The organism is Acidobacteriota bacterium (assembly GCA_016208495.1).
Taxonomy (GTDB): Bacteria; Acidobacteriota; Blastocatellia; order Chloracidobacteriales; family Chloracidobacteriaceae; genus JACQXX01.
The window spans coordinates 1-49,122 of record JACQXX010000015.1 but is presented as its reverse complement, the minus strand read 5'-3'; the positions used below and the strand labels follow the sequence as shown (position 1 = coordinate 49,122).

Sequence of the window (49,122 nt, the reverse complement as noted above, 5' to 3'; positions counted from 1 at the left end):
TCAGGTGAATGGTCCCTGGAAGTACCAGCTCTCGGAAATTTACTTTACCCCAGAGGTTGATGCCGAAGTCAAACGACTTGCTCAGTTAGCGGCATAAACCAACGGTTTTTGACTGTTCCAATCCCATGTGGACCGATTTAGACGTTGATGCTCAGAAGCAACACTTCGCCAACGATCAATTTGCTCAATTGTGGTACTCATAACAATTCCTTCTCAAATGAAGCTTTGTTGATCTAAGTCTTTAAAGGCTCCAAAACAGCAAAATTTACAAAGAAAGTTGAGCGAAGTACAGCAGCTATCAAGAAAAACCTTAAGCGGAAGCAAGAGAAAAGGTCTAACTCAACTTCATTGAATTCAATCTTTTCATTGCTTCCGCTCGAAAATTGTCCCACTTCAGAAACTATTCGACCGTGACCGACTTGGCGAGGTTTCGGGGTTGGTCTACGTCACAGCCGCGCCGAATCGCGATGTGATACGCCAGCAATTGCAACGGCACAATCGCCAGGACTGCCGAGAGCAGGTCGCTTGTCGGCGGAATGAAAATCGCGTGGTCGGCGATTTCGGCGGCTTTGGTGTCGCCTTCGGTCACAATCGCGATCACCTGACCGTCACGGGCGCGGACTTCTTCCATATTGGACAGCGTCTTTTCATAGCGCAGTTCTGACACCTTGTTGCCGTGCTCGACCGGGGCTAAAAACACCACCGGCAGCCGCTCATCAATCAGGGCATTCGGACCATGTTTCATTTCGCCCGCCGGGAAGCCTTCCGCGTGGATATAGCTGATTTCCTTGAGCTTCAATGCGCCTTCGAGCGCAATTGGGAAATGAACGCCCCGGCCCAGGTATAGAAAATCTGTCGAACGGAAGAGTTCTTTGGTCAGGTCGGAAATCGTGTCGTCCTGGTTGAGCAACAACTCGATCTTGACCGGAAGTTCGTTGAGTTGCGCGACATGACGAAGCGACGTTTCAGTGTCAATCGTCTGCCGCTGCTGGGCCAGAAAAAGCGCAAATAAATACAGCGCAATGATTTGCGAAGTAAAGGCTTTGGTCGAAGCCACACCGATTTCCGGACCGGCATGAGTCAAAATTGTGCCACCGGCTTCGCGGGTCGCCATCGAACCCTGTACGTTGCAAATGGCAATCACCGGGCAGCCACGCTGTTTGACTTCGCGCAGGGCCGCAATTGTGTCAGCCGTTTCGCCCGACTGGGTAATCACAATCACCAGCGTGTTTTCATCCACAATCGGATTGCGATAGCGAAACTCGCTCGCGTAATCAATCTCGACCGGAACACGGGCAATTTCCTCGATGATGTACTTCCCAACCAGCCCCGCGTGCCAGCTTGTACCGCAGGCCGCAATTTTGATGTTGGTAAACCGCCGCCATTCATCAGGCCGCACATCCATTTCATCCAGATAAATCCGGCCATCATCCAGTGAAGTCCGACCCGCCAGTGTTTCCCGCACGGCCCGCGGCTGCTCATAGATTTCCTTGAGCATAAAGTGCTTAAAGCCGCCCTTTTCCGCCATGATCGGATCCCAGGTGATCCGCTGGATGGTTGGCGTCACCAGGTTGCCGTCAAAATCGCTCACCATCACGCCTGATTTGGTCAAAACCGCCATTTCGCCATCGCCCAGGAAAAACACGTCCCGTGTGTGGTACAGAATGGCTGGAATGTCCGAAGCGACAAAATATTCGTCTTTCCCTAAGCCAACCACAACTGGCGGCCCCATCCGGGCGGTGACCACTTTATCTGGTTCATCGGCGGACAGGAGCGTAATCGCAAAAATCCCGGTCAACTCGTGAACCGCCATCCGGACAGCTTCTTCCAGTGACTCAGTCTCACGGCGATACTTGCCGACCAGATGCGCCACGACTTCGGTGTCGGTTTGAGTGACAAAGGTGTGGCCTTCCGCCTGGAGACGCCGCTTGAGCGGCAGGTAATTTTCAATAATCCCGTTGTGGACGACGACAATCCGCCGCGAAGCGTCACAGTGCGGATGCGCATTTTCCTCGGTTGGCCGACCATGGGTGGCCCACCGGGTATGACCGATCCCATAGGTGCCATCCAGCGGATTGAGCCGGATGACTTCTTCCAAATTTCGAAGCTTCCCTGACGCCCTCCGAATATTGAGCTGGCCATTATCCACCACGGCAATTCCGGCTGAGTCGTACCCGCGATATTCCAACCGCTTCAACCCGTCAAGCAACACCGGAATCACTTGCTTTTGTCCAACGTATCCAACGATTCCACACATTTTTTTCTTGAAATCCTTATCGAAGAATTGAGAGGGGGAACCCACTCACCCCTCAGTATGAATGATGAGCAGTGAATTATGAAGAAGCTTCCGCCAATCTTGGGGCTGAAGACACCGGGCTGAAGACTTCGGGCTGAAAACTTCGGGCTGAAGACTTCGGACTGAAGAAATTGGGCTCAGGGCATTAAACCCCTTGTCTTCCGCCCCGAGTCTTCGAGTCTTCCGCCCCGAGTCTTCGAGTCTTCCGCCCGATGTCTTCCGCTCGATGCTTTTCCCAAAACACAAAACCCGAACCACCATCTGATCCAACTGAAGGGAGGTTCGGGTCTTGGGCGTTTCACCATCAATTTTTGAGAACTTGTGCTGGGACTGTGGTGCTTGAGAAATCAGCGCCAGTTGCCAGGCAGGGAGTTACTGCTCACCATCATCGCCAATCGCTTCGACGGGACAGGCTTCCATGGCTTCCTTGCACTGTTCGAATTCTTCATCCGTGTCAGGTTGCTTGTAAACGTAGGAATATCCGCCGTCGTCGTTGCGGGTAAAATTGCTGGGTGCCGTGTCACGGCACACGTCGCAGTCGATGCATTGGTTATCAACATAGTACATTCCAGTGGCATTATCGGTGTACTTGTCTGCAATACTGGCCATAAAAATTTCACCTCAAAGTCAAAAATAGAGTCAGTCCTGAGGGGTTGGCCGAAGTTGCCCGTCAACGCTATCAAGCAACTTGAGCAAACTGGCGCCTCTGTCCTGTGTTGTGCGTCTTCGACGTGGTGACGTCGCTAAGAAAATGCAAGGTGTGGGGCAGAAGTGGGCATCAGGGTTAAAGATTGTGGGCTTTTCTGTCCCAGATCTTTTTTCAACACTTATATTGAAAAAATACCTTCAATTGTCAAGCCCTCTTGCGCTAAAACTCACGATTCGCAGCCTCAATCCATCACCTGCAGTGCGGCAAAAAAGGAGAAAATCTCCCGTTCCATCGGGGTTTTTATGAAAAAATCACGCCGAGAGAAAGGTTGTCAGGCACAGGTAAAACAGGGAGGACTGCTGGAAAAGCGAGAACATAGCACGAGCGTTCGAAAACGAAAAGGACCCGGTGAGTTTTTTTTCGTCGTCCTGGGTTCGTTCGTGATGCTTTGCATCTGTACTGCGCTTATGCTATTTAGACCATCTCTCATTTCACGGTTCATCAAGCTGGTTTCCATCGCCCCGGTTCATCTCACACTTCACATTCCGCAACACACGTTTGCTTCACCCTGAGAGCACATATGACTTTTGATAAACTACTGGATGGAATTCTGGACAAGGTACATGGGGCAAGGGGGGTTGTTTTTCTGGCGCAAGACGGAGAAATTGTCTATCAATGCGCTCAACGCAAGGTCACCAACCTGGATTTATTGGCTGCCTACCAGGGCATCACGATGACCACCTGTCAGCGCTTTGCGTCTGACTTTGGAATTGGTCATATCTCAACGGTGATTCTCAATTATGAGGCGGGTGCCTGCGTGCTGAAATTGCTCAATGAAGGCTATATCCTGATGGTCTCGCTTGATGCCGATGGAAATATTGGCCAGACCATGCACCTGGTCAATTCAGTAACCGACCAACTCAATGCTGAGATTGGATACTGAGCGAAGGAGCGAAGTAGCGAAGTAGCGAGTAGTCAATCCATCGTGTTCAAAACTCTTTTGAAACGCATTAAATTCGTTACCACTAGAAAAAGTAAGACATAGAGAAACTTTGCGAATGAGAAGTATTAGGTTTGACTACTTGCTACTCGCTTTTTGTTCGCTACTCGCTCAAAAAGTCACCATCGGGTCGGAATCTGTCCAAAATCAAGCACAATCCGAAAGCCGAGGTTGTTGTAGCGGTTAACCGGGCTGTTGCGGAACCGCAGACCAGATCGGCACAAATACCCGAAGCTGTTCCACGAACCACCCCGGACCACTCGATATTGTGGATCCCCGCCGGTTGTCCAGGCAGCGCCATCCTCAGGTGCCCGAATGTAGTTAAAATGCCAGACATCCAGACACCACTCCCACACATTGCCATGCATATCTGAAAGCCCAAAAGCATTGGCAAACCCCAGGCTTCCGACAAAGATCGTCTGGCGGCGCTCCAGTCCTTTGGGAGCATTCCCATATGGAAAATTCCCATCATAATTCACCAGATCGGTGGTGATGGTTTCTCCAAAGGCAAAGGGCGAGGTGGTACCGGCACGACAGGCATATTCCCATTCCGCTTCGCTGGGTAACCGGTAGCTGCGTCCAGTTCGACGGCCCAATCGAACACAAAATTCGACGGCGTCTTCCCACGACACCTGTTCCACCGGACGGTCATCGCCCTTAAAAAATGAAGGATCGGGATTCAAATCAATATTGACTCGTGGGAAACTGGCCACCATGCGCCATTGAGCCTGGGTAATTTGATATCGGCTCATCATAAACGGGGCCACGGTTACAAAATGCTGCGGGGTTTCGCTCCGAAGCTGTTTCACGACTCCAGGGGATTTGATGCCATAGCGTTCATATTCCTGGGTCACCCGCTCGATGCCGAAGTCGTCAGTTCCCATCAAAAAGGTGTTTCCCGCGATTGCCACCAGTTCAATATCGAGTCCATCAACAATTTCTTCTTGAAACACACTGCCGTGCGTCTCAGGCAACCGGGTGATGACCGCATTCTGATCAACCGTGACGGTCACGAACGGAAAGCTGGCCATGTTGGAATTGGTCACCGTAGTGGGCAAGGTTTTGGGATCAAATGCCGCATGCGACGCCGTGGTGCGCATCGGAGAAGAACCTGTCCCATGCGTCAGGGCTTCGAGCATTTCACGCGCTGAGGAAAACCGGTCACGGGGAAGTTGTTCGGTTGATCGCTTGAGGATATGCGCAAAGGTCGGCGTCAAATGTGGTGCGTAGCGATACCAGACCATTTCGCCGGTTTCAGGATCGGTCAAATGTTGTGGAGTTCGGGCGGTAAGCAAACAAATTGACGTCATGCCCAGGCCATAGATATCGCTGGCGTACACCGGCTTTCCCGCCGCCTGTTCGAGCGGCATAAACCCTTTTGTTCCAATCATGATGGTACTGGTTGGGTTTCCAAGCGCGTCCACGTCAATGACTTCTTTGACGACTCCGAAATCAATCAAGACTGGTTTGCCGTCGCGATTGCGGATGATGATGTTATCGGGCTTGATATCGCGGTGGATAATCCGCTGGGTATGAATGAAATCTAAAACCGGCAGCAAGTGGACCAGCAGGTCGCGAACTTCATTTTCGCTAAAGGCGCCCCGTTCGCGGACAATTTGGGTCAAGGTTTTGCCTTCAACCCATTCCTCAACCATATAAAACTGCCCGTTTTCAGTAAACGAGGCATACAGTTCAGGAATCTGGTCGTTTTGTTTGCCCAATGCCTCCAGGACAGCCGCTTCCCGTTGAAAGCGTTCCTGAATAATGCGGTAGGTATCCGGATCAGTGGAGAGGGGCTTGAGTTGCTTGATGACACATCGGCGATTTGACGGCAAATGGGTATCTTCCGCCAAAAACGTGTGGCTGTACCCACCACCGCTGAGGGATTGAACGACTTGGTAGCGATTATTGAGAAGTGTCGGAATCATTCAAGTTATGGCGAGCCAGTTCCGGATGAAGGATCAAAAAAAGTTTGCTTGTTGTACCGCATCCGGCGCACCGACTCAATAGCTTCACTCAGAATTGGGTGCGTAAAACAAAGTGGGGTAACACTATTGGGAAAATTTTCAAAGGAAGTTGCCTGTTCAATGGTTTGGGTGGCGGCCAACCGGCAGGCGGCTTCGATATCAGCACCAGTCATTCCCTGGGCCTGATGAGCCAGTGCACTGATATCAACATCAACATTGAGTGGACGTCCTTCGAGATACACTTCAAGAATTGCTTTGAGTCCATCAACATCAGGGAGTGGAATTTGCTGCACCACGTCAAATCGTCCAGGCCGGCGAAGTGCGATATCAATCCGGTCAAGTCGGTTGGTTGCGGCAATGACAATAATTCCGCTCAGTTCTTCAATCCCATCCAGTTCGGTCAAAAGCTGGGCCAGAATCCGTTCCTGAATCGCCGTATCGGACGAACGATACCCATTAGGGCCAGGCATCAAGAGATCAATTTCATCAATGAAGACAATGCATGGGACAGCCTGACGAGCCTGACGGAAAATATCCTCAATCACGCGCTCTGATTCGGTTGTATACCGCACAATCAACTCAGAACTCCGCACCGAAATAAAATTGGTACCACCTTCATGGGCTAAGGCTCGCGCCACCAGTGTTTTCCCACTCCCTGGAGGTCCGGTCAGCAACACACCCCGCGTTGGACGCACGCCAAGTCGGTTGAAGGCTTCAGCGTGCAGGAGTGGAAACAAAACCGCCCGCGTGAGTTCCGAGCGAACCTGATCGAGTCCTCCGACCTGGGCCCAGTTCACTTCCGGCGCCTCAACCACAATGCCCCGCAAACCTGAAGGCTCAACCAGTTTCATCGCCTGGTGAAAATCTTCCATCAGGACCCGAATTCGGGCCAGTTGTTCTTCAATGAGTCCGGGGTCCATATCTGGAACGGCCAGAATGGTACGCCTGAGTGCCGACATGGCCGCTTCGCGACATAAACTGTGCAAATCGGCGCCGACAAACCCACGGGTCATACTGGCCAGTTCGTTGAGATTGACCTCTGAACTCAGTGGCATTCCGCGCGAATGTATTTCAAGAATTTCCTTGCGACCCGAAACATTGGGAATCCCAAGTCGAATTTCGCGGTCAAACCGTCCAGGTCGGCGCAAAGCCGGGTTAATCGTATGGGGCACATTGGTGGCCCCAATCACGATAATCTGCCCTCGATCCCGAAGCCCATCCATCAACGTCATGAGCTGGCCGATGACTCGTTTTTCAATTTCGCTGTAAATGAGTTCCCGCTTGGGGGCAACGGCATCAATTTCATCAATAAAAATGATGGCCGGCTGATTCCGGGTGGCTTCTTCAAAAACCTGCCGGAGCCTGACATCAGATTCGCCATAAAATTTGTGAATCAGTTCCGGGCCGTTGATTGAAATAAAATGGGCATTGGTTTCCTGGGCAATCACCCGGGCAATCAGTGTTTTCCCAACCCCAGGAGGACCACTGAGCAGCAATCCGCGAAGTGGTTCAATTCCCAGCCGTTCAAAAATCACTGGATGCCGGAGCGGAAACTCAATGAGTTCCCGCAACCGCTCGACTTCACGACGTAATCCGCCAATGTCTTCATACGCGATTTTCGCTTGTTTTTCGACGGTTCCAGCCACCTGAAACTTGGGATCCGTCAGTGAAAATCCGGTTGCCGGATGGATCAAAACCACCCCTTTTGGCTCGGTTCGATTCACTTTAAATTCCTGAAACCGGGCGCCAAACATCGTGGCCCGGATCCGATCTCCTTCAATCACGGCCAGGCCATCAATCAATTTTCCAATGTAGCTGTTATACGCCTGTCGGCGGGGCGCCGTTGAAACCGGTGTCAACTGTACAAAAGTTGCCAACTGTGGATGAGTAACCTGGACAATCACTTTATCATTGAGCGAAATGCCGGCATTGTCACGGATAATGCCATCAATCTGCAGCACCTGTTGCCCACGGTGTTCTTTAAAGGCCGGCATCACTTTGGCAACCGTTCGCCGTTTCCCGAAAATCTCAAGAATATCGCCGGTTACAGCGCCCAAAAGGTCCATATCTGCTGGATCCAAACGGGCTATTCCTCGACCTACATCCCGAGAAAGAGCTTCGGCGGCACGTAATTCAAGCGTCAGGATTTCCAGGTTTGGTTCAGTGGACATAAAAACATCCCACGCGCACCGCACACTGACGCAAGCTGGTCAACCAGGACCGCGCCAGTCTGCGCTTTCAATCACCGTAACAATCAAGATTATGGACTGATCCAGATGGTAAGTGCCGCTCAATATACCATCATTTGGAAAGGAATTGGGTCTGGGAATTGGGCCTGAACCATCTGTTTTTGAAGAGAAGGTTCAGTTTTTTGATAGTGTGGCTGTTTTTAGGAACTGGCTGATGTACTTCATCAGCCAGAAAGGATGTCAAATCAACAGGTTCAGGGGTTTCGGAAGGGATGAGGGATGAAAGATAGGAAATGAACTCAGATCACCTTGCCACCGTGTCAGTCTGTCATCTTGTCATCCTGAATTACCGTTTTTTCGGAAGCTTCACTTGCAACACTCCATGGTGCAGGCTGATGTCGCGTTCGGCTAAATTGATCGGGGTCGGAAGAACAATCTCCTGGCGATATTTGCGATCACTGGCTTTGGCGGAAAGCAATAAAATATCTTCAAATTGTTTAATTGAAACCTGTTCCAAACTCACGCCGGGGATTTCCGCGATCAAGAGGATGTACTCGCCCTCGTCAAAAAGATCAACGAGCGGCTCGTACACCTCTTCAACCCCGAGGCGTGGGTCACCGGCGGCTTCTCTGCGGCGGGGTGGGAGTTGAGGAATTGGAGTTGTCGTGTCACCCCAGAGTTCGCTGGTTGTCGGAGCCGGAACATCTTCAGATGAAGCTTCCGCCCCCTCAGTTTTTTTCGCTGGAACGGTCCCACTCTCAGAACTGGGTTCTGGGTCACCCTGTCCTGTCGGCGCGTCCATCCTGGATTGCTTTTGTCGTTTCGTACTTTCTGTCATAACAATTACTTCTATCGTGTTGCTGCATTTCCCTGGCCCTATCGCATGATCTGATGTGAACGTTTCAGCACTCGTTGATTCTGGACTGGCACAAATTCCTCGCGAATGCCGGGCTCCCTGCGGATCAAAAAACTGCGATAAAACAATTGTGCGGGGAAAACTGGACGTAGCTGGTATCTTGCGGCCTGAGTGGCAAACTTGGCAAGAGTTTCTGACATAGTTGGGGCGGAAGACTTCGGGCTGAAGAAGTCGGGCTAAAGACTCGCAAGCTCGGAGCAATTGAAGGGATGAGGGATGAAGGATGAGGGATGAAATAAAACCAGTTCTTCATCCCACTTTCTTCAGCCCTGTTCTTCCGGCAAGCGCATGATCAATTCCCGCCCAAGCTGGATATATGCCTGTGATCCAACCGAACGGGCTGAAATATCAATGGCCGGCGCCCCAATCGCAAACGACTCGACCAGTTGATCGTGACGGGGAATGACGGTTTCAAAAACCATGTCTTCGGGAAAATCAGTCCACACCTGCTGGGCAACTCCGAATTTCGCTTCCTGACGTGGATCAAACATCGTGGTCAGGACTCCCTCGACCACCAGTCGCGGATTGTACCTGGATTTGACTGAAGCCACCGAACGAAGCATCTGCGGCAATGTCCGCAAACTCAATGGCTCGCATTGCATGGGGAGAATGACCGAATCCGATGTTACCAGGGCATTGATGGTGAGGGCGCTCACTCCGGCGGGACAGTCAATTAGAATCAAATCCGGAGTAAAGTCTCCCTCTCTGGTCAAGGTCGTCAATAAGGTATCCAGCAAGTGGGCATCCTTCTCAAAGGCCGCCTGAAAGGCTTCAAGTTCCTCGCCCGTCTCAAAAAATCCATTCAACAGAACATTGAGTTCCGGGCGATTGGTGGACGTCAGTGTTTTTTCCGGAGAAACCTGATTCAGGATAGCGTCCTTCAAACTGTGCCCTGGACGAACTTCCAATCCCATTCCATACAGACAGCCATTTTGTGGATCCAGATCAAGGAGCAAAACCTTTACCCCCATCGCCGCGGTGTATGCAGCTAAGTTGATGCAGGTCGTGGTTTTTCCAACGCCACCTTTTATACTCACCACGGCAATTGTTTTTGGCATAGGTCGTTCCTGAAGATATTGGACTGAAAAAACCAGGGCTCAGGGCTTGGGGCTGAAGTCTCGCAAGCTCGGAGCAAAGGAAGGGATGAGGGTGAAGGATGAGGGATGAAACCAAACCAATTCTTCAGCCCAATTTCTTCAGCCCTGAGCCCGAGGATTTTTCAGCCCGATGCTTTTGAACTCAGAACCATCCGACGAAAGAAATCAGCCACCGATTCAATCTGGCGTATGACGGTTGCTGTCGGCGGGGTCAATGATGGCGGGGCAACGGATCCTGTATCTGGGGAAGCATCAGTCGCGGATTCAGTGAGACAATCAGACTGGGGTTCAAGGGTTACGGTGGTGGTGGCCGGGCCGGTTGGCTCTTCAGTTTCGCCTGTTCCAGGTGACACAGGTGAGACCACCATGGTGGTACGCGGCGACCGGGAAGGACGCCGTAACTGTTCAATCACCAGTTCCAGTTCTTCACGAGTAGCCGGTTGGATCGCTGGGGTCCGACGACCGCGCAATGTCTCCAGCAACTGGGCAGCTTCTTGAGTTTCCCGATAGATCTTGGTGGACATTTCTGTGAATTCTCCCGAAATGAATGATCAAATCAGCCCCCTGTCCTGCCAGGCTCGCAGCCGGTTATTGAGCTGTCGCACCGAGTTGTTCGCCCAGATGATAGCGAATCTCCACCATGGTCTTCCCTGATTTCAACCAGGATGCCACCAGATCAATCTTAATTTGACTTCCAATGAAAAACCGGCATTGACCTTCCCCGACGGCCTGGCAACCAATTTCAATACAGGCGAGGTCTATCTGGGCTGCCTGTCCAAACACTCCGGCCAGAAATCCAGCATACAGGTGGCAGATGGGGTGGTGCGCCTCTTTGACCGCCACCGCCACTGGAGAAGATTGGACGACTACAAAGGCATGTCCTTGCTCTTCAATTACTTCGACTTTCCCCAACCCAAGTTCCGCCAGCGATTGGTTCAGCCTTGAGATAAAAATCGGCAGCGCCATGGCTGAAACCTGGACGGGATGACCTCGATCAACCTGTACCACTCGTTCAAGCTCAAGGCAGTGCCGCTGTCCCCAATCAACCCCGACTTCATAGAGCCAACCGCCCGGCACCTGGTCCCCCAGGGTTTCAGATGCCTGGAGCAAGGCCAGCATGAAGTCTGAACCGGCTATTGCGAGCGGGTCGCCGTTGATTGAAGTCATCCCATCGGTTTCTGGGTCCAGGGTTATCCATTCACGCCAGGCTCGGGGTTCAAAATTAAGGGTTGGCAAATCAGCAATCACAGGTTGGTCTCCTCCTGATTATGGCCAGACAACGGCTGATGATCTTCGCGAAGACGTTGGAGCAGGTTTGATGGGGAAATACCCGGAACCAGCAGTTTGCGCACCCTGGCCGTGGTCTCTTCTGAACCAATGACAAACTGGCAATATTCGGCGCCGCTGGCCCGGCAATACAGTTCAATTGCCTCCAGTCGAATCCCTTCAAAAACCGAAAACACCCCGGCCAGCATTCCGGCAATCACCCAGTCAACCGGCTCCGGTGTTGGTTCCAAACTTAATGCCACCGGTGAATGATAAAAGGTCACCAGTGTCAGTCCATACACGTACACCAGATCACAATGTCCCCAGCCCCCCTCACTCCACAGCGCATCACAGGCTTTGATCAACGCCCTTTTTCCCTTAGGATCGCCTTTCCCCGCGCCGGTTGACTCACCCATGAATTGCTGCTGCAGTGCCGGGAAGGAGCGCTCCCCCCAGTAGCGCCCAATGGTATAGAGCACCGATTTTCCGTGATCTCCGGCCAGAGACTGGATAGTACTCGCCTGGAGCGCCTGCCAGAACGCCCGGGTAAGCCAAATTTTTTGCTCTCCGCTGGCATCCACCAGACTGCCGTCACCAACATTGGTGACCAGGGTATCGAGACATTCAGCCAGGTTGAGTGGTAAAGAATTGATTGACATAGAGATTTACGTGCTTCCTGCCCACCCGCTCACGCAGGTGGTACTGACTAATTCGCTACTTGCTGTTGCTCATTCATCCTCGTCACCAACCACCACGTGGATTGATTCAGGTTTGACACCCACCGGACGTCGGGTTCGGAGCAACCGCCACACCCCCATCAAGGTCAGAAGCAAAGCAAGCACCAGAAACAATAATGGAGATTTTGGGTACACCATCATCCAGTAGCCGATGTACCCCAGGCCAAACACAATATAAAACCCTGGCAGATAGCGTTGAATTGATCGAGGCGTCACAAGAAATGAGTGTGGAATTTGTGGAGTGCGGTGGCTTGACACCGCTTTGGGAATTTGAAAGCGGTGTCAAGCCACCGCACTCCAAGGACTTAAAGCTGGAATCGGACTTTCAGCCCCGGAAACTCAGTGGTCAGGATTTGCTGGGCCAGATGGAACTTCATATCCAGAAACCGGTGATGAAAGTCCTGAACCACAGGGTTGGTGGGCTCGGCAAATTGTGGGTCAAAAATTGAATTGTGGCCGCCAAGCACCACCGCATCGCCATCGCCTCGTAAGTAGCCGCCGCCCACCACAAAGAACTCAACAATATGGTCTTCCATCCGGGCGCCAAAGGTGCGTTCAAGAAACTCACGAATTTTTCCGACGACAAGGGTACTTCCCCGTTCATACCCTGGAATGACCCCAAGGAAGGCATGATCAGCTAAAATCACAATCAAAAAGCGGAAGGTTTCGGTGGCGGGAAGTCCCTGTTTGAGTTTCCCGATAAAACCAGCCATCAGGGCCTGATCATCGGGCAACACCGAGGGCATGGTCTCCAGCGCCTTATCCAGATCCAATCGGAACATCTCAGTGGCATCCAAATGCTCAGTTACCTGGGTTTTGGCCATCGAAACATTGGTTTGGCCAGTGATCCCTCCGTAACTTTCCGAGAAATCAAAGATCAAATTGTGAACATTGCGGGTCACGGTCGGGAAGCTCAACAATAAATCCCGCTGTTTAATGCTTGGCATCAATTGTTTAAATCGGTTATGAAAGACTACGGCATCATGGACATATTCACGCAAGTCACCTCGCCGGTAGATCGAAAGAGCCTTGAGAAAAGCCATTCGATCTTCTGGCCGCTTCCCCAGAAAATCCTGGTAAAATCGCTCAAAACTCTTGATGTCAGCCTCGGTCAACGGGATATCCCGGCTCAAGCGTTGTTCTGGAGCTGACGGTTGGACATCTGGGAAATAGTGATTCTGCGTCATGGAGACTTCCTTCCACCGTTGATCATTGGTTGAAATGCGACTTTATAAGAGACATTGCCCTCAGGATCAATATTGATTTAAGTTATTTATTTAAAGATATTTGTCGTCAATGAAAAAATCATGGAACTTCTTGCGGAACTCCTGCAAGATTAAAGAAATGATGATCTTTTGTCCAGAACTGGGGACACTCTGACCACGACTCACACAGGCAGGTCGCCATGCTGCACAAAGAGCAAGAAGAATGGATTCTACAACATGCAGTTGCCAAAGGGTTGATTAGTCAGGGAGATCTGCGCGCACTGGAAGATTCCATCGGCCACGCCATCACTTTTGAGGGACTTCCGGTTTGGAGTGAGCGCATTGATTATCTGGTTCGTGAAGGACGCCTCAATCAGGCAACGGTTGAATCACTGGCCATTGAAGCCGAAACCAATAATCCCACCCTGGGCAACTCCGCAGACAACCATCTGGCCCATGCCGAAACTATCCCCCTGTCTGGCTCACATCGGTTGTTGCCAATCAACACCGACGGGTTCCCGGTCGAAAAACTGGAGCATTATGAATTTCTGCAACTGCTCGGCCACGGCGGAATGGGTGTGGTCTACAAAGCCCGTGACCGACGATTGAACCGCGTGGTGGCACTCAAATTCATCCGCGGCAGCGACCCCCGGCAAGTACAGCGCTTTACCCAGGAAGCCCGCGCCCAGGCTCAAATTGACCACGAACATATCTGCAAAGTCTATGAAGTCGGCCAGGTGGATGGAAATCCCTTTATCGCCATGCAATTTATCAATGGACCTTCCCTGCGCGATGCCCAGGCGGAAATGACCATTGAACAGAAAGTGACGGTGATTCGGGATGTGGCTCAGGCGCTGCAAGCCGCTCATCGTCAGGGAATCATTCATCGGGATATCAAACCGGCCAACATCATGGTCGAACAGCTTGAAGATGGCCGCTATCGCCCTTTTGTGATGGATTTCGGGCTGGCCCGCGATATGGGCGCCAATGACGGCCTGACCCAAACCGGGTTTATTATGGGGACACCTTCTTACATGTCGCCAGAACAGGCCCGAGGTGAAATCAAACAGGTGGACCGCCGCTCTGATGTCTACAGTCTCGGTGCCACGCTTTATGACCTGCTTTCAGGGCAACCGCCATTTGACGGCACCACGGCCATGGGCGTGATGCTCCAGGTCATCTCTCGCGAACCCATCCCGTTGCGCAAACATCTGCCTGGAATTCCGGTGGATCTTGAAACCATCACCCTGAAATGCCTTGAAAAAGCGCCTCATCGCCGCTATGACTCAGCCCATGCCCTGGCCCAGGACCTGCAGGCGTATCTGGACGGAGACCCAATTCAGGCGCAACAGGCATCACGCTGGTATCGGTTCGTCAAAAAAGCACGCAAAAACAAACTGGCCGTCGGGTTTGCCCTCCTCGCCTTTCTGGTTTTTGTGTTTATGGCGGTGGTGGTGGTGCGCGAACGCTGGAAAGCCTCGGTCCAGGCCCAGTTATCGCAGGAATTTGGCGAATCAGCCAAAGAAATTGATGCCCTGTTGCGCTTTGCCCATCTCATGCCCATTCACGATACACGGCGCGAACGGATGCTGGTCCGCGAACAAATCGCCCAACTTCAGCACCGAATGCAGGAAGCCGGTAGTGTGAGCCAGGGCCCGGGAAACTATGCCCTGGGACGCGCCTATCTGGCACTCAACGAATATGATCAAGCCTGGGAACACTTCCAACTGGCTCAGCAAAACGGCTATGAGTCGCGCGAATTTTCCTACGCCCTGGGTCTGGTCATGGGCGAACTCTATCGCAAGCACCTGGAGGAAGCTGAACGGAGCCCAACCGTGGCCCTGCGGGAACGACGGAAACGTGAACTGGAAGACCAGTATCTCATCCCGGCCCTCAATCACCTGAAGCAATACTCCCAAACGCAAGACACCCGCCAGCGCGGACATGGCGATTATGTCAAAGGGCTGATTGCCTTCTACACGAAAGATTATCCATTGGCGATACAAAAGGCCCAGTCGGCCTTTGAACAGGTGCCCTGGCTCTATGAAGCCAAAAAACTGGAGGCCGATGTGGCCGTGGCCCAGGGGGAAGAGAAATCTGATACGGGCGACTATCCCGGTGCCATGGACGAATTTACCCGCGCTGGTCAGGCATATCAGGCAGCCAGTCGGATTGGCCAAAGCGATATCACGGTTTATGAGGGAGATATTCAGCGCTGGTTTGGCGTGGTCGGGGTCGAAGGTGCCCGCGGGACACTCACCAATGAAACATTTCGCAAACTGCTCGATGTCTGTGACAAAGCGCTGGTCATTCACCCCGAGGCGGGTGTGATTTTTAACCGCAAGGCGGTCTGTTACTGGCGCATGGGGGAACAGCAATTTCTCCAGGGTGAAGACCCCCGTCAGGCATTGGACCAGTCCGTTGCATTTGCCCAGAAGGCCATTCAGTTGGGCACCCGCCGGATCAGTGTGTATCGCAATCTAGGCATCGCCTATTCAATTCGGGGCGAATACGAGATGTATCACGGCCTTGACCCACAGGCTTCATTTGATCAGTCAATTACCAGTCTAAACCAGGCACTGCAGGTTACACCAAACGACACTGGTGCCTACAATGAGCTTGGAATTCTTTACAACTCCTTGAGTTATTATGACATGGAGCACGGGAAAGATCCCCGCCAGAATATCCGGAAAGGAATTGAAACCTACCGTAAACTGATTCAAATTGATCCAACGTATACCCCAGCTTTTACCAACCTTTCGAATGCCTATAGCACGCTGGCTGATTTTGAAATGCAGATTGGCCTGGACCCAACCAGTTCGTTGAAACTGTGCCTTGAGTCAATTCAGGAGGCACTCCGGATCAACCCCAACTCCGGGGCGGACAACACCAATTTGGGTGGGGCTTACAATCTGATGAGTGAATATCAGCTCAAGCACAACCAGGATCCAGCCGATTCCCTGGCTGAAACCCACAAAGCCGTCGCGAAATCAATCGGAATCAACCCAACCAATCCTTCGCCATACATTCTTGAGGCAGAAGCTGAAACCCTTGCCGCCCGCTGGGCCTTGAAAAACAACCAGTCGCCGGAATCCCACTTTGAAAAAGCCATCGCTGCCTACCAGGTCGCCCAAAAACTCAATGCCGAAGATGATTACCTGTATTTCTCAAGATCTGAAGTCTATCGCTGGAAAGCCGAATGGCAACTGCAGCACAACCAAAACCCAGTGCCGGCAATCCAAACCGGGCTGACAGAGCTTGATCGAGCACTCCGGATCAACCCAACCAATTCTGAAGCCATTGCTCGCAAAGGCGTATTCTATTGGTTACAGGCAAAAGCGACCCGTTCAGCCGGAACCCACGCCAGAGCAATCAAACAGGCAATTGAGAATCTTGAAAAAGCATTTCAGCTCAATAGTTTACTCAAATATGAATATGGTGAGTATTTGGAGGAAATCCAGCGAAGTAGCGAAGTAGCGAAGTAGCGAAGTAGCGAAGTAGCCCAGCGTCACGGATTAGATTGGTTTCTGTCAACCCCTAAACTCTTTATCTTAAACTACTTCGCTATTTCGCTACTTCACTATTTCGCTTTTAATAAGTTGAGGAGACATTTTGTACATGCGAACGATCCACACAGCGGTTCTCTGGGCCTTGATTGGCAGCGCGGGACTGAGCGTTCCGGTGATGTTGCCGACATTGTCGGTTCCGGCCCAGGACATTCAAAACAGCGAAGAAGCCCAGGCGCGAATGCAAAAAGGCATTTCCCTGTATCAACAAAACCAGTATGCGGCGGCGCTGACCGAATTGCAGTTTGTCGCCGAACGATATCCAAACTACGGCGCGGCCTATCGTCTGGCCGGATTGTGTCAGTTGCAGTTACAGCAGTACGAGCCAGCGGTGGTTTCGCTCCGGCGGGCGAATGAACTTTCGCTGGAGCAGGAAAAACGCGAGGATTCCGCCGCCCGGATTGCCCTCAGCCGGGCGTTGTTTTATGCCGGTAAGTTTGACGAAGCCATTCCGGAACTGACCTACGCCGTTTCTCAAAAACCCAACGATGCCACCAGCCATTACCTGCTCGGTGCCACGCACTTTCAGCTCAAACACGAGCCTGAAGCCATGGCTAGCCTATCACAGGCCGTAACACTTAATCCTAAAGACCTGGCTTCCTGGAAACTATTGACCAGTATTCATTTACAGCGGCTGGCCGCAAACCCCGAAGATAAAACCCAACTCACCAAAACCCAAACCGCGCTGCAAAGCCTGAAATCGCTGGATGCCTCGGCTGATAGCGCGGCACTGATGGGACAGTTTTATTTGCTCACCCGACAATTTGCCAAAGCGGCGCCAGAACTTGAAAAAGCGGCCACGGCGTCTCCCGATAATGGTTTGATTCAATTCAACTTCGGCATTGCCTTGTCGCGAAGCGACCAGTTTTCCAAAGCCGCACCGGTGCTGATTCGAGCCAGCGAACTGCTGCCCGACAACACCAATGTGCTCAAGGAATTGGGCTATGTTTATGAAAAGGATGGGAAAGCGGAAAAAGCGCGAGCGGTGTATGAGAAAGGCGACCAGATTTCGAACGGGCAGGATGAATATTTCAAAACCGCGCTGGAACGCGTGAAATAGTGACAAATGACAGGGTGACAAGGTGACAAGGTGACCCAGTGACCTATGACAAGGTGACAAAGTGACCCAGTGATCTATGACAAGGTGACAAGGTGACAGGGTGACAAGGTGACAAGGTGACAGGGTGACAGGGTGACAAGATGATATTTAGTCACCTTGTCATAGATCATCTCTGCTTCTACCGGATTTTGTGTTGGGCCAAGTCGGTGTTGAAAATAAAGAACTTGTCAGTACCACCTGCGTGAGTAGGTGGGATTGGAAGCCGGCTGGCCACCCACTGACGCGGGTGGTACTGACTTCCTGGCACTCCTAATTTGTCCCCAACACAAAATCCGGTAGAAGCAGGATCATCTTGTCATAGATCACTGGGTCACCTTGTCACCTTGTCACCCTGTCACACTGTCACCCTGTCACCCTGTCATCCTATCACCTTGTCACCTTGTCACCTTGTCAGTTTTTCTACAGTCCTTTCGCGGCCATGAACTTGATCAGGTCACGGACACGGCAGCTATAGCCCCATTCATTGTCATACCACGACATCACTTTGATCATGTTGCCGCCGATGACACGGGTGAGCGGACCGTCCACAATGGATGAGTTTGGGTTCATCCGGAAGTCAATGGAAACCAGCGGTTCTTCGGTGTAGGCCAAAATCCCTTTCAATGGGCCTTCCGCCGCTGCCTTCAGAGCATTCATGACGCCTTCCTTATCGGTTGATTTCTCAACTTCAAATGTCACGTCAACCACTGACACGTTCGGCGTTGGGACACGCACGGCCAGACCGTCGAATTTGCCTTTGAGTTCTGGCATCACCAGTTCCACGGCCTGGGCCGCACCGGTTTTGGTCGGAATCATTGACAGCGCGGCAGCGCGGGCGCGGCGCAGGTCGCTGTGTGGCAGATCCAGAATGCGCTGGTCGTTGGTGTAGGCGTGAATGGTCGTCATCAAGGCTTTGACGATCCCAAAATTTTCGTGAATGACTTTGGCAACCGGCGCCAGACAGTTTGTAGTGCAGGATGCGTTGGACAGAATCCGGTGTTTTTCCGGATCATACATATGGTCGTTCACGCCGAGCACGATGGTCAGGTCTTCACCCTTGGCGGGTGCCGAGATAATGACCTTTTTGACTGGTCCACGCAGGTGGCCAGCGGCCTTTTCACCCTTGGTGAACAAACCAGTGGATTCGACCACAACTTCCGCACCGACCGATTCCCAATCGAGTTCTTCCGGACTGCGCACTTTGAAGACTTTGATTGGATGTCCGTTGACTTCGATACAGTCTTCAGCCGGAGCCGTGACCGTGGCTTCCAAATTTCCCAAAATCGAGTCGTATTTGAGCAAGTGCGCCAGCGTTTTTGCGTCGGTCAAATCGTTTACGGCAACGATTTCAATCTCTGAGTCGCCGAGAACCGTACGCAGCACGTTGCGTCCGATACGACCGAATCCGTTAATGCCTACTTTGATGGCCATGAAACCCTCCTGAACAATTCAGTTGAATGATAGAGTGTGTGGATTGCGACAAAGCGATGGATGGGGCGTGAAACATTCGCTTTTCTGGGTTGTCGAGAAAGGCTAGGATTATCCCAGTGACCCCAATGAAGTCAAGAACCATTTGGCACTTGGGGTTCCGGGTTTTTGAACTTTTGTCCTTTTTGTCCTTTTTGTCCTTTTGTCCCTTTATTTTCCCCCGAAACCCTAACCCCTGACTCCTGAACACAATGGCAGCCCACCTTCCAACACAAACCCGGTTCGGTCCTTATGAAATCATCGGCAAACTTGGCGCCGGTGGTATGGGGGCGGTGTATCGGGCGCGTGACAGCCGGCTTGGACGTGATGTCGCCCTCAAGATTTTGTCACCCGAGGCCGCCACCAATCCGGAAATGAAACGCCGTTTTGAAAATGAAGCCCGTGCAGCCAGTGCACTGAATCATCCAAATATTGTCGCCATTTATGATGTCGGGTTTGAACATGACCAGAGCTACATTGTCTCAGAACTGGTCGAAGGCCGCTCCCTGCGTGGGCTGATGCAGGACGGGTCGTTGACGCTCAGCCAGATGCTCCATCTGGTGATTCAAGTCGCTGAGGGACTGGCCGCTGCCCACGAAGCCGGGATTGTTCACCGCGATCTCAAGCCCGAAAACATCATGGTCAGCCGTGATGGACGGGCCAAAATTCTGGACTTTGGGCTGGCAAAGTTGATTCCAGCCATTCCGCAGTCCCAAAACTCACAAATTAATACCCAGATTATTGATGATTCACAGCCGCCGCCGATCCGGACCACGCCCGGAGTCATTCTTGGAACGGTCAGCTATATGAGCCCCGAGCAGGCATCAAGCGACCCAATCGGATTTCATTCCGATCAGTTTTCGTTTGGGGTCATTTTGTATGAAATGGTCACCGGGAAACGCCCCTTTGATCGGGCCAACACCATTCAGACCCTGGCGGCGATTATTACCGACCCAACCCCACCAGTGCAGGGATCCGATCAGCGCATGCCGGAAGAATTCTGCCAGTTGATTGCCCGGTGCCTGGCCAAAATCCCGGAAAAACGCTACCCGACCACTCGTGATTTATTGGGTGAATTGCAAGGCATCTACAGCCTGTGCTCTGGGGAAAGCGCCATTACGTTGCGCCTCTGGGACTCAACGCCACCAATCACCAAACACACCTGGGGCATCCCGATTCGTCATCTGCGGACCGCTTTATTTGGGCTCATTGTGACCTTGCTCCTGACGGCGCTGGTTTTTCCGGTGGCACAGTATTTTCGGGAACGGGCCAAAGCGCGCAATGTCGTTGAAAATTCAGCCATTGATTCGATTGCGGTACTGCCATTTGTCAACACCACGTCTGATCCTTCAACCGATTACCTGAGTGACGGCATCACCGAAAACATCATCAACAGCCTGTCGCATGTACCGGGCCTGAGAGTGATGGCAAGCAGCACTGTTTTTCGTTACAAGGGCCGCCAGCCTGATCCCCAGAAAGTTGGTCAGGAATTAAAAGTCCGATCCGTTTTGACCGGACGTGTCACCCAACGCAATAAAATGCTGATCATTTCAACCGAACTGGTGGATGTGAAAGATGGTTCACGGCTCTGGGGCGAGCAATACAACAGCACCACCTCCGACATTCTGTTCACCCAGGATGAAATCGCGGAAGATATCTCTACCAACCTTCAATTTCGGCTAACCGGCGAGCAGCGCCAGAAAGTCATCAAGCACTTTACTGAAAACTCAGAAGCCCATCAGGCATATCTGCGCGGACGCTATGCCTGGAACAAACGCACCAGGGAATCGCTCGAATCCGCCGTCGAACACTTCAAAGAGGCGATTCGGATTGATCCCAAATATGCACTGGCCTACACCGGGCTGGCTGATACCTATGGATTGATGGGGTATTATGGCCTGCGCCGACCTCGGGAAGCCTATCCGGAAGCCAAGGAAGCTGTCCTGAAAGCCCTGGAACTCGATCCAAATATTGCCGAAGCGCACGCTTCGCTGGCGGATATCAAAATGTACTATGACTGGGATTGGGCCGGTGCCGAGCGTGAATTCCGGCGGGCAATTGATCTCAACCCAGGCTATGCCACAGCTCACCAGTGGCTGGCGATTTGCCTGGAATTGCTTGGACGGACTGATGAAGCGATCCAATCAGCCCAACGTGCCCAACAACTTGACCCGCTCTCGCTGCCAGTCAACACGACGGTGGCGCATTTGTACTACTACTCACGCCAATATGACTGGGCCATCCTGGAATGTCGCCGGGTGCTGGCAATTGACCGCTTTGTCAACACCCACGCCTTTTTGGGTCTTTCATATGAACAAAAAGGGCTTTTCCCAGAAGCCCTGGCCGAATTCCAAAAAGCCATGGCGCTCTCAAACAACAACCCGGCGGTCGTGACCATGATCGGCCACTGTCAGGCAGCTTCAGGCAATCGCGACGAAGCCATGCGACTCCTGACAACCCTGCAGAAACGGGCCAAAACCGAATATGTGTCGTCTTACAACCTGGCGGTGATTTCAATTGGGTTGGGAGATGAGGAAGCCGCCTTCAAATATCTCGAAAAAAGTCTGGAGGAACGCTACCGCGAGATGGTGTTTCTCAACATTGATCCACGTTTTGATCCAATTCGTCAGGATCCACGCTTTTCCCAGCTATTGCGGAAAGTTGGGCTCTGGCCGAAAAGTCAGTAGTCAGTAGTCGAGTGTTAGGATTTCGAGTTGCCTGTCAAGGGTATTTGGTTCTATTTGAATCATTTAGAAACAATTCTTTTCAAGAATTCGACGAATTCAACGGTTCGGGTTTTATCTACTGACTACTGACTTATCCACTACTGACTACTGACTACTGACTACTGACTACTGACTACTAACTACCGTCAAATCAATATCAAAATTTTCTTCTTCGCCAAGCGACAGGAAATGGGAGCGCAGGCGCGGAACATTCACCTGTTGTGGAATGGAGAGTTTGGCTTCAAATCGAAACATCGGCGTTCCGCTCCAGGGAGCGCTATAGGTTTTGGTTTCCATGGACTCGATGTTGATTCCGGAAGCGGAAAGCTCACTCGTCAGGCGGTGCACAATCCCAGGATGGTCAATTGACGACGCCACCAGCGTGTAGGGCACACCCGATTCCGCTGGTTTCACCTCAGACGGACGCCGCATAAAGATGTTCAGGCCGGTTTGTTCGGCCAGTTGCGACTGACTGTGTTCGATGGCCGTCAGGTCGGCTTCTTGGCCGCCAACGAGCATGATGATAGCAAATTCGCCGCAAAAGACCGCCATTTTGCTGTCTTCAATATTGGCGTTGCGTTCGACAATGAAGGCCGAAATGCTTTTAACAAGTCCGACCCGATCCGGACCGATGGCGCTGATGACAAGTTTGCTCGACATAGGCTTTTCGTGGATTCCTTTTTTCGACAGACGTGATGTGGGTTGTGGGAGGTGCAGCGTGGTGAAAGCAACCAATCAAACTTGAATGAACGTGCCGTTCTGATTACGCTGGCAAATTCTTAACTCAAAATTCATTTCGATGGAAGCCAAAGGAAGCAACAACAATGTCAATTACTAAAGATGATGTGACAAAAATCGCCGTTCTGGCCAGCCTGGAACTGACTGAAGAAGAAAAAGACCGACTGACAGTCCAGATGGGCGCGATTGTGAACTACTTTGATGAACTCAATAAACTGGACACGTCGAATGTCGAGCCGATGTCGCACAGCACGTTGAGCGGTGACCCGGCCAGCACCTGGCGCGAAGACATAACCCTGCCTTCGCTTGCTCAGGAAGAAGCTCTTGGCAATGCACCACAGGCCGGTGCCGGGCACTTTAAAGTGCCGCGAGTGCTGTGATTTAGGGCTGAAGACGTCGGGCTGAAAACATCGGGCTTGGGGCTGAAGACTCGCAAGCTCGGGGCTGAAGAACATAAGCACAAGGATAAGGATTTTAGCCCGGCATGGGCGTTGTGTAATAGCCGTGGTGCGAAGCCCACGGTTACTTATCCCCCAATCCGTTACGCCACAAAATAAACAGTTTCAGGCAAACTGTTTGCAACCAGATGGTGTTTTTTCATTTTGTGAATCAGTGCCCGCACAGCGCGTACGTCGAGTGCGGTCGGCGGTAGATCAGTTGGTGACTCGATAATCGTGAAATTCCAACCATTCGAATCAACTTGAAACACACCATAAACAGTTTCATCGCTGACATAGTCGGACCAGAAGCGATACACTGCTGACGTTCCTGACTGTTCCAATTTCTCTGCTTTATAGTTGAAAATGCTCACTCGTGTCACCAGATTCAAGAGGTTTTTCCATGGCCATCCCAGGCAAAGGCGCACGGACAATCGTGGTTGATGGTCAATCTTTTCGCTGGCGCATCAGACAGAAACCCACCTACGGGCAGGCATTTTACCCCAATGTCCCGCTGACAGTTGCCATCTCACCAGCGGAAGTTCCTGGTTCGGTTTTGATTGTGCATTTTCCGCAACCACATCCAGGCAGTTATTTCTGCCAGTCACCACAGCCGGTCTTGCCTTCAGACGTGGCAAAATGTATTCGACTGGCGGTTGCTGAAGGATGGGATTTTTCAAAGTCTCGTGTTTTTTCCATTCACGACGAAACAGCATTTAGTTAAAGCCCTGAGTTCTTTACAATTTACCCCAAACTCAGAATCCAAACTGATTTTCAGTCCACGAAGTGGGCGACATTTGTTAAAGCCTCGGGCGGAACGAGCGTCAGCGAGTGGAGTCCGTGGGAAAAAATCAACCCGGACGGCACACCCCATCAGGCAGGGTGATTGCAACGAACCCCAGATTCCACGGATTCCGCTCCGCTCCACCCGAGGCTTTAATAAATGCCGCCCAGTTCCTGGGCTCAGAACCAGTTGATCACGTGAGTTTTGGAATACGTCTTCGGCAGCCCTACGTACTGAAACACTTCTTTTTCAATACATTCCAAACTTTTACCGCCTAAAGGCGGGACTCTGAACTTTTTCCACTTTCTGTTAATCCAGGTGCCACATGTCTTCAACCACTCCTCCGCTTCGTGAAATCTGGCTTGGTCCATTGCTTGGAAAACAGCGTGCGCTGCTCATTGAACGCTGCCGTGAACGGCTCCGCCAGGGTCGAGGCTCGGAAATCCTCTACATCGCCGCGTCGCGACCACTGATGCTCGAAGTCTATGACCAGATGGTGGATGGCCTTGAAATCCGGGGCAATATCGGCTCGCTTCCGATCCACCTCTTTACCGGGTTGATGCAGCAGATTTTAAAAAGCGCCCGCATTTCCCTTCCCGGAGGCACGGACGAACCACTTCCCCGCCGTGACCGGATTGACATTGATCAGCGCCCACTTCAGCGCCCGCTCCTGTCACAGGTCATGGCCCAACTTGCAAGTTCCGGGCGGATTCCCCACTTTGGCGCGCTGGCCAAGTCGGACGGCTGTGTTGAATCAGTGGCCGACCTGATTGGCGAAATCCAACGGGCCGGGAAAGCGTCCGGCGCGTTTCGGTTGATTGTCGAAGACCGCATTCGCCGGGCGATGGAAAGTTTCCCCAAACCAGAAGATGAAGACGACCTGATCAATGGCCTGCCACCCGAAGTTGACGCCATGCTTGGCTATGAGCGTGATGTGGCATTGATTTACGAATGTTATCAATCGGCGCTTTACACCAACGGATTGACCGACATCAACGAAGATCACCTGCGTGTGTTACAGGTACTTGACGGCGAATATGAAGGCTACCTGTGCCACGTTCCGTATCTCAAGCCAGTCAGGTTGATGGTCGTGGATGGCTTTTTCGACTTTACGCCTGCCCAGGGTGAAATCCTCAAGCGGCTGATTGCCCACACCCCCGAAGTCTTTTTCAACTTTGATTATGATGTGAACAACCGCGACGTGTTCCGCCCAATTGACGACACACTCGAACACGTTGAAAAAATGGCGGATCACTTTGAGCGCCGCTATTTTCACCACATTGACCCGACGGCACAGCCGATTTCAGTTGAAGGAGTGCTTCCGGGGTTGGACCCAATCCGGCAGGCGCTGTTTAACACCAAATGGGAAGCCCCACCCGCCGAAGCGATGACAAACCTCCTGGAAGAAGGTCTGCCCATCACCGTTTTTGAAGCACCGGACCGGGAACGCGAAGTCCGTGCCGTCGCCAAGGAAATCAAATCACTGGTGAGAGTGGAAAGCTTCCAGCCGTTTGAAATTGCCGTCGTGGTGCGCAACAAGGAAGCCTATGGCCAGGACCTGCGCCGCGTTTTCAGTGAAGAAGGTATTGCCTATGCACTGGATGAACGACTGAAAGTCTCTGATATTCCAGCCGTTCGGGCCGTTCGTAAATTGCTGGATGCGGCTGCATCGCGCCATCCGGATGACGTAGCGGAACGTCCACCTCGCATCCCGGTTGGCAAACTTGTCGGCCTGCTCAAAAGCGATTATTTCCATCTTCAGGGCATCACGAGCATCACGCCCGATAGCGTGTATTCGATCACGTCGCCGACTGATCTGACCGTTGACGATATTGAAAACATCGTGGCCTTTGTCGGGCAACAACTCCACCTGGATGACTGGTTGTCACGTTCCGCAAAACTGCTTGGAAAATTTGATATTCCGGTGACCGGAAAACTGATTGGGACTGACCAGCCGGGCCTGCCGTTTGAAGAACTCAATCTGTTTCAAGAATTCTTTGAAGATTTCGAAGAAACCCTACTTTCGACTGATCCACAGCCACGCCATCAGGTTCGCGCCGATGCGGTCATCCCCTGGCAAATCTTTGCAACTGCACGAGTTCTGGCCGTTCTGGGACGTATTCTGCTCAAAATTCCGTATGAATCGCTGGCCCAGGACCTGGTCATCCGACTCAACGAAGTCCTCACCGACCTGCAATTTAAAGCCCATCTGGAACAGGCGCTCAAAGAAGCGCAAGGTGATCCGGAGAAAATGCTCCGGGCCACGCTCGACCTGCGCGGGTCAGAAGCCATCAACCGGGCCATGGCGGCGGTACAGGATGCCGTTTCCCACGCGGCTGAAGGAATCCGGATGATTTGCGGTGGCGGTTCGGCGCCGCTTAAACCCCATTCTTCCGACCCAAACGAAGCCACCAGACGACTTCCGCGTTTGCGGATCACGACGTTCCGCGATGAACTGGGCCGGTCACTCGAAAATCTGCCGCTTCGGGTTCAGCCTGAAACCTTTGGGGCGGTGCGGATTCTCGAAGCCACTGACGTCCGCGGACTCACCTTTCGGGCCGTGTTTGTGCTGGGGCTGGTTGAAGGCGGGTTTCCGATTCGTGGCCGCGCCGACTGGATTTACCCTCCAGCAGAACGCGAACAGTTGAAAGAGTACGGCCTCACGCTCGAAGACATTTCGCCCGCCGTGATGCGCAAGGAAGAACACTATTTTTATCAAATCGTCAACCGTGCGACCGAACGGCTCTATGTATCATTCCCGAAAAACCAGGAAGATGACACCGAAGCCGTAAAGTCCTACTTTTTGACCGAATTAGAGCGGGTGTACCCGGCGGGACTGTTTGAGCTTGAACCGCCGCCAGACACCATTTCCCTCGCCCGATCTGTTCCGAAAGGCTATGACGGCAGCCAGATTCTGGAATCCACCACGGTTCGCGAACTGGCGCGGGCCAGCACAGCACTCAGACGGCGACAAAAACTGGGCGAATCACCTGATGATTTTGCGATCTCTTTTGGACCGCTCGCTTCATCCGAAGTGGTCACGGTGCTGGAGCAATACATATTTGATCGCGGGTATGTGTCGAAACTGGCGCAACGACGGCTTGAAATCGAAGCTGAACGATATGGCTCGCGATTTGGAACCTTTGACGGGAGGATGGAAAGCGACATTGTGCGCAGTGCGGTGGCCAACCAGTTTGGCGAAGACCGGGTATACAGCGCCACCGAGTTCAATGAATATGGCCAGTGTCCATTTCGCTTCTTTGCGCATCGGGTGCTGGACCTGAGACCTCGGGTTGAAGCGGCGCTCGACCTCCAAAACCAGGATCGAGGGCTGCTGCTCCACGAAATTTTGCGCGAGTTTTTCAGCCGGCTGCGTGGGAAAACCCTCTCGGAAATTGGTCGCGATAAACTGCTTGCCCAACTTAAAAAAGCCGCTGAAGATGTCTTTAATAACTTTGAAACCCGTCTGCCGCCGCTCAACCCAAAGCTTTGGGAAATCGAACGGTCAGTGCTTATTCTCCAACTTGAGCAGGTGATTGATTACGAAGTTGAGTTTGAAGAAACAGCCCAGCGCCCGGTTCGGCCCCGATTTGGTGAACTGGCCTTTGGAATGTCGCCCCGGCATCGTGACCCGGCATCGCTCCGGGAACCGCTTTTGCTGACGAGCCCAAACGGTGAAATCATGCGTCTGCGTGGGCAGATTGACCGGGTGGATGTTTCAGAAGACGGCAAACTGGTCGCCTATGACTACAAAACCTCACGCGGAGCGTCAATCAACGACATGCGGGCTGGCCGCGATGTGCAGATGGCGATCTACCTTGAAGCCCTGGAACGGCTTTTCTGCCGCGAAGAACAAGAAGTCATCGGCGGCGGGTATTATTCGTTGCGTCCAGGTTCGGATCGCCGCAACAATGGGCTCTACCGCGCTGATTTTTCAGCCTACACCGGCATGGGTCGTACAACCTCAAACCTGAGCGATGACGACTGGCAGGCCACCCGCAAACAACTCATCAATTATGTCTGGCGATACTGGCATCACCTGCGCGACGGCGATTTTCGGGTTCGCCCGGCCCAAAACGAACTCACCTGCCAGTATTGCGATTACAAGGCTGTCTGCCGATTTGACCGGTATCGGATTCAGAAGAAGAAGAAAGTCAGTAGTCAGTAGTCAGTGTCAGTAGTCAGTAGTCAGTAGGCAGTAGTCAGTAGTCAGTAATCAGTAGTCAGTAGTCAGTAGGCAGTAGTCAGTAGTCAGTAGTCAGTAGTCAGTAGTCGAGTGTTGGGATTTTGGAATTCGTGTCAAGTGGATTTTGTTCTATTTGAATCATTTAGGAACAATTCTTTTCAAGAATTCGACGGATTCAACGATCCGGGTTTTGTCTACTGACTACTGACTTATCAGCTAAGGAACCTATGCACGACATTGATCCGGAAAAGATGCTTCATTTGACCTATGTCTATGGTCCGGTACCATCACGTCGGCTGGGGACGAGCCTGGGCATCAATCCGTTGCCAGTGGAAACCAAGGTCTGCAATTTTGATTGTCCCTATTGCGAATGCGGCTGGACTGATTCTGACCGGCCAGCCGGGAAAATGCCCACCGTCGAGCAACTGGTCACGGAACTTGAACTCAAACTCAAGGAGTGCCAGAACCACGGAATCGAACTGGCAGCCATCACGTTTGCGGGGAATGGTGAGCCGACGCTGCACCCGAAATTTGAACTCCTGATTGACAAAACCTGCGAACTTCGCGACCGTTATGCCCCAAACGCCAAAGTGACCGTCTTAACCAATGCCACACGACTCAAATTTGCCCCAGCCCGGCGCGGATTGCTCAAAGCTGATGTGCGCCAGATGAAACTTGATGCTGGCACCGAAGCTACCTTTCGTCAGGTAGATCGGCCCTATGGCAAACTGACACTTGGAAAAATCGTGGATGACATCTGCGACTTTGAAGCGCCAGTGATGATTCAGAGCATGTTTTTTCGGGGTGAAGTTGACGGCGAAGTGATTGACAACTCCAGACCCGAGGAAGTGAGCCAGTGGCTTGAACATCTCAAACGGATCAAGCCGACGGCGGTGCATCTCTACAGCCTGGATCGCCCGACGGCAGCCAAAAATTTACACCGCGTCTCGCGTGAAGAACTGGAAAACATTGCAGCCCAGGTGCGAACATTGGGGATTCCAGCCGAAACGTTTTGAGGATTGAGAAGAGGGAATAATGATTACTTATCGTGCGATGTATAAATTCATTGAGAACGGGGTTCATGGCGAAGTGCTTGATTTTCCAGGAGTCATTACATTCGGCCCTTCGCTGGAGGAAACTCGGCGACTGCTGGCAGGGGCTCTGGTTGATATGGCAGAAGCCTGCATTTTCCAGGGTGAGAGTTTGCCATCTCCCGACCCAACTTGTTCTGACTCAGAATCTGATTTAGAAGAACCAATTCATCTCCTACTCACGGCTGCAAATCAGGTTGAGATCATTCCTAAAGTAGTCACACCATTTCGGGCTCAGGGCATCGGGCTTGGGGTTTAAGAGAATCAAATCTTTCCAATCATTTACCCTGAACCCTGAACCCTGAACCCTGAACCCTAAAACATATGGACGATCTGGTATTTATTCGAGAAACCCTCAAACTGGCCGAACAAGGTCGTGGCCTGGTGAGCCCCAACCCAATGGTTGGCGCGATTGTGGTCAAAGATGGTCAGATCATCGGGCGGGGATGTCATCGCTTTGAAGAACGCCGCCACGCTGAAGTCAACGCCCTCGAAGAAGCCGGTGAACTGGCGCGCGGGGCCACGATGTACACCAACCTTGAGCCCTGTGCCCACTTTGGCCGCACGCCACCCTGTACCCAGGCCATTATCCAGGCGGGAATTACCCGAGTCGTTTCCGCGATGCGCGACCCAAACCCACAGGTATTTGGCAAAGGATTTGAACAACTCGAAGCCGCTGGTATTGAAGTCCTCGTCGGTATTGGCGAACGCGAAAGCCGACATCTCAACGAAATATTTGTGACTTATCACACCCAAGGTCGGCCTTTCATCCATTTGAAAACAGCGATGAGCCTGGATGGCCGCACCGCTACCCGAACCGGAGATGCACAGTGGATTACGGGCGAAGCTGCCCGCATCGAAGTTCAAAAACTCCGCTATGGATATGATGCCGTTATGGTTGGCATTGTGACGGCCATTGCGGATAACCCGGCGCTCACCTATCGCGGAAACCTACCGCGCCATCAACCGGTCAAACGCCTTATTCTGGATTCTGAACTGCGACTGCCGCTCACCTCTTCCCTGGTCCAAACCGCGTTTGAAGCGCCGGTGTGGGTCTTTACCGACGAAGAAGGAGAAAAACGGGAGCGACAGCGACAGCTTGAAGCCCACGGCGTACGAGTCTTTCACGTCCCGTCATTTTTCGACCCGGAAACCCAGCGCCCACGATTGGATTTGCCTGCGGTCCTTCAAAGTCTGGCTGACCACCACGTGACCAGTGTGCTGGTTGAAGGCGGCGCCGAAGTCGCCGGCTCGTTTCTGACCTCAATGTTGATTGATAAAGTGACTTTTTTTATTGCACCGCTGCTGATTGGCGGACGTTTGGCCACCAGTGCCGTGGCCGGAGACGGCTTTGCCCGTCTGGATGAATCACTCCGATTGGTGGATGTCGTGGTCAAACATGTTGGGAACGATGTGATGATTACTGGCTACCCGCTGCACGCAATCTGAAGAATGAAGAATTGAGAATGAAGAATTTGGTTCTTGGTTCTTGGAAGGTATTGGTTCCAAAGCACCAGATACCAGGTACCAGGTACAAAACACCAGGATTGTTTCTTCATTCTTCATTCTTCATTCCCCCACCGTCATTGACCAGATATTGCCGGTGATTTCGGCGTGTTCAAACACAATTTGATCGCCTTTGGGAGACCAGGCCGGATAGCGAATATAACAATTTGGTTTGGTGAAGTTTGTAATTTGTTTTTGTTCGCGCGTGGTTGGTGAAATCCACCACACATTCCAGAAGCCGTCTTTGTACTTGGCCAATGCAATTTTTGAACTGTCTGGAGACCAGGTGTACGGCCAGTTTTGGCCCTGTTCAAAGGTCAACTGGGTGACTGGACCGCCTTCGCTTGGGACAATTGCAATGTTGCAAAAGCCCCGATCCTTGATTTCAAAGGCCAGCCATTTGCCATCCGACGACCAGGCTGGAAAACCCATAAATCCAGTACCTGTCGTGATTTGTCGTTCCCCTCCACTTCCAATTGAAGTAACCCAAATGTTGATGGCATTGTCAACCGGCACATCATAGGCAATGGATTTTCCATCCGGCGAAAGTCGTCCATGTCCACCTGGATGACGAAATTGTACGATTGGCTTTTCCAACCCCCGACTGGTTGAGGCGACCCAGAAGAATATTTCCCGTTCTCGATCAGAGATAAAAACGACCTGGTCATTGTCTGGAAGCCATCCGAGCAATGAATCATTGCGCTCGTCAGTGGTCACTTGTGTCTGGTTTTTCCCATCCGCATCCATAATCCAGACGTCAGGTTTGGCTCCAGCCACCCGAACATCATAGGCAATCTTTTTCCCGTCGGGAGAAAAAGCCGGAAGGGTTTTGCGGAAACTGGTATCGTTGGTTAAAGCCACCGGTTCACCTGTGGCTTCTCCGGTGGAGGGAGAAATCGGTACTGACCAGAGGTTGTTGGTCATGTTCAAAGACGTGTAATAAATCCGCTTGCCATCCGGAGAAATTGACAGGTATTTGATCAATGAATAGCCCGTATTGGTTACCTCAAAGGGCTTTCCATTTGGTTTTCCGGTCTCCGGGTTGAACTCAATTTTCCACAGGTACAAATTTTTGGTCGAGGACATCCCGACGTAATAGAGCGCTTTGCCGTCAGGTGAGAAAATGGGATTAAACGTCAGGTGTGGATTCCAGGAAAGCCGGTTCAGCATACCCGTTTCAGGTGAAACAACCCAAATCCCGGCATCACCCAGGTTATAGACAAACTCATAGGAAATAAACGCAATCCATTTTCCGTCTGGGGACCAGCAAGGGGAGCCGTGTCCACCTGAGGGCTGACCAACCTGTGTGATCTGGCGTGGCGTACCACCGTGCACGGGAATCGTCCAGAGCGTTGAAGGCGGCAAGGAACTGAGTGCAACGGGGCCGAGATCTGAGAGTTCATCTTCTTGAAAGGCAATGGTTTTTCCGTCAGGTGACCAGGCTGGTTGTGACCCAAACTCCGTCAGTTGTTTGGCAACACCGCCCAACGCTGGGACCACATAAATCCCGTGACGATTTTGTGAGAAGTAGGCAATCATCTTTCCATCAGGCGACCATGTCGGCTGCAAATTTTGTTCACCATCGTTGGTCACCTGGATTTCGCGACCACCTGGCGTTAATGGCCGAACATAGATTTCAAACTTCCCGCTTCGGTCCGAACTATAGGCAATTGAATTTCCATCTGGAGAAACCGCCGGATAAATATCAAGCCCAGTCGATGTCGTCAGTTGGGCCAAATCACGCCGATCCTGTGGTCTTTCTGACCACTCGCTATGGGCAGGTTTCTGGGTGACCCATCCAATCACGGCAACCAGCAGCAACACCCCAATCCCAGCAAAGAGAAAATACAATGGGACGTGAAGGCGTGAAGGAAAGGGGTCAGGGGTCAGGGGTCGGGGTTCGGGGATAGAAACTGGGGTTGGGGGCGACAGAACAGGGGTTAGGGGTTGGGGGTTGGGAGTTGGGGCAGAAACTGGGGTTGGGGGTTGGGGGTTGGGGGTTGGGGGTTCCAGAACAGGAGCTGAGGATTCAGCTTCCAGAATTTCAACTGAAGCAACGAACCGGTAGCCGCGAGTTGGAACGGTCTCAATGTATTTTGCCTCTTTCGGGTCATCGCCCAGGGCTTTTCGGAGCTGGGCGATCACTCGGGTCATGGCATTTTGGGTCACGAACGAATCTTTCCACACCGCATCCAGCAATTCGTTTTTTTCGATCAACCGTCCCTGGTTTTCCAACAAAAACAGCAAGACTTCAAACGCTTTAGGTTCGAGCGAAACCACCTGTCCAGCTTTATAAACCCGGAATTTCTCGACCTGTACCTGAACGTCATCAAATTGATACATAAGGAGTTTTGCTTTCATCATAACTTCATCACCGAAACACGTTGAAACGTCATAACGGCATCAAGACACGCCGTCTGGCCTGGGTTTAGAGTCACCTCAACTTCGCAATTTCGGAGGACTCTATGACCCACGCTCGCCTGCTCAAGACTGCTGTTTTGTATGTGCTCTGGCTCTTGATGATTGGGATATGCACTGCCCCAAACGCACAGGCCGGCCCATCCGTTCGCTTTAAACTGGTTCAAAAGCACCTGATCGTGGCACTGGTTTTGGTGAATGGTCAGGGACCGTTTGAATTCCTCATTGACACGGGCACTCATTTGACACTGGTTGACCCGTTGCTGGTTGAGGAATTGCAGTTGAAATCCGGCACTCAGGTTTCGCTGATGACGATTTCCGGGAAGCAAAGTGTACCACGCTCAGTTTTAAAATCGGTACAGGTGGGCACGGCTTCGCTGGAGCACCTGGAGGCACTCACGGTTGATTTGACGGAATTGCGCCGGGTTCGTCCGCAGATTCGCGGGCTGCTTGGGCAAAACTTCCTGAGTCGGTTCAACTATCTGATTGACTACAGAAATCAGCACATCGTGTTTGAAGAGCAGCAGGAATTTGAGCATCAGGCCACCGGAACCCGGCTGCCCTTTGTGCTCGAATCCGGCAAAATCCTGATTTCCGCCCAGACTTCAAATCATCCAGCGGGTGAGTTGCGGTTGATTTTGGATTCAGGAACGCCGGGACTGATGCTGTTTGAACCAACCTTGCAGGCGCGCACGGTGCCAGTGGAGCGCAACGGAGGGTTTATCATGATGGCGGCAGCCACCACCGGTGTCAGGCCGACGCAAACCGGCAGGCTGGCGCGGGTGAGGGTGGGTGAAGAGTTCTTTGAAAATCTCCCAGTGACGTTTGTGCGGGGTGACTCGATTGCCCAGGGATTTGCGGCCAATGGGTTGCTCCCCACAAACCTTTTTCAATCACTCTATGTCAATAACCAGAAGAAATTTATCCAGATCAATGCCAGTCCGACGACGGAAGTCATCGTCCTGAAGTAAGTGCTCCTCATGTTTTGTTTTGTTGAACTCGCAAGGAACAAATTTCTGGTTTTGATCGCACAGGCCATTCCACCTTCGAAAAAAACCATCTTATACCATTTTGGAATGAAGTGATCGTCCTAGAAAACAGTCAAGTAATTCAGTCAATTGAAGTTAGTGAACTACTGGCTACGAACTACTGACGACAAACTGGTATCATTCACATCTTCTGACTTTCCGAATTTCGGGACAAAAACTCTCTTTGGTTCCATCTCATGAAACTTCAACGTATTCGCACAATCCTGGGTATTGCCGGTTTGGCCATTTTTCTGTCTGGGTTGTCAACTCAGGTGTCGGCCCAATCACTCACTGAAACAAACTGGAGAATTACATTCCAGACTTCCCGATTTGGACCAGTTGAATCGGTTCTTTCATTTGAAAAACGCGACAGCGCACTGTATGCCCACAGCCTGTCGGGCTCATCAGCTCTGATCAAGAAATTTCCCCGGGCAAAAAACCCTAAAATCACGATTGGGGATCACTTGCTCGCGTTTCGTGTTACACAATCAGGTGAAGCGTATCAGGGTGAGATGATGTCGCCCTCAACTGCTGGAGCTGTTTCTTTACAGGTCACGAATACAGGGCTCGTCGGAAAAATCGAAGGCGGTGTCTTGAGCGGCAAGTTCTCAGCCGTTCCGACTGATTCATCTGAGAAGCCGCTGCGTGATTATCGGGCAATTATTGAATCCTTCGGTAAAGTCGTTGGGCAAAAGGTTTATGACCCTAAAGCCCTCAAAGATCCCGCCTGGGTACAGCTCATGGCTGATCTGAACGCGGTTGCCACTATCGCACGAGATGACCTTGACCTCTTTCTTGGCTTTTATTTTGCTTATGACAACAAACCTTTTTCACACTTAACGTTGAGTCGAGCCCGTGGCCCAGCCAAAGAATTGATTGCCAGTCTGGATCAGCATCGGGTTGGCGGCACGCCTGCTTCGGTCAAGTTTGTTGAGGACATCGCCATTCTTCGAGTTGAGACCATGATCGGCATTGATACCGAAGAGCAGATTATCGCCGCGTTCAAGAAAATTTCCGAAACATCAAGCAAAGCACTCATCGTGGATGTGCGTGGAAATGGCGGCGGCGCCTTTGCCATCAAACCGTTGATTGAACATATTATTGACAAACCTATTGACGCAGGCTATTTCCTGACACACAACTGGAACCTCGACCATCATCGAATGCCGACACAATCAGAGCTTCAGGCGGTCACTCCGTGGAAGGGTTTTTCGCTCAAATCCTGGTGGGAAAATATTCAAACGGAAAGCGTGATTCGAATTCGATTTGAACCTCAGCAACCAAACTTTAATGGTCCAGTGTACCTCCTGATTGATTCAAAGTCGGCAAGCGCAACTGAACTGGCGGCGGATGTGTTGAGTACTTCAGGAGTGGTTACACTGGTTGGAGAACAGACAGGCGGGAAGATGCTCTCACAAAGCCCCTTTGATGTGAGCGGTGGGTTTCAAACGTTTGTGCCCGTGGCTGACTATTACTCACGTACGAACGGAAGAATTGAGGGTGTGGGCGTAAAACCGCACGTCGAAGCCAAATCGGCGGAAGCCCTGGATACGGCTTTGAGTTTAGCCCGCAAGGTCATTGCGAAATAGAGCCAGACGCCGAAAAAACGGATCAAGCACGTTGAAAAACAAATAGTCTCGTTGACAGAAAAAAAAATTCTTTGGGGTGCGATGACCTGTCACCGCACTCCAAAGAATTTTTTATAGCGACAAGTCGCTAAGTAACAAAGCTGCAACAAGTTGCAGCACTCCAAAGAAATTTTTTCTGCCCTGAGCTAAAACATCCGTCGGGTGATGTTAAACCCAATGGACAGACCGCTGAAGGTATCGTCAAGCATCGTGCCTTCACCAAAGAGCGTTGCCCGAGTGCCGGAGCGCTGCGCCGTGGTAAAGCCGGGGCTGTTGCTAAAGGTTAAGGCAAACGCATGGCGGCCATCACCGGTTACCTTCTGGATTCCAAACCCAAAGGATGGGCGCGGCGTGCCGAGCTTTCCTTCCAATCGCTGGTTGCCTTCAATGATGAAATTCAACGTGGGCCTGAATTTCACCGTCAATCCGGCACCCAGGGCAAATGTGGTCTTGCCTGGGAGTTCTGGCACCGGGGTAATGGCCAGCAAGGGCCGATTGTTGAATGAAATCGTGGGAGTAACCGCAATTTGGGCGTGGCGGGTGAGGCTGCGCGCCACCGTCCCGGAAATGCTCGTCACATAGTTGCGGGTAAAGTTGTTGCTGGCTTCGACGCCGACCCGAACCTGCGAGGTAATCGGGTCGCCTTTCATTTCATCACTGATCTGGAATCCACCGAAAAATTCAATCGGTCGGCCAATAAACGATGGCGACCGGTTAAACCCAACGTGGATTCGATTGGTGATGCCATACAAAAAACCAAAGGATGAATTTGAAAAGCCATCGAGACCAAAAAAACCACCAAAGGTACGGTCTTCATTGAGCGAAAACCGGTGGCTGAAATTGACGATCAGTCCGTTTTTGGGAACCGCCCGTCCCGTGGGCAGACTGATGATTTTGTCATCTCCTGGACGGTGAATGCCGTCAGGTGTAACTGGCGTTTTGACCTCAGCCACGGCTGGAGGTGGGGTTGTTTCAACCGGACCTTCATCGGTCACGGTTTTGGTCGTTGGGTCAATTCGCCACTTCCGGCCATTCATTTCAATCACCACCTGGGATTGACCATCGGAAAAGGCCACTTTCGGTGGTTCAGGAGCTTGCAAAAAACGATCCGGAAATTGCTGGCGCAGTTCCGGTGTGATTTTGTACCCACCTGCCTGAAACGCTTTGCCAAACGCGTTGCGGACACCGCCGCCTTTGGCGCTTTCATGGCAGGTGGCACAGGTGATCTTCCATTCCGGTCTGGCCAGCGGGTCTGAAGCAAAAATTTTAAGATAGTCTGGCAGCGCCTGTGTGCGCACCGACGCTGTCAGAGCAATGCCTCCAACGGCCAGACACAAAACGAATACCTTCAAGGAGGTTCGTGCAGGGATCATGGAAATTACCTTCCTGATTGAGCTTTATCGTATTCTTCGCGGGACTGAACCTTGAGGGGATCGAGTTTTTTGACTTGGAGCTTTGAGTTTATTGCATTTACCTCCGTCGTCACAAGCGCCTCAAAGTCCTGGCTCGCTTTGGCAAATTCCTTATCCAGCACTCCGGCATAATCAAGCTGTGATTTGGTTGGACGTCCGCTATACCCATTGATGCTGCCATAGAGACCAATCAACCGCTCACGCAGTTGCTCTTCCCCACCGATATAGCCAAGATCATCACGGGTGGCGACCAGTTTTTTGTATTGCGTCTGGAGCTTTTCCGCCAGTGCGTCCAGCGATTTGGCCAGCGCCTCACCATCTTTGGTTTTGGGTTCACGCGCTTTTGTCGCCCGGTCCTGAGCCTGTTTGCGGGCATCAGCAATCGTGGTCACCAGGTAGCCTAAGTCTTCCTGTAAAGTATAGAGTTTTCTGGCCGTTTCGTTCTGGAGCTTACGGTCTTCGGCGGAATGCGGCGACCGGGGATCAGGAATTAACTGAAATTTCCCATCAAACGTTTTCTGCCCCTTGGTGATTTTGACCGTGTAGGTGCCTTCGGGTGCAATCGGTCCCACAAACGCACCCGGTGGTGTCCCGCCTAACGCCGCTGAACTTGGGATTGCCTTCGGGGGCTTGAGCCGCATCGGCCATTCGACCCGGTTGATTCCCCGCCGTTTTGAGCCCGGAAGCGTCGAAACCAGTTTTCCTTGTGGATCAAAAATTTCGACCTTGAAATCTCCGACCACGTGTCGTTCCCGCAGATAATAGGTAATAATCGCCGAATCGGTTGCGTTGGGTCCGGCAAACTCATCATCACCGGGAAATTCCTGAACGCCGCCGCCAAACCGCATCACCGAAGGCCGACCATCCAGAACAACGACTTCCGAATTCAGTAAATCATTGGTCAATTTGCGGAGCGGTGTAATGTCATCCACGATGTAGATTCCGCGTCCGTGGGTGGCAATCAACAGGTCGGATTCACGTGGATGAATATCAAGATCGCGCACCGCCACGGCTGGGAACTTCCCGGTCAATGGCGCCCACTGGGTACCGCCCGTCACACTGATAAACAGGCCGAATTCCGTCCCCACAAACAACAGACTCGGATTGACCAGGTCTTCCCGAACCACGTGGGCATAACCCTTGATATCATCAGTCATCAACGGTTTCCAGGTCTGGCCAAAATCAGTTGTTTGAAAGACCCAGGGCTTCATATCGCCAGTGTTGTGCCCGTCAAAGGTGGCGTAGGCCGTACCAGCCGCGTGATGACTGGCCTCAACACAACTCACCCAGGTGTTTTTGGGAAGGTTGGGAATGTTTTGGGTCACATTTGCCCAGGTCTTCCCATCATCGCGAGTGACCTGAACATTGCCGTCATCGGTGCCAACCCAGATTACATTTTCATCCACCGGCGAAGAACTAATGCTATAGATGGTACAGTGGTTTTCAGCCGTTGAATTATCAATGGTCAACCCGCCGGATTGATCCTGTTTGAGCTTTTCCGGGTTGTTGGTGGTCAGGTCAGGTGAAATTTTCTGCCAGGACTCGCCACGATCCGTTGACTGGAACAGGAACTGAGATCCGATGAAGAGCTGTTTCTGATTTTTGGCGCCGACTTCAATCGGGGTATTCCAGTTAAAGCGCAGTTCGGGGTCACCAGCGTCCGGGCGCGGTTTAATATCTTTGAATTCGCCTGTTTTCCGATAGAGCCGCTGCAGGCCGCCGCCTTGTGATTCAACATAGACCAGTGAGGCATCTGCCGGATCCGGAAACACCCAAAATCCATCCCCAAACCCGATGCTGTCCCAGTCTTTGATTTGAATACCGCCGGGGCTGCGCGAAGGGCCAACCCAGGTCCCGTTGTCCTGTAACCCGCCATAGACGTTGTATGGCGCTTCCAGGTCATAGGTCACGTGGTAAAACTGTGACACGGGCAAGTTGCGCAGGAAATTATAGCTTCGCCCCCCATCACGTGATTCATAGACGCCGCCGTCCGTTCCAACATACAGGTGCGAAGTATTGGTTGGGTCAACCCAGATCGTGTGCTGATCACCGTGGGAGCTGCCCCCCAAATTGGTAAATGATTTGCCGCTGTCCTTGCTCACCGCCATAAAGAGCCCGGCTTTGTAGACCACTTTATAGTCTTTTGGATCAGCCACCAGATGTGAGAAGTAAAACGGGCGAACCGAGGTGGTAAATGAAGAATTCATCAACTCCCAGCTTTCACCCAGGTTATCTGAGCGATACAGCCCCGTCTTTTTGGCTTCGACACAGGCATAGACCAGGTTGGGGCGATTTTTGGCGACGGCCAGGGCAATCCGCCCCAGGTCGCCTTCGGGCAACCCTTTGGTTAATTTCGTCCAGGTTTTGCCGCCATCGGTGCTCTTGTGCAATCCGCTCCCTGGTCCGCCGGAGTGAAAACTCCAGGGATAGCGGCGAAATTGCCACATCCCGGCATAGACGATATTGGGCTCTTGCGGATCAATCGCGACATCCGAGCATCCGGTATCGGCATTGACAGAAAGGACCTTATTCCAGGTCTTTCCGCCATCCGTGGTTTTATAGAGTCCTCGGTCTTCGTTGCCATCCCACAAATGTCCGAGCGCAGCAACGTACACCACGTCTGAATTTTTGGGATCAATGACAATTTTCCCAATCCGTTCGGTTTTTTCAAGGCCCACCATTTGCCAGGTTTCACCAGCATCGGTGGATTTATAGAGTCCGGTACCAACCGAAACGCTATTGCGAACCCACGATTCACCCGTGCCAACCCAGACCGTATCGGGTTTGGACTGGTCAACGGCAATGGCGCCGATTGAAAACGCATGCTTGTCAAAAATGGGTTGGAAGGTGGTCCCACCATTGCTGGTTTTCCAGACACCACCGCTCGCGGTGCCAACATAGAGGGTCAAAGGATTCGAATTCACGCCGTCAATATAGGAAATTCGACCACTCATGGTGGCGGGTCCGATGGAGCGAGCTTCGACGGCACCAAAGCTCCCCGAATCAAGCTTGATGGGGGTGGATTGCTGGCCTGAAACCAGCACGACCTGGGTTAAACACACCAAAAGAACACACATGAAGCGTGCAGCAGAGATACATACCTTAGGCTTACGCACGGATGCCCTCCCAAATGAAGTTTGGATCGACAGTTATTATTGAAAATCGGTTTTGGCAACTGACTGCAGGGGGAAATGTTTGGACTTGAGCGAAATAGTGAAGTAGCGAAATAGTGAAGTCGTGAAGTAGCGAAGTCGTGAAGTAGCGAAATAGTGAAGTGACGTGTTGTTTCCCAGAATGGTGCTGTCAATCTCTGATATTCAGTGTCTTTTACTATTTCGCTATTCGCTATTTCACTACTCGCTATGCGCTACTTGGTGGCGGCTGGCATTTTGAAGACCGCATCATCAATCGGCACATCAACTTCGATTTTTTCCATCACCATCTGGAAACCGGCGCCGGCAGGGCCGCCTTTGATTTTGCCTTCCATCGAATATGAAAACAGAATCCCGTTCACAGGTTTGTAATCACTTGGGTACATTTCCACCTCAAAAGCCGTGGCCCCTTGTTTTGATTTGGCCAGGATTTTGATCGGCAAATAGCTTTCCGAATCGAGAAAGACATTGCTGGATTCACCATCTTTGGTGGTGACCTTCAGGTTGTAGGCAGCGGTGCCTTCGACATCTTCCTTGCCAACCAGTTCAATCGTCGTTCCTTTTTCCTTGTAGTTGGCAAATGGTCCACTGACCATGGTTTCAAAACCGCTGCGAGTCCGGCGCACGTCTTCCTCTGACATTTTTTCAGCTTCAAGTTTGCCGGTCATCGGCGAAATCTGCCATCCCGAAGTACCATCAAACGCCTGGGTAATGGTTTTGCCCATTACGGTGGTATCGGCCCGGAAGGCCCCTGGTTGCTTGACCTGGATGACCATCGGCATTTCCATTGCGCCGTTCTGAACGACCATTTTTCCGGTCATTTTCAATGTTTTCAATGCTTTAAACTTTTCTGCACCACCCATGGCATCAATTGATTTGGCCAATAATTCATCCACGGAAGGACCTTCCGCTTTGGCTGGAGCACTGGTTTGGGCTGACACTTGCAGGCAAGCTGTCAGCAGAAATACAAAACACACCATCAATCCTTTTCGAAGCATTTGAATAACCTCATTCCTCACTAAATATTGGGGTTAAATGTTTGGTGTCGCTGCCAATATACACCCGAATTTAAAAGCTGGGTTGCAGGAAAGGGCCAGGAGACAAACAGGATCAACCAATTTTTGCTTAAAAACCCTGAACCCTGAACCCGCTACATGGCCAATCCGCCATCAATTTGAATCACCTGGCCCGTAATGTATCGCCCATCGTCAGAAAGCAAAAAGGCCGTAGCTCGGGCGACTTCGGCGACGGTTCCGAAGCGTTTGAGGGGAATTTGCTCAGTGACTTTTTCGCGATACCCAGTGTCGAGGGCACCAGTCATGTCGGTTTCGATCATACCCAAAGCCAGGGCATTGACCGTTATCTCACGACTGGCGAGTTCTTTGGCCAGCGCTTTGGTAAACCCAATCATTCCGGCTTTGGAAGCTGAATAGTTGGTTTGACCAGGCATCCCGATAACGCCGCTGATTGAACTGATGTTTAGGATACTGCCACCCTGTTTCTGCCGAACCAGAAGCGCCGCAACAGCTTTACTGAGATTAAAGACGCTTTTGAGGTTGGTATCAATCACGGCGTCCCAGTCATCTTCCTTCATCATCAAAATCAATTTATCTCGGGTAATGCCCGCGTTGTTGATCAGAAAATGAACGCCGCCAAACTGGGCTTTGACGTCTTTGACAAAGCTCTGAGCCGCTTCAAAATTGGCGGCATCAACCTGATAGGCTTTGACTTGCACACCAAAGGCTTCGCATTCATTGACGACCTGCTGGGCAGCTTCGGCATTTGAGGCATAGGTAAACGCCACCTGACATCCCTGGCGGGCCAGTTCGATGACGATTCCACGACCAATACCACGTGAACCACCAGTTACGATTGCTGTTTTTCCTTGAAATGACATGACACCAAATTCCTTATTGAAGTCAGTACCACCTGCGTCAGCGGGTGGGATTTAAAAATGAAAACCACCTGCTGACACAGGTGGCACTGACAAGTTTTCAGCCCTGGTTTAGGGCTCAGGGCTTGGGGCTGAAAAAACCAGGGCTTAGGGCTTGGGGCTGATGACCTCGGATAAAACCAATTCTTCAACCCGCCTTCTTCAGCCCGATGTCTTCAGCCCTTAGCCCGCTTTCTTCCGCCCTGGTCTGGTCACCGCCCGCCCATCAAGATTGACGCCACCCCAATCCCATTGAAAATGGTGTGAATGTAAATGCAGGGCAACAATGAGCGGGTTTTGGCACGCACAATCGTCAAGGTAATGCTGAGCAACGCCAGTACCGTCAAGCCGTCCCATCCGCCCCAGTACTGTGGAATGTGAACCAGTAAGAAGAGAAATGAGACCAGAGTAATCGCCGCCCAGGGCTCGACCATCTTGCGAAACCCGCTGTAAAGCATCCCACGATAGACAACTTCTTCAACCAGCGGCGCTGTGGCCAGCGCCACAATCGAAACGGCAATTCGGATACTGGGCCCAATCTTGAGAATGCGGTCAAAGTCGGTTTCCTTGTGCGGAATCAATTGTGAAACAGCCACGCCAAGCGCGAGAAAGCTCAGGATGATTCCCCAGCAGTGATACCACCGGAAGTTCTGGCTCCAGCCCCAACCGAGCGCATTCCAAAATTTGACGTTCGGCGCACTGGTTCGCACCAGCATCCAGCATGCGGCAAACGTAAGCAGGTGCGCCACAATGGTTGATAACACGCTGTAGAGGACAAGCCGTGGATCCTGCACATTGGGTGAAAGAACCGGCATTTTTCCGGTTCGCAGATAGATTTCACCCGCCCACAGCATCGCCGCCGGCAATTGCATAATCACAATCGCCAAAATGCTGATCCCCCACATGAGCAAGCCCGAACCAGGTCCCCAGGCTGGCTTGTCAGGATCAATCGGTAGGGTCCAGACACCGTCAGCGGAGTATGGAAACGGGTACGGATCCGGCGGTACCGGCTGAAGATTGACCATAAACGCGCTCCAAATTTGTATTCATGACCTGCTGAACCTGTGTCACCACATCCGAAAGGCGTTGATCATCGGTGTCAGCCGTTTCAATTGGCGGATCAATAAAGAGGTGAACCGTTCCGGGACGAAACAGAAGTGAATCTTTCTGCAAAATGTGGGCAGTTCCGACGATAGTGATTGGAACTACTGGAACTTTGGCCATTTGAGCGATTTTAAACGCTCCGGCTTTGAACCGTTTGACCCGTCGCAGTTCAGTACCACGCGTTCCTTCGGGAAAAACCACAATCGGAACACCCGAGTGAAGCTTTTCAACTCCCAGGTTCAACACTTTCGAGGTGGCGGAGTGATTGCCACGATCAACGGGGATATTCCCGGCACGCCACAAATGCCAGCCCATAAAAGGAATGTAAAACAGCACTTTCTTGGCGAAAATCCGGAACTGGAATGGAAGAAAGGCAAACAGCGTCGGGATGTCCATATAACTCTGGTGATTGGACATATAGACGGCTGGACGTGATAAGTCGAGGTTTTCCCGCCCATGGATAATCACGTTCATCCCCACCGTCCAGGCAATCAATTTGCACCAGGTTTGGGCACACCAGTGCTGGCGAATTCCAGTTGGATCGTGCAGCGATAGTGTCAGTGAAATGGTCGCCATGACCATCGTGTAGAGATAAATCAACGGAATTGCAATCAACGAATGCAAGTAGGGCAACATAGGAACAGCACAGGTACGCGATTTGGATTAAAGTCTGGTAGAGAGAGTGTGAGGTGTCTCAGCACATTTTACAATTGCAGGGCACTATGATGGATAGAGGAATTTTCAGTCAATGTGAATTCCAGAGAATGAAGAAACCAATTAGTGATTAGTGGTTCGTGGTTCGTGGTTCGTGGTTAGGGAGCGTTAAAAAACAACTTCCCGATTTTCATTTGGGTCGAAGCCATTTTCTTTTGAGTTCGGTGGCACTTTCCCTGACACAAGCTCAGACCCCATTGAAGTCTTTGGATTTCTTTTTCGTGTTTTTCGTGTTTTTCGTGGTTTCCTGTTCTGAAATTCGATCTCTCCGGGTGACTTTCGATAAAAACGGGAAGTTGTATTTTTACAGTCCCTTAGTGGTTCGTGGTTCGTGGTGCCAGTTAAGAGTTGAAGCGGTTTTGGGGGTTGAGCCCAGGAACTGGGCGGAAGAATGAAAGCCTCGGGTGGAGCACAGCGGAATCCGTGGAAAACAAAATCGGTGGCAATGAATTCCGCGGTTGCCCAGGCCACGCTGACTGGTGATGGACGCCAGGGATTTCATTCGCTGACGCTCATTCCACCCGAGGCTTTAAGAATGCCACCCGCTTCGTGGGTTCAAATCCGCTCATTTTTTCAACTCTTAACTGGCATTAGTGATATGTGATTATTGCTGGCAATCAGGGAATCAAAAACAAAAACCACCCGCTCACGCAGGTGATACTGACATCTTCATCCGCCATTTTCCCGGCGCATCTTGCCAAGTCACCCCGCAAACGGTACAAATCCCAAGCTTTTCACGCCTGTAACTCATACATCTGTTTCCATAGCCGGTACCCAAATCTATGTCACCCACAGTTTTCAAACCGCTTTTTCAGAAGGGACTTGCCTGCACGGTGTTGTGCGGTGTGCTTGTCTCGGTCACACCCGTCACGGCACTCCCGATTAAACAACGCCTGCCGATAGAGACTTCAAAGCCAGCGCCAACCCAGGAAGAACCGCCCGCAACCACGCCTCAGACGCCTCCGGTTCAAACCCTGACGCCGATGATGGTTTTTGAGGAACAAGCCGAACTGGCCCGAATTCAAGGAGCGACCGTAGATGATCGGATTCAGCAACTTACTGAATTTCAGAAGCAACATCCGACCTCTCCGCTCATCACGGGGTGCAAAACCATGCTGGCCCGTGCCTATGCCGAACGAGGTGAACAGGCCCTGCGCAGTGCGCAGGTGGCCCAGGCTCAGGAAGCCTTTCAACTGGCGGTTGATTCCCTTCCCACACCGATTTCCACCGGGACGTTTCGATCTTTTCTGCTCTCGATGCCAGTGTTGATGGCTGGATTCGGCAATCGAACCGAAGCGATTCTGTTTATGCGCCAGCTCCAGGAACGGGCCGGGACCGAAGTTGAATTGCTCGAACAAATCGGATTGTTTTATTTGAGCGTGGAAAATCCAACCGACGCTTTGCAGGTCTTTGACCGGGCAATTGAACTGAGCCCAACCCAGGCCAATCTTCATTATGATCGTGGTGTGGCCCTCCAAATGGGATTGCGCCTCACCGATGCCCGCACCGCCTTTCAAAAGGCAATGGAGCTTGACCCCAAAAGCCGGACCGCACCGGCGGCACTGGCTGATTTATATCGGGCCAGTGGATTACTCGGAGATGCCGAAGCCCTCTATCGCCAACAAGTTGCCATAATTCCGGATCATCCTTCCGCCTGGGGAGGATTGACCCTGGCCTTGATGGAACAGCGCCGATACGGCGACGCGGCTGAAACCCTTGGAAAAATGCTGGCCTACACCCCACGCGATGTGCGCTTTTTGACCCAGATGGCTTATGTCTATGCGGCACAAGGTGAATATGCCAACGCCGTGAAACTCCTGGAAAAAGTGCGTGAAATCAATCCGCGCTATCCCTGGTCACGCATGGTCGAGGCCCATTTGAAACGGGTGGAAGGTGATTTTGCCGACGCTGAAAACCTGCTCGGTGAAGCCACCGATACGGCACGCTTTCCAACCCTGTATTTTGAACTTGGGAAAACACTCGTCCAGGCCAACGACTATGACCGGGCGATTGAACCGTTTGAAGCTTTCCTGCGCCTGTCTCCGGATGGTGAATTTGAGGCAACTCTGGGTGGGGTGCTTGAAGTCCGCGCCTCAAGTCTGGCCACCTTGCTTGAAACCGAACGTCAGGCGGCGATTCTGATGAACGACCCACTGACCAGTGAAGTGCAGTTCCGACAAGTTGAAGATTTTGTTCGGTTTGCCTATCTCGCCAAACGTGAAGCTCAGGCCAATGCCGAAAAGAATCAGGCGGCTGATGCCACCTCGCCACCAGCATCAACAAGTACCGAAGGCGACCAAACACCATCGGTCCGCCGCCCTCGCCGTGTGGTTAAACCAACTGCCGGTGACAACACAACGGCGGCATCCTGGGAACTCCCCAAACCAGGCGATACACCATTGGGCCGGGCACTTGGGAATTTTGTGTCTCCGAAAGACGATGCCCGAGGTCTCAGATACCTGTTTGCCGCCCGCAAACTGGTTGACGCCAATGCCGAACTCCCGCAAGCTGAAGCACTTGCCCGAGGTGCCGCCCTGTTTGCCAGCCAGGCGACCACTCGCGAAGATGCCGTGGCTGACCTGCCACCGGGACTTTCCCCAGAAGGCCGGGCACAGCATTTCAAACTCCGCGCTCAAGCGATTTTGGGCTGGATTCTTTTCCGCGAAGGCAAACGTGATGAAGCGATTACAGCCCTGCGAACAGCAGCCGAAGGATTTCCAGATGGCGCTGAGAAAAAAGACGCTTCGTGGAAACTGGGGGTCGTGCTTGAAGCAACCGGGCAGTTAAATGATGCTCTGGCGGCCTATCGCATCGGGTATGACAGCAATAGCTCCACGGCCTCCATCAATCGCGCCATCATTGAGTCGGTTTATCAGAAAATCAACGGCTCGCTCGATGGGCTGGACCTCAAGTGAGAGTGAAGAATGTGGTTAGTGGTTAGTGGTTAGTGGTTAGTGATGAGAATTAAGGGTTGAAATTGAGTCTTCAAAATCAATAGCTTACAGGTAGCACTTTAACCGGCTAAAATTTGTAATTTGGATAATCCCTTTGTTTTCAACGAACGATTTTTCAACCCTTAACTGGCACCGCTAACCACTAATCACTAATCACTAGCCACTAACCACTGATGGGTTCTTCATTCAAACAGATATTTGTGTATAATGCGCGGTTTCTTATCTTATGCTGCTGTGTGCTTCCCTGACCTGGACCCACTTCCTGCAACAACACACAGACCAAGCAATTCTGAACAGAGGAATTTATGACGACGGTTGATATGGCGAAAATCGTCTCTTTGTGTAAGAGACGGGGATTTGTGTTTCCATCCAGCGAAGTGTACGGCGGACTGGGCTCGACCTGGGACTACGGCCCGCTGGGTGTCGAATTGAAAAATAACGTCAAGCGGGCCTGGTGGCGGGCCAACGTCTATGAACGCGACGACATGGAAGGTCTTGACGGAGCGATTTTGATGAATCGCCTGGTGTGGCAGTATTCCGGCCACGAAGCCACGTTTTCTGATCCACTGGTTGATTGCCGCGAATGCAAAGGACGGTTTCGAGCCGACAAACTCGCTGAACTGGATTGTCCAAAACACAAACAACGCAAGGTTTCAGGGTGCAGTGCCAATCTGACCGAACCGCGTGCCTTCAACCTGATGTTTAAAACCAACGTCGGCCCGGTTGAAGACGCCGCCACCCTGGCCTACCTCCGCCCGGAAACGGCCCAGAGTATGTTTGTGAACTTTCTCAATGTGGTCAACACCCGCTGGCGCAAAGTGCCGTTTGGGATTGCTCAGATTGGAAAAGCCTTCCGAAATGAAATCGTGCCTGGAAACTTCACCTTCCGAACCCGTGAATTTGAGCAGATGGAAATTGAATTCTTCTGCAAGCCCGGTACCGACCAGGACTGGCACCAGCGTTGGATCGAAGATCGCCATCAGTGGTATCTCAAACTGGGCATTCGTCCGGAAAACATCCGCCGCTATGTGCAGCAATCAGACGAGTTAGCCCACTATGCCCGAGCCTGCACCGATTTGCAGTACCGCTTCTTCCCCGAACGCGAAGACCAGGAAAAACAATGGGATGAGCTGGAAGGTATTGCCAACCGGACCGACTATGACCTGAGCATCCACTCCAAAGGTAAGAGCGAGAAGTGGGGTACGGTCAACGAACATTCAACCGAACGGCTGCAATACTTTGACCAGGAAGCCAAAGAACGCTACGTGCCCTATGTAATCGAACCTTCAGCCGGTGCCGACCGGGCCACCCTGGCATTTCTAATGGATGCCTACAGTGAAAAAGCTGGCAAAGCCCAGGAAGGCAAAGATGCCGATATGCGCGTGGTGCTGAGACTCCATCCGCACCTGGCACCAATCAAAGTGGCGGTGCTTCCGCTGGCGCGCAACAACTCAGCCATTGTCGAAGTCGCTCGAAAGATCAAAGAAGACCTGCAAAAGAGCGGCATTCGCACCGTGTATGACGATACCGGCGCCATCGGCAAGCTCTATGCCCGCCAGGATGAAATCGGAACTCCGTTTTGTGTCACGGTGGACTTTGACACGCTGGGCCAGGGCAAGGACGGCAGTACCGCTGACAAAGACACAGTCACGATTCGCGACCGCGACACGTGGGAGCAAATCCGACTGCCAATCAACGGTCTGAAGGCTTACTTTAAAGAACGGTTGGATGTTTAGAAGAGTCAGTAGTCAGTAGTCAGTAGTCAGTAGTCAGTAGTCAGTAGTCAGTAGTCAGTAGTCAGTAGTCAGTAGTCAGTAGTCAGTAGTCAGTAGTCAGTAGTCAGTAGTCAGTAGTCAG

Annotated in this window: 36 protein-coding genes; 15 read left to right on the top strand and 21 right to left on the bottom strand. The window is 51.9% G+C overall.

Annotated features, from left to right (window positions below; genetic code table 11):
• Positions 1-400 precede the first annotated feature (400 nt).
• Positions 401-2,257 (bottom strand): glutamine--fructose-6-phosphate transaminase (isomerizing), encoded by a 1,857-nt coding sequence (gene glmS, locus HY774_02360; protein ID MBI4747302.1) that lies wholly within the window; start codon positions 2,255-2,257, stop codon positions 401-403.
• A gap of 411 nt (positions 2,258-2,668) precedes the next feature.
• The gene (locus HY774_02355) at positions 2,669-2,905 is read right to left on the bottom strand and encodes a ferredoxin (GenBank protein ID MBI4747301.1); all 237 of its coding nucleotides are present in this window, start codon (positions 2,903-2,905) and stop codon (positions 2,669-2,671) included.
• 620 nt (positions 2,906-3,525) lie between these two features.
• On the opposite strand from HY774_02355, the gene HY774_02350 reads away from it, so the two are divergent.
• On the top strand, positions 3,526-3,888 hold the full coding sequence (locus HY774_02350; protein MBI4747300.1) for a hypothetical protein: 363 nt from the start codon (positions 3,526-3,528) through the stop codon (positions 3,886-3,888).
• A 176-nt stretch (positions 3,889-4,064) separates the two neighbouring features.
• Here the strand turns inward: HY774_02350 and HY774_02345 are convergent, their stop codons facing one another.
• The 9 genes from HY774_02345 to HY774_02305 form a co-directional block, all read right to left on the bottom strand.
• The gene (locus HY774_02345) at positions 4,065-5,873 is read right to left on the bottom strand and encodes an SUMF1/EgtB/PvdO family nonheme iron enzyme (protein MBI4747299.1); all 1,809 of its coding nucleotides are present in this window, start codon (positions 5,871-5,873) and stop codon (positions 4,065-4,067) included.
• A 5-nt stretch (positions 5,874-5,878) separates the two neighbouring features.
• Positions 5,879-8,083 carry an AAA family ATPase gene (locus tag HY774_02340; GenBank protein MBI4747298.1) on the bottom strand — a complete coding sequence of 735 codons (2,205 nt, stop codon included), beginning with the start codon at positions 8,081-8,083 and terminating at the stop codon, positions 5,879-5,881.
• 364 nt (positions 8,084-8,447) lie between these two features.
• Positions 8,448-8,939 carry an Hsp20/alpha crystallin family protein gene (locus HY774_02335; protein MBI4747297.1) on the bottom strand — a complete coding sequence of 164 codons (492 nt, stop codon included), beginning with the start codon at positions 8,937-8,939 and terminating at the stop codon, positions 8,448-8,450.
• 341 nt (positions 8,940-9,280) lie between these two features.
• On the bottom strand, positions 9,281-10,075 hold the full coding sequence (locus HY774_02330) for a ParA family protein (protein ID MBI4747296.1): 795 nt from the start codon (positions 10,073-10,075) through the stop codon (positions 9,281-9,283).
• Positions 10,076-10,236: 161 nt separating this feature from the next.
• Positions 10,237-10,638 (bottom strand): hypothetical protein, encoded by a 402-nt coding sequence (locus HY774_02325; protein ID MBI4747295.1) that lies wholly within the window; start codon positions 10,636-10,638, stop codon positions 10,237-10,239.
• A 64-nt stretch (positions 10,639-10,702) separates the two neighbouring features.
• Entirely contained in the window at positions 10,703-11,362 is a 660-nt protein-coding gene (locus HY774_02320) for a hypothetical protein (GenBank protein MBI4747294.1), read from the bottom strand.
• Positions 11,359-12,039 (bottom strand): hypothetical protein, encoded by a 681-nt coding sequence (locus HY774_02315; GenBank protein MBI4747293.1) that lies wholly within the window; start codon positions 12,037-12,039, stop codon positions 11,359-11,361. The genes HY774_02320 and HY774_02315 overlap by 4 nt, the downstream gene beginning before the upstream one ends.
• A gap of 69 nt (positions 12,040-12,108) precedes the next feature.
• Positions 12,109-12,333: a hypothetical protein gene (locus HY774_02310; GenBank protein MBI4747292.1), complete on the bottom strand. Its 225-nt coding sequence runs from the start codon at positions 12,331-12,333 to the stop codon at positions 12,109-12,111.
• Between the two features lie 89 nt (positions 12,334-12,422).
• A complete protein-coding gene (locus HY774_02305; GenBank protein ID MBI4747291.1) occupies positions 12,423-13,304 on the bottom strand; it encodes a hypothetical protein in 882 nt (293 codons plus the stop codon).
• A 218-nt stretch (positions 13,305-13,522) separates the two neighbouring features.
• On the opposite strand from HY774_02305, the gene HY774_02300 reads away from it, so the two are divergent.
• Positions 13,523-16,807, top strand: coding sequence for a protein kinase (locus tag HY774_02300; GenBank protein MBI4747290.1), 3,285 nt, complete (start codon positions 13,523-13,525; stop codon positions 16,805-16,807).
• A gap of 133 nt (positions 16,808-16,940) precedes the next feature.
• Entirely contained in the window at positions 16,941-17,948 is a 1,008-nt protein-coding gene (locus HY774_02295) for a tetratricopeptide repeat protein (protein MBI4747289.1), read from the top strand.
• A 459-nt stretch (positions 17,949-18,407) separates the two neighbouring features.
• On the opposite strand, the gene gap is transcribed toward HY774_02295, so the two are convergent.
• Positions 18,408-19,418 carry a type I glyceraldehyde-3-phosphate dehydrogenase gene (gene gap / locus HY774_02290; GenBank protein MBI4747288.1) on the bottom strand — a complete coding sequence of 337 codons (1,011 nt, stop codon included), beginning with the start codon at positions 19,416-19,418 and terminating at the stop codon, positions 18,408-18,410.
• A gap of 248 nt (positions 19,419-19,666) precedes the next feature.
• Between gap and HY774_02285 the strand changes: the two genes are divergently transcribed.
• Positions 19,667-22,141, top strand: a complete 2,475-nt coding sequence (locus HY774_02285) for a protein kinase (protein ID MBI4747287.1) — start codon at positions 19,667-19,669, stop codon at positions 22,139-22,141.
• Positions 22,142-22,306: 165 nt separating this feature from the next.
• Here HY774_02285 and HY774_02280 read toward each other — a convergent pair whose 3' ends face one another.
• The gene (locus HY774_02280; protein MBI4747286.1) at positions 22,307-22,840 is read right to left on the bottom strand and encodes a glycine cleavage system protein R; all 534 of its coding nucleotides are present in this window, start codon (positions 22,838-22,840) and stop codon (positions 22,307-22,309) included.
• Positions 22,841-23,004: 164 nt separating this feature from the next.
• On the opposite strand from HY774_02280, the gene gatC reads away from it, so the two are divergent.
• A complete protein-coding gene (gene gatC, locus HY774_02275) occupies positions 23,005-23,298 on the top strand; it encodes an Asp-tRNA(Asn)/Glu-tRNA(Gln) amidotransferase subunit GatC (protein ID MBI4747285.1) in 294 nt (97 codons plus the stop codon).
• A 161-nt stretch (positions 23,299-23,459) separates the two neighbouring features.
• Here gatC and HY774_02270 read toward each other — a convergent pair whose 3' ends face one another.
• On the bottom strand, positions 23,460-23,729 hold the full coding sequence (locus tag HY774_02270; GenBank protein MBI4747284.1) for a hypothetical protein: 270 nt from the start codon (positions 23,727-23,729) through the stop codon (positions 23,460-23,462).
• Between the two features lie 29 nt (positions 23,730-23,758).
• Here HY774_02270 and HY774_02265 point away from each other — a divergent pair, with 29 nt between their 5' ends.
• The 5 genes from HY774_02265 to ribD all read left to right on the top strand — a co-directional run bounded on the left by HY774_02265 (position 23,759) and on the right by ribD (position 30,865).
• Complete coding sequence (locus HY774_02265; protein ID MBI4747283.1) at positions 23,759-24,079, top strand: hypothetical protein; 321 nt, start codon at positions 23,759-23,761, stop codon at positions 24,077-24,079.
• 385 nt (positions 24,080-24,464) lie between these two features.
• On the top strand, positions 24,465-28,307 hold the full coding sequence (locus HY774_02260; protein MBI4747282.1) for a PD-(D/E)XK nuclease family protein: 3,843 nt from the start codon (positions 24,465-24,467) through the stop codon (positions 28,305-28,307).
• A gap of 245 nt (positions 28,308-28,552) precedes the next feature.
• Positions 28,553-29,341, top strand: a complete 789-nt coding sequence (locus HY774_02255; GenBank protein ID MBI4747281.1) for a radical SAM protein — start codon at positions 28,553-28,555, stop codon at positions 29,339-29,341.
• Positions 29,342-29,360: 19 nt separating this feature from the next.
• The gene (locus HY774_02250) at positions 29,361-29,675 is read left to right on the top strand and encodes a hypothetical protein (GenBank protein MBI4747280.1); all 315 of its coding nucleotides are present in this window, start codon (positions 29,361-29,363) and stop codon (positions 29,673-29,675) included.
• A 65-nt stretch (positions 29,676-29,740) separates the two neighbouring features.
• A complete protein-coding gene (ribD, locus tag HY774_02245; protein MBI4747279.1) occupies positions 29,741-30,865 on the top strand; it encodes a bifunctional diaminohydroxyphosphoribosylaminopyrimidine deaminase/5-amino-6-(5-phosphoribosylamino)uracil reductase RibD in 1,125 nt (374 codons plus the stop codon).
• 120 nt (positions 30,866-30,985) lie between these two features.
• Here the strand turns inward: ribD and HY774_02240 are convergent, their stop codons facing one another.
• Positions 30,986-33,265: a PD40 domain-containing protein gene (locus HY774_02240; protein ID MBI4747278.1), complete on the bottom strand. Its 2,280-nt coding sequence runs from the start codon at positions 33,263-33,265 to the stop codon at positions 30,986-30,988.
• Between the two features lie 122 nt (positions 33,266-33,387).
• Between HY774_02240 and HY774_02235 the strand changes: the two genes are divergently transcribed.
• A complete protein-coding gene (locus HY774_02235) occupies positions 33,388-34,311 on the top strand; it encodes an aspartyl protease family protein (protein ID MBI4747277.1) in 924 nt (307 codons plus the stop codon).
• A gap of 254 nt (positions 34,312-34,565) precedes the next feature.
• Complete coding sequence (locus HY774_02230; GenBank protein ID MBI4747276.1) at positions 34,566-35,957, top strand: hypothetical protein; 1,392 nt, start codon at positions 34,566-34,568, stop codon at positions 35,955-35,957.
• Positions 35,958-36,142: 185 nt separating this feature from the next.
• On the opposite strand, the gene HY774_02225 is transcribed toward HY774_02230, so the two are convergent.
• The 6 genes from HY774_02225 to HY774_02200 all read right to left on the bottom strand — a co-directional run bounded on the left by HY774_02225 (position 36,143) and on the right by HY774_02200 (position 44,233).
• Positions 36,143-37,369 carry a hypothetical protein gene (locus HY774_02225; GenBank protein ID MBI4747275.1) on the bottom strand — a complete coding sequence of 409 codons (1,227 nt, stop codon included), beginning with the start codon at positions 37,367-37,369 and terminating at the stop codon, positions 36,143-36,145.
• Positions 37,370-37,374: 5 nt separating this feature from the next.
• Complete coding sequence (locus HY774_02220; GenBank protein MBI4747274.1) at positions 37,375-40,485, bottom strand: glycosyl hydrolase; 3,111 nt, start codon at positions 40,483-40,485, stop codon at positions 37,375-37,377.
• A gap of 290 nt (positions 40,486-40,775) precedes the next feature.
• Entirely contained in the window at positions 40,776-41,558 is a 783-nt protein-coding gene (locus tag HY774_02215) for a hypothetical protein (protein ID MBI4747273.1), read from the bottom strand.
• Between the two features lie 152 nt (positions 41,559-41,710).
• A complete protein-coding gene (gene fabG / locus HY774_02210; protein MBI4747272.1) occupies positions 41,711-42,457 on the bottom strand; it encodes a 3-oxoacyl-[acyl-carrier-protein] reductase in 747 nt (248 codons plus the stop codon).
• Positions 42,458-42,705: 248 nt separating this feature from the next.
• Complete coding sequence (locus HY774_02205) at positions 42,706-43,518, bottom strand: CPBP family intramembrane metalloprotease (GenBank protein MBI4747271.1); 813 nt, start codon at positions 43,516-43,518, stop codon at positions 42,706-42,708.
• Positions 43,463-44,233, bottom strand: a complete 771-nt coding sequence (locus HY774_02200) for a 1-acyl-sn-glycerol-3-phosphate acyltransferase (GenBank protein MBI4747270.1) — start codon at positions 44,231-44,233, stop codon at positions 43,463-43,465. Before HY774_02200 ends, HY774_02205 begins: the two co-directional genes overlap by 56 nt.
• Before the next feature lie 469 nt (positions 44,234-44,702).
• On the opposite strand from HY774_02200, the gene HY774_02195 reads away from it, so the two are divergent.
• From HY774_02195 to HY774_02185, 3 genes are all read left to right on the top strand, one after another.
• Positions 44,703-44,915, top strand: coding sequence for a hypothetical protein (locus HY774_02195; protein MBI4747269.1), 213 nt, complete (start codon positions 44,703-44,705; stop codon positions 44,913-44,915).
• Between the two features lie 178 nt (positions 44,916-45,093).
• The gene (locus HY774_02190; protein MBI4747268.1) at positions 45,094-47,226 is read left to right on the top strand and encodes a tetratricopeptide repeat protein; all 2,133 of its coding nucleotides are present in this window, start codon (positions 45,094-45,096) and stop codon (positions 47,224-47,226) included.
• Between the two features lie 359 nt (positions 47,227-47,585).
• On the top strand, positions 47,586-49,001 hold the full coding sequence (locus HY774_02185; GenBank protein MBI4747267.1) for a glycine--tRNA ligase: 1,416 nt from the start codon (positions 47,586-47,588) through the stop codon (positions 48,999-49,001).
• Positions 49,002-49,122: the final 121 nt, after the last annotated feature.

Bases quoted from the DNA above. Each gene is read 5' to 3' on its own strand.
- glmS (MBI4747302.1), bottom strand. From the start codon at position 2,257: ATGTGTGGAATCGTTGGATACGTTGGACAAAAGCAAGTGATTCCGGTG.
- HY774_02355 (MBI4747301.1), bottom strand. From the start codon at position 2,905: ATGGCCAGTATTGCAGACAAGTACACCGATAATGCCACTGGAATGTAC.
- HY774_02350 (MBI4747300.1), top strand. From the start codon at position 3,526: ATGACTTTTGATAAACTACTGGATGGAATTCTGGACAAGGTACATGGG.
- HY774_02345 (MBI4747299.1), bottom strand. From the start codon at position 5,873: ATGATTCCGACACTTCTCAATAATCGCTACCAAGTCGTTCAATCCCTC.
- HY774_02340 (MBI4747298.1), bottom strand. From the start codon at position 8,083: ATGTCCACTGAACCAAACCTGGAAATCCTGACGCTTGAATTACGTGCC.
- HY774_02335 (MBI4747297.1), bottom strand. From the start codon at position 8,939: ATGACAGAAAGTACGAAACGACAAAAGCAATCCAGGATGGACGCGCCG.
- HY774_02330 (MBI4747296.1), bottom strand. From the start codon at position 10,075: ATGCCAAAAACAATTGCCGTGGTGAGTATAAAAGGTGGCGTTGGAAAA.
- HY774_02325 (MBI4747295.1), bottom strand. From the start codon at position 10,638: ATGTCCACCAAGATCTATCGGGAAACTCAAGAAGCTGCCCAGTTGCTG.
- HY774_02315 (MBI4747293.1), bottom strand. From the start codon at position 12,039: ATGTCAATCAATTCTTTACCACTCAACCTGGCTGAATGTCTCGATACC.
- HY774_02305 (MBI4747291.1), bottom strand. From the start codon at position 13,304: ATGACGCAGAATCACTATTTCCCAGATGTCCAACCGTCAGCTCCAGAA.
- HY774_02300 (MBI4747290.1), top strand. From the start codon at position 13,523: ATGCTGCACAAAGAGCAAGAAGAATGGATTCTACAACATGCAGTTGCC.
- HY774_02295 (MBI4747289.1), top strand. From the start codon at position 16,941: ATGCGAACGATCCACACAGCGGTTCTCTGGGCCTTGATTGGCAGCGCG.
- gap (MBI4747288.1), bottom strand. From the start codon at position 19,418: ATGGCCATCAAAGTAGGCATTAACGGATTCGGTCGTATCGGACGCAAC.
- HY774_02285 (MBI4747287.1), top strand. From the start codon at position 19,667: ATGGCAGCCCACCTTCCAACACAAACCCGGTTCGGTCCTTATGAAATC.
- HY774_02280 (MBI4747286.1), bottom strand. From the start codon at position 22,840: ATGTCGAGCAAACTTGTCATCAGCGCCATCGGTCCGGATCGGGTCGGA.
- gatC (MBI4747285.1), top strand. From the start codon at position 23,005: ATGTCAATTACTAAAGATGATGTGACAAAAATCGCCGTTCTGGCCAGC.
- HY774_02265 (MBI4747283.1), top strand. From the start codon at position 23,759: ATGGCCATCCCAGGCAAAGGCGCACGGACAATCGTGGTTGATGGTCAA.
- HY774_02260 (MBI4747282.1), top strand. From the start codon at position 24,465: ATGTCTTCAACCACTCCTCCGCTTCGTGAAATCTGGCTTGGTCCATTG.
- HY774_02255 (MBI4747281.1), top strand. From the start codon at position 28,553: ATGCACGACATTGATCCGGAAAAGATGCTTCATTTGACCTATGTCTAT.
- HY774_02250 (MBI4747280.1), top strand. From the start codon at position 29,361: ATGATTACTTATCGTGCGATGTATAAATTCATTGAGAACGGGGTTCAT.
- ribD (MBI4747279.1), top strand. From the start codon at position 29,741: ATGGACGATCTGGTATTTATTCGAGAAACCCTCAAACTGGCCGAACAA.
- HY774_02240 (MBI4747278.1), bottom strand. From the start codon at position 33,265: ATGTATCAATTTGATGACGTTCAGGTACAGGTCGAGAAATTCCGGGTT.
- HY774_02235 (MBI4747277.1), top strand. From the start codon at position 33,388: ATGACCCACGCTCGCCTGCTCAAGACTGCTGTTTTGTATGTGCTCTGG.
- HY774_02230 (MBI4747276.1), top strand. From the start codon at position 34,566: ATGAAACTTCAACGTATTCGCACAATCCTGGGTATTGCCGGTTTGGCC.
- HY774_02225 (MBI4747275.1), bottom strand. From the start codon at position 37,369: ATGATCCCTGCACGAACCTCCTTGAAGGTATTCGTTTTGTGTCTGGCC.
- HY774_02220 (MBI4747274.1), bottom strand. From the start codon at position 40,485: ATGTGTGTTCTTTTGGTGTGTTTAACCCAGGTCGTGCTGGTTTCAGGC.
- HY774_02215 (MBI4747273.1), bottom strand. From the start codon at position 41,558: ATGCTTCGAAAAGGATTGATGGTGTGTTTTGTATTTCTGCTGACAGCT.
- fabG (MBI4747272.1), bottom strand. From the start codon at position 42,457: ATGTCATTTCAAGGAAAAACAGCAATCGTAACTGGTGGTTCACGTGGT.
- HY774_02205 (MBI4747271.1), bottom strand. From the start codon at position 43,518: ATGGTCAATCTTCAGCCGGTACCGCCGGATCCGTACCCGTTTCCATAC.
- HY774_02200 (MBI4747270.1), bottom strand. From the start codon at position 44,233: ATGTTGCCCTACTTGCATTCGTTGATTGCAATTCCGTTGATTTATCTC.
- HY774_02195 (MBI4747269.1), top strand. From the start codon at position 44,703: ATGAAAGCCTCGGGTGGAGCACAGCGGAATCCGTGGAAAACAAAATCG.
- HY774_02190 (MBI4747268.1), top strand. From the start codon at position 45,094: ATGTCACCCACAGTTTTCAAACCGCTTTTTCAGAAGGGACTTGCCTGC.
- HY774_02185 (MBI4747267.1), top strand. From the start codon at position 47,586: ATGGCGAAAATCGTCTCTTTGTGTAAGAGACGGGGATTTGTGTTTCCA.